Raw genomic sequence first — 56,489 nt, 5'->3', positions numbered from 1 at the left:
CATCAGAAACAGCAATCCTGGCAGGCCGTAAATCAGCACATCCGACCAGAAATTTCGCTGATCCAGGACATTGCCCACCCAGCGCTGCTGAATTGCGCTGATTTCACTCGGGCTCATGTCCGCCAGTGCTTTGTCCAGGATGCCGAGTAACACCTTGTTGTTGGGGGGCACGGCCATTGCCAGTTGAAAGCGATAGGGGGTTTCGCCACTGATATACAGCCCTGCGAGCTTGAGCTGGCGAAGGCTCCAGACGCTTGAGGCGAGGTCGCCCACTACGGCGTCCACTTCGTCGTTGGCCAGTGCTTGCAAGGCCGAACTCACATTGGGCATTGGCACCAGACTCAGATCCGGGTGGTGGGTACGCAGCAGTTCATGGGGCGCATAGTTTTTCACCACGGCGATTTTCAGACCGTACAGATCTTCGAGTTTGTGTGGTTGGGCACCTCCGACGTGGGCCAGGATGACAATCGGAAAGTCGAGATAGGGGCGGCTAAACGACAAGAACGACTGGCGCTCCGGGGTCGACATGATGCCGGGTATAACGTCCAGTTTGCCTTGCTTGGCCTGTTCCAGCAGAGCGGTCCAGCTGCCCGGTTCGATGGGCGTTAACGTGATGCCCAGCCGGTGACGGATCGCATTGACGTAGTCTTCCACCAAGCCCTGATACCGGCCTTGCTCGTCGCGGAACTCAAATGGTGGCCAGGCGGCATCGACACTCAGGTGTAAATCCGGGTGTGCGGCCAGCCAGCTACGTTCGTCGTCGGTCAGAGTCAGCGCGCCAGCCGTTGCGGTCCAGGTTATCAGCGACAGCAAAAAAAGCACGGTCGGCAGTCTGGGCATAACGGTCTCGTTATGGCTCGGAGGAATGTTTCGAGTGTAGACGGGCTGGACGGCAGGAGGGGTATGCGGGGGATTTAATCTGCATAAAGCAAAACCCCCGGCCTGGGCCGGGGGTTCTGTTGTTACTCGTCGAGGAAGGAGCGTAGATGCTCGCTTCTCGTCGGGTGGCGCAGCTTGCGCAGTGCCTTGGCTTCGATCTGACGAATCCGTTCACGGGTCACGTCGAACTGCTTACCAACCTCCTCAAGGGTGTGGTCGGTATTCATGTCGATACCGAAGCGCATGCGCAGAACCTTGGCTTCACGGGCAGTGAGGCCGGACAGTACTTCGCGAGTCGCTTCTTTAAGGCTCTCAACAGTGGCGACATCGATCGGCGACTGCATGGTCGAGTCTTCGATGAAGTCACCCAGATGGGAGTCTTCGTCATCACCGATCGGGGTTTCCATGGAGATCGGCTCTTTAGCGATCTTCAATACCTTACGGATCTTGTCCTCAGGCATTTCCATGCGTTCGCCCAGCTCTTCCGGGGTCGGTTCGCGACCCATTTCCTGCAACATCTGCCGGGAAATACGGTTGAGCTTGTTGATCGTCTCGATCATGTGCACCGGAATACGGATGGTGCGGGCCTGGTCGGCGATCGAGCGAGTGATCGCCTGACGGATCCACCAGGTGGCATAAGTCGAGAATTTGTAGCCGCGGCGGTATTCGAACTTGTCTACCGCTTTCATCAAGCCAATGTTGCCTTCCTGGATCAGATCGAGGAATTGCAGGCCACGGTTGGTGTACTTCTTGGCGATGGAGATCACCAGACGCAAGTTCGCTTCGACCATCTCTTTCTTCGCGCGGCGGGCCTTGGCCTCACCGATCGACATGCGACGGTTGATGTCCTTGATCTCGGCGATCGTCAAACCGGTTTCGGTTTGCAGTGCGGTCAGCTTCTGCTGGCAACGAATGATGTCCGGTTGCAAGCGACCAATGGCTTCAGCGTATTTGCTTTTGCCTTTGGCCAGTGCTTCGGTCCAGCTTTCGTCAACTTCGTTGCCCGGGAACTGGCGCAGGAAGTCGGCACGCGGCATGCGGGCATCACGAACGCAAAGTTGCATGATCGCGCGCTCTTGCTGACGCAGACGATCCAGGGCACTGCGAACACGCTCGACCAGGCCTTCGAATTGCTTCGGAACCAGTTTGATCGGCATGAACAGCTCGGCCAGGGCCAACAGCTCGGCGATTGCCAGCTTGTTGCCACGACCGTGCTTTTTCAGCGCCTTGCGGGTGATTTCCATCTGATCGGAGACAGCGCCAAAACGCTGTGCTGCGATGATCGGATCCGGGCCGCTTTCGGCTTCTTCTTCGTCATCCGTTGCTTCGGCGTCATCGTCGTCGGTGTCGTCGGCAGCTGGAGCGGCTTTCGGATCGATCGGCGGTGGCACTTCTGCAGCAGGCGGCGCAATGCCGTCATCCGGGTCGATATAGCCGCTCAGGACGTCGGACAGGCGGCCACCTTCGGTGGTGACGCGAGTGTACTCGGAGAGAATATGATCAACCGTGCCAGGGAAGTGCGCAATTGCGCCCATCACTTCGCGGATACCCTCTTCAATACGTTTGGCGATTTCGATTTCGCCTTCACGTGTGAGGAGCTCTACCGTACCCATTTCACGCATGTACATGCGCACTGGGTCGGTGGTGCGACCAATGTCGGTTTCGACCGCTGCCAACGCTGCTGCTGCCTCTTCGGCCGCGGCTTCGTCGGTATCGGCGTCGGCCAGCATAAGGGAATCCTTATCTGGCGCAACCTCGAATACGTTGATCCCCATGTCATTGATCATGCGGATGATGTCTTCCACCTGTTCCGGATCTGAAATATCCTCCGGCAGGTGGTCGTTGACCTCCGCGTAAGTCAGGTAGCCCTGCTCACGACCAAGTGTGATCAACTCTTTGATACGAGACTGCTGTTGCGCTTTTCCGGACATAACACCCTATCCACTGAAGGTCTTGGCGGGCAAAAAACAAGCCGAGGATTATACCTGAGCTATGACCTCACGCGCCAGTTGAGGTCGGGTTTGATACAGCCATATTGCGTTTTAATAGGTCGCGCATCTGATTTGCGATCTGATTTGCTTCCTCCGGGGTCAATCCCGGCTGCCTGGCTTTCCTGATAAGCACTTCCAGGCTATCTGTGTGTTGAGCGGCCGATAACCTAGTAATGGTGTCTAAAAACTGTTGTTCAAGGTTATCGCCTGCAATCAGCCATTCCTTTTCTGCCAATGCCTTGAGCAATCGTCCCTGTTCGGTCCCGTGCCAGCGAGCCATTAGCTGAATTGAGTTTAGCTTAGGATTTTTTTGCACCGCCTCGATCAGGGCCACGAGCAGTTGTGCGTAGGTATTGCTCTCGTTGGCAAAGTGGTTGGCAGTTTCTACCCGGCCAGCCAGATCCGGATGATGAATGAGGGTGCGCAGTGCGATCAGCGTCGGAGCCTCTACGGCAATCGGTGTGCGCGGGGAACTCGGTTGATCGCGATCGCCGCGCTTGCCATTCTTGTCCCACGGCTTCTTGTCCCACTTCTTGCCGCCAGCGCCGGGTTTCTTCGGCGTCCATTCCTGCTGCGGCACATACATCTCTTGTGACTGCGGCTGATGGTAGTCGCTGTAATCGGGCATGGCGTCGTAATCGATGCCCGGATCGTAAGCCGGTGGCGCGTCCTGAGGAGCGCTTTGCACCAGTTGGCTGACTGCTTCACCGCTAAGGCCGGTGATTTCAGTCAGGCGCTGACGCATCAGGATGCGCAGGTTTGCACCCGGAACTTTGTCGATCAGTGGTGCGGCGAGGGTGGCCATGTGGGCCTTGCCTTCGAGCGAGCGAGGATCCGACTCTTCGGTCAACTGCTGGAAAAAATAATCCGCCAATGGTTGGGCGTGCTGGTTGATCCGCGCCCGGAAAGCATCGGTGCCTTCGGAGCGCACCAGCGTATCCGGGTCTTCGCCTTCGGGGAGGAACAGAAAGCGCGCACGCCGGCCGTCTTGCAGGCAGGGTAGCGTCGCCTCCAGTGCTCGCCAGGCAGCGTTGCGGCCAGCCTGGTCGCCGTCGAAACAGAACAGCACGTTGGGTACGACGCGAAACAGTCGTTTCAAGTGCTCTTCGCTGGTAGCTGTGCCCAAGGTCGCCACGGCATTGCGCAGGCCTTGCTGGGCCAGAGCGATGACGTCCATATAGCCTTCGACGACGATGATTTCGTCGAGGTTGCGGTTGTTTTTGCGTGCTTCATAAAGGCCGTAGAGCTCCTGGCCTTTATGGAATACCGGGGTTTCCGGTGAGTTCAGGTATTTAGGCTTGTCGTCGCCCAGTACCCGCCCGCCGAAGGCGATGATGCGCCCACGACTATCGCGAATCGGGAACATCACGCGATCGCGGAAGCGATCATAGCGTTTGCCGGTTTCGGCGTTCTCGATCAGCAGGCCGGCATCGACCATGGCTTTTTGTTGCAGGGTGTCGCTGCTCAAGTGTTTGAACAGATTGTCCCAGCCCGGCGGAGCAAAGCCGAGGCCGAAGTCGCGGGCAATCTCGCCGGTCAGTCCGCGACCTTTCAAGTAATCCACCGCCGCTTTGCGCGATGGATGGCTTTTAAGTGCCTGGCGGTAAAAATCGGCGGCGGCGGTGAGCAGCGGATACAGCGGCGAATCGGTCGGTTGCCGCGGCTTGTGCGGCCGGCCGCTTTCTTCGCGGGGGATTTCCATGCCGGCGGCTTTGGCCAGTTCTTCGACAGCCTGGACGAAATCCAGGTTGTCGTGGTCCATCATGAAGCCGAGGGCGTTACCGCCAGCACCGCAACCGAAGCAGTAATAGAACTGTTTGTCGGGGCTGACGCTGAAAGACGGGGTTTTTTCTTTGTGGAACGGGCAGCAAGCTGTGTAGTTCTTGCCAGCCTTTTTCATTTGCAGGCGCGAGCTGACCACATCGACGATGTCGGTGCGGTTCAGAAGGTCGTCAATGAAGCTCTGGGGAATTAGCCCGGCCATGGCGTTCTCGTCATCTGCGCTGAAAGGGTCCAAAACGAAGAACGGCCGAACGCGGGTCGTTGTTGGAGGCGCGCAAAATGTGCGGCTCGACCGGTGTCGTCTGCGTAATCGCTGTCGGGAAGTGTATCTGCCGAAAATCCACTGACGTTAATACCAATCAGTTATCGACTGTTTGAAAGTGTTGCGCTGAATCCGCTATGGCCAGTCGATGGCCTCGGATAGCTCAATAAGCGGGCACACAAGCAGGTGCCTTGGGCTGATCGTCGTTAGAGGAGTCAGTGGGTGTGCTCGTCAGTAGCCTTGGAAGGCTCGTCAGAAAAGACGTGCACCGCTGGCAAAAGAGCCAGGTCTGACGCTGTAAAGCAGATTTGTCTCGGTCGCGTCTGCGGCGTCGACAGTGAAGCATCAAGCGTTTTACGCAAATGCCATTAGCCCGGCTGAGGGCCGGGCTTGGCAGAAGCTTGCTACGATCGTCTGTGTATTAGTACAGACGAACGGCGCGGCGCTGTTCGCGCTGAACTTTCTTCGCGTGACGCTTAACAGCGGCTGCTGCCTTGCGCTTACGCTCAGAAGTTGGCTTCTCGTAAAATTCGCGGCTACGAACTTCAGCCAGTACACCGGCTTTTTCGCAGGAGCGCTTGAAACGACGCAGAGCTACGTCGAAGGGTTCGTTCTCTTTTACTTTGACGGCTGGCATCCAGAGCTACCTTCATTCATTACCGGGGTCAACATCCTCGCGGCAAAAGAGCACTTGAAGACGTCGGTTTTTAAGGGTTGCGGATGTTAACCCCTCATCGCTCGGAATGCAAAGCCTCTGATCGAAAACCGCTGGTCGGGGCATCTCGCGGCGACTATTATGCGCGCCTTCGAATTCAGCCTAAACAAGGCGCAAACCCATGCTAGTACTGGGATTAGAAACCTCCTGCGACGAAACCGGTGTCGCATTATATGACAGTGAACGCGGGTTGTTGGCCGACGCACTGTTCAGTCAGATCGACCTGCACCGTGCCTATGGTGGCGTGGTGCCGGAGCTGGCCTCGCGGGACCACGTCAAACGCATGCTGCCCTTGATTCGTCAGGTGTTGGCCGAAGCTGACTGTGTGCCGACCGAAATCGACGCCATCGCCTATACCGCGGGTCCTGGCCTGGTCGGTGCATTGCTTGTGGGCGCTTCATGCGCCCAGGCGCTGGCCTTTGCCTGGGGTATTCCCGCCTTGGGCGTACACCACATGGAAGGTCACTTGTTGGCACCCATGCTGGAGGCGCAACCGCCAGAATTTCCGTTCGTCGCTTTGTTGGTGTCCGGTGGTCACACGCAGCTGGTTCAGGTCGAAGGGATCGGTCAGTACACGTTGTTGGGTGAGACTCTGGACGACGCTGCCGGCGAGGCTTTCGACAAGACCGCGAAAATGATGGGGCTCAATTATCCGGGCGGTCCGGAAATCGCGCGCCTGGCCGAGCAGGGCGTTGCGGGACGATTCACTTTCCCGCGTCCGATGTGCGACCGCCCGGGGTTGGCATTCAGCTTCAGTGGCTTGAAAACCTTCGCCTTGAACACCTGGCAGCAGAGCGTCAGCGCCGGGGACGACAGCGAGCAAGCCCGTTGCGACATCTCTCTGGCGTTCCAGCAGGCCGTGGTGGAGACTTTGACCATCAAGTGCAAGCGAGCCCTCAAGCAAGCGGGCATGAAGCGCCTGGTGATTGCTGGGGGCGTCAGCGCCAACAAGGCACTGCGCACCTCGCTGGAGAGAATGCTCGGTGACTTGAAGGGTGATGTGTTCTACGCCCGTCCGGAGTTCTGCACCGACAATGGCGCGATGATTGCGTTTGCCGGGTGTCAGCGCTTGCAGGCCGGCCAGCATGAAAGCCTGGCGATCAGCGTGCAGGCACGTTGGCCGATGGAGCAATTGTCGGCGCTGTAATGAGCGGCGCTCACGCCCGGCATTTAAAAATGCCGTTCGCGCCCGGCAAACAGGTCGCGTAGATTGCCGCGATGACGCCAGACAATCAGCCCCGTGAGCACGCTCATGGGCAGCAAGGCCGCCGGTTCCTGCCAGGCAAGCAATGGCAGGGTCAGTGGTGTGGCGATCAGTGCGGCAAGCGAGCTGGTGCGGGTCAGGTAGAACGTTAGCAGCCAGGCACAGACCGCCAGTAGTGCTGCGGGCGGGTAAAGCCCCAGCAGCATGCCCAAAGCTGTGGCGACACCTTTGCCGCCACGAAATCGGAAGTACACTGGAAACAGATGGCCGATCACCGCGCAGATGCCGATCCAGGCCTGATCTTGCAGCGAAAGACCCGCAAGGCTGGCGATCAGTACGGGCAAAAGGCCTTTGCAGAGATCACCGACCAAAGTCAGGATGGCGAGTTTCTTGCCGGCCAGGCGCAGCATGTTGGTGGCACCGGCATTACCCGAGCCACTCATTCGCGGATCGGGATTCCCGGTCAGGCGGCTGAGCAAAATGGCGAAGGACAGAGAGCCAAGCAGGTAGGCGAGGATCGCCAATAACCAAAACATGCTAACTATTCCGGGCGAGGACGCCTTGATTCTAACGGCGCATTGCGCCCTTGTCGTGCAGTGGAGAAGAGTGCTTGGACAGAGTGTTTATCGAGGGGCTGGAAGTCGACACCGTAATTGGTGCCTACGACTGGGAGCGAGGCATCCGGCAATGCCTGCGTCTTGACCTGAGCTTCGCCTGGGACAATCGCCCGGCGGCAGCCGGTGATGACCTGACCCTGGCGCTCGATTACGCCAGTGTGTCATCGCGAATCCAGGCGTTTGCCGAGCAGACGCAGTATCAACTGGTCGAAACCTTCGCCGAGCGTCTGGCTGAAGTCCTGATGAGCGAATTCAAGATCACCTGGATGCGCCTCAAGCTGACCAAGCCAGGTGCCATTCCAGCTGCCAGGGGCGGTGTGGGCGTGGAGATCGAGCGCGGATGTCGCTGACTCAGGTGTACCTTGGGCTCGGTAGCAATATCGAGCGTGAAACCCATTTGCAGGCGGGGCTGGAGGCCTTGGCGGCGTTTTTGGTGGACATCCACTGTTCGGCCGTGTTTGAAAGCCAGCCAGTGGGCATCAAGAGCGGGCCGTTCTTCAATTTCGTGGTGTCGGCATACACCGATCTGCCGCTGATGGAGTTGGATCGTCGATTGAAATTCATCGAAGCGGACAATGGTCGTTATGCGCCGGACCGCAAGGGTTTGCCGCTGGATATCGACGTGCTGTTGTTTGGTGATCTGGTGGGCAATTTCGATGGATTGATCCTGCCGCGGGCAGAGATTCTGAAGAATGCTTTCGTGTTATGGCCGTTATCGCTGATTGCGCCGGATCGTATGCATCCGGGCGAGGGTAAGAGCTTTGCGACCTTGTGGGGCGAAGCGCAGATTGATCAAGTGTTGGCGCCGGTGGCTTTTGAGTGGCGTGGGGAGCAGCTGACCCCTTCTAATTTGTTGTGATCTGACTGACGTCATCGCGGGCAAGCCCGCTCCCACAAGGGTTGCATCGTACCTGTGGGAGCGGGCTTGCCCGCGATAGCGTTCAAACAGACGCCGCTTCCTTGTAAGCCTTCAGCGCCTTGAGTCGTTCGCGCTTGATCGCCTCACCCAGTTCGGGCCCCTTGAATCCCTTCTCCAGCAACGGCTGAACCGCCACGCTTCGTGCTGCCGTCGCCGCCCCGCGCAAATAATCCGCCTGTGGATAATTTCTCTGTTCCAACCCTTTACGCCCGCGAGCATCCATTTCGCACGCGGCAATAAACTCCTCAAAGCGCTGCGGACGGCGGTATACGTCGAAGCTTTGCAGCAGTTCCAGCAACGTCGAAGGCTTCAGTTCCAGCGCGCGATGACCATGGGTGTGATATTCACCGACCAGCAACGCCAGTTCCTGGCAATCCTTCGGCGCCTTGAAGCGTTCGTTGACCGCTTTTATCAGCTGCAAGCCCTTGTGCTCGTGAGCAATGTGTCGGGGCCAATCTTCCTCGGGTGTCAGTCCTTTTCCCAAGTCGTGTAGCAGGCACGCCCAGCGCACAGTCAGTGGTTGTTTGTGTAGTGCCGATTGCTCCAGCACGCTCAAGGTGTGCAGGCCGGTGTCGATTTCCGGGTGGTGAGCTTCCGGCTGTGGAACGCCAAACAGTGCGTCGACTTCAGGCATCAGCACTTTGAGTGCATCGCACGCGCGCAGCACTTCAATGAATACTTGCGGCTGATCTTCCATCAACGCACGGGAGATTTCTTTCCAGCTGCGTTCTGCGGTCAAGGCCTGCAGTTCGCCGGATTCACTGAGCTGACGCATCAACGCCATGGTCTCTGGTGCGACGGTAAAACCCAAAGCTGCATAGCGCGCAGCAAAGCGGGCAACGCGCAGGACACGGAGCGGATCTTCGGCGAACGCGGGGGAAACATGACGTAGCAGGCGAGCTTCAAGATCGCGCCGGCCATGGTAAGGATCGGTCAGGTTCTGCTGATCATCTTCGGCCATGGCATTGATGGTCAGGTCGCGGCGGATCAAGTCTTCTTCGAGGGTGACCTCGGGACTGGCGTGAAAGGTAAAGCCGCCATAGCCGCGTCCGCTTTTGCGTTCTGTGCGGGCAAGGGCGTATTCCTCACCGCTTTTTGGATGAAGGAATACCGGGAAGTCCGCGCCCACCGGGCGAAACCCTTTGGCGAGCATTTCTTCGCTCGTGGCCCCCACCACCACCCAGTCGATATCGGTGACAGGTTTGCCCAGCAGGCGATCACGTACGGCACCGCCGACTTTATAAATCTGCATAAAAAACCTCCGTTAGCTCGACAGAATAACCGTTGCGCCGAACTTTCGGAGGTTCAAACCCGCTCAAAGATGAATGACGGCCAAGTCCAGCCGCCCGTAATCTCCTTCGCTGTGCTCACTTCTGGGGGGGACGTGATGGGTTTTCATCACCTGATCCCCTTGCAAGGTTTCCAGGTGGATATCAAAACCCCACAGGCGGTGCAGGTGCTTGAGCACTTCCTCGGTGGACTCTCCCAGCGGCTTGCGATCATGTTGCTGGTGCCGCAGGGTCAGGGATCGGTCGCCACGCCGGTCAATGCTGTAAATCTGCACGTTAGGCTCGCGATTCCCCAGGTTGTATTGCGCCGCGAGGGTTTCACGGATGATGCGATAACCCTCTTCATCGTGGATCGCTGGCACCAGCAGGTCGTCCTTCTGGTCGTCATCGAGAATGCTGAACAACTTCAGGTCGCGGATCACTTTCGGTGACAGGTACTGCAGGATGAAGCTCTCGTCCTTGAAGCTGCTCATGGCGAACTTGATAGCCGACAGCCAGTCGGTGCCGGCGATTTCCGGGAACCAGTGGCGATCTTCCTCGGTGGGTTCTTCGCACATGCGCCGGATGTCCCGGTACATGGCAAACCCGAGGGTGTAAGGGTTGATTCCGCTGTAGTAAGGGCTATCAAAGCCTGGCTGAAAGACCACGCTGGTGTGGGACGTCAGGAACTCCATCATGAACCCGTCGGTAACCAGGCCTTCGTCGTACAGGTCGTTCATCAGCGTGTAATGCCAGAACGTAGCCCAGCCTTCGTTCATCACCTGGGTCTGGCGTTGAGGATAAAAGTATTGAGCAATCTTGCGCACGATCCGCACGATTTCCCGCTGCCAAGGCTCCAGTAGCGGCGCGTGTTTTTCGATGAAGTACAGGATGTTTTCCTGAGGTTCGGCGGGGAAGCGCGCGTTGTCCTTGTCGCTGTACTTGTCCGCACCTTTCGGAATGGTCCGCCATAGATCGTTGATCTGTTTCTGCAAATGCTCTTCCCGATCCTTTTGCCGGCGACGTTCTTCTTCGGCGGAAATCGGATACGGGCGTTTGTAGCGATCGACCCCATAGTTCATCAGGGCGTGGCAAGAGTCCAGCAGGTCCTCGACCGCGTCGATACCGTGGCGCTCTTCGCACTGCATGATGTATTGCTTGGCGAAGACCAGGTAATCGATGATCGAACTGGCGTCGGTCCAGGTGCGGAACAGGTAATTGCCTTTGAAGAAACTGTTGTGCCCATAGCAGGCATGCGCCACGACCAGCGCCTGCATGCAGATGGTGTTTTCTTCCATCAGGTAAGCGATGCATGGGTCTGAGTTGATCACGATCTCGTAGGCCAGCCCCATCTGCCCGCGACTGTAAGATTTTTCAGTGCTGAGGAAGTGTTTGCCGTAGGACCAATGGTGATAACCCAGCGGCATGCCGACGGAAGCGTAGGCGTCCATCATCTGTTCGGCGGTAATCACTTCGATCTGGTTGGGGTACGTATCGAGTGCGTAGCGAGCCGCCAGACGACTGATCTCTTTGTCGTAGGCCTGGATCAGCTCGAACGTCCATTCGGAGCCGGTGGAAATGGGTTGGCGCTTCTGCTCTTTGGCGGTCATGTCACTAACCTGCGCTGGAATAGTTCACGGAAGACCGGGTAGATATCCCCGGCCGAGACCAATTGCTGCTGGGCAAAAGTGTCAGAGAAGGCTTCGGCGATGCGTTCGTACTCGAACCACAGGGCCTGATGTTCGCGCGGGGTGATCTCAACGTAAGTGTAGTACTGCACGAACGGCATGATCTGATTGATCAGAATGTCGCGGCAGATCGGCGAGTCGTCGTTCCAGTTATCGCCGTCGGACGCCTGGGCGGCATAGATGTTCCACTCGTTGCTCGGATAGCGCTCGGCCATGATCTCCTGCATCAGTTTCAAGGCGCTGGACACGATGGTGCCGCCGGTTTCGCGTGAGTAGAAGAACTCTTCTTCATCCACTTCCCGGGCACTGGTGTGGTGACGAATGAACACGACGTCGATCTTGTCGTAGTTACGCTTGAGAAACAGGTAAAGCAGGATGAAAAAGCGCTTGGCGATGTCCTTGGTTGCCTGCGTCATGGAGCCGGACACGTCCATCAGGCAGAACATCACCGCTTTGGAGCTGGGGTTGGGTTGCTTTATGAGCAGGTTGTACTTGAGGTCGAACGTGTCCAGAAAGGGTACGCGATGAATCCGCGCACTGAGTTTTTCGATTTCTGCTTCGATTTTCTGGATATCGCCGAAATTGTCTGGTTCTTCCTGCTTGAGTCGCAGCAGTTCCTCTTTGGCTTCGCGCAGTTTTGCACGGCTGCTGCCGGACAGGGCAATGCGCCGCGCATGGGCCGAGCGCAAGGTCCGAATGATGTTGATCCGCGATGGGTTGCCTTCGTTGCTGATCCCTGCACGCACTGTTTTGAAGGTGTCGGTGCCAGTCAGGTTGCGTTTGACCAGGTTCGGCAGTTCGAGATCTTCGAACATGAACTCGAGAAATTCCTCCTGAGTGATCTGGAAGACGAATTCGTCCATTCCCTCGCCCGAGTTGCCCGCCTTGCCGGGGCCTCTGCCGCCGCCACCGCCAGGTGGACGGGCAATGTGCTCGCCGCTGGTGAATTCCTTGTTGCCCGGGTGCACGACGGTCTGTTTGCCACCGCGACCGTGATGAAGCACCGGCTCGTCGATGTCGCGGCCGGGAATGCTGATCTGTTCGCCGTGTTCCATATCGGTGATGGAACGCCGGCTGACCGCCTCTTCGACAGCCTTTTTGATGTGATCACGGTAACGCCGCAGAAACCGCTGACGGTTCACCGTGCTCTTGTTCTTGCCATTGAGACGTCGGTCGATCACATAGCTCATAGGCCCCTCCGGGGAGCTTCAAGTCGTAAGCTTCAAGCTGCAAGCGAAAGCGCCGTGAGCTCCCGGAATTGGGAGTTTACCCGCTTTTCTCTTGCAGCTTGTAGCTAGAAGCTTGCAGCTGCTTCACTGCGACTTCCGGACCCGTAGGTACCATTCGGAAAGAAGCCGTACCTGTTTGTCGGTGTAACCACGCTCGACCATCCGTGTGACGAAGTCGTTGTGCTTCTGCTGGTCTTCTTTGCTGGCCTTGGCGTTGAAGCTGATGACCGGCAGCAGGTCTTCGGTGTTGGAGAACATTTTCTTCTCGATGACCACCCGCAGCTTTTCGTAGCTGAGCCAGGTCGGGTTCTTGCCGTTGTTGTTGGCCCGGGCGCGCAGCACGAAGTTGACGATTTCGTTGCGGAAATCCTTCGGATTGCTGATGCCGGCCGGTTTTTCGATTTTCTCCAGTTCTTCGTTCAGGGCGACGCGGTTGAGGATTTCCCCGGTTTCCGGGTCGCGGTATTCCTGGTCCTGGATCCAGAAGTCGGCGTACAGGACGTAGCGATCGAAGATGTTCTGGCCGTACTCGCTGTACGACTCGAGGTAAGCGGTCTGGATCTCCTTGCCGATGAACTCGATGTAGCGCGGTGCCAGGTATTCCTTGAGAAATCGCAGGTAGCGTTCACGTGTTTCGGCCTGGAACTGTTCCTGTTCGATCTGTTGTTCCAGCACGTACAGCAAGTGCACCGGGTTGGCGGCGATTTCGTGCGGGTCGAAGTTGAACACCTTCGACAGAATCTTGAACGCGAAGCGGGTAGACAGGCCGTTCATGCCCTCGTCGACACCGGCGTTGTCGCGGTATTCCTGAATCGACTTGGCTTTCGGATCGGTGTCCTTGAGGTTTTCACCGTCGTACACACGCATCTTGGAGTAGATGTTCGAGTTTTCCGGTTCCTTGAGGCGTGAGAGCACCGTGAACTGGGCAAGCATCTTCAAGGTGTCGGGCGCGCAATGGGCCTTGGCCAGAGAGCTGTTGAACAGCAGCTTGTCGTAGATCTTCACTTCGTCGCTGACCCGCAGGCAGTACGGCACTTTGACGATGTAGATCCGGTCGATGAACGCTTCGTTGTTCTTGTTGTTACGGAAGGTGTGCCACTCCGACTCGTTGGAGTGGGCCAGCAGGATCCCGGTAAACGGAATCGCGCCAAGGCCTTCGGTACTGTTGTAGTTACCTTCCTGTGTGGCCGTCAGTAATGGGTGCAGCACCTTGATCGGCGCCTTGAACATTTCGACGAATTCCATCAGGCCCTGGTTGGCCCGGCACAGTGCGCCCGAGTAGCTATAAGCATCGGCGTCGTTCTGTGGATATTCTTCCAGTTTGCGGATATCGACCTTGCCCACCAGGGCCGAGATGTCCTGGTTGTTCTCGTCTCCCGGTTCGGTTTTGGCCACGGCGATCTGATTGAGGATCGACGGATACAGTTTCACCACCCGGAACTGGCTGATGTCACCGCCGAATTCGGCCAGGCGTTTGGTGGCCCATGGCGACATGATGGTGTTGAGGTAGCGCCGTTGGATACCGAAGTCTTCTTCGAGGATCGCGCCATCTTCAGTGGCGTTGAACAGACCCAGTGGCGACTCGAATACCGGAGAGCCCTTGATCGCGTAGAAGGGCACTTTTTCGATCAGCTGTTTCAGCTTCTCGGCCAGGGATGACTTACCGCCACCGACAGGGCCGAGCAGATAGAGGATCTGTTTCTTCTCTTCCAGGCCCTGAGCGGCATGGCGGAAATACGACACGATCTGGTCGATGCATTCTTCCATCCCGTGGAAGTCTTCAAAGGCCGGATAGCGGCGGATCACTTTGTTGGAAAAGATTCGCGACAGTCTCGAGTTGGTCGAGGTGTCGAGCAGCTCCGGTTCTCCGATGGCCAGCAATAGACGCTCGGCGGCGGAGGCGTAGGCGCTGCGGTCCTGCTTGCACAGTTCAAGATACTCTTGCAGCGAGAGTTCTTCCTGGCGTGTGGACTCGAATCGTTGTTGGAAGTGGCTAAAGATACTCATGACGTCACCTCGCTCGATACGTGGAGCCGACGCCGGATCACTCAGTCGATGCTGGCAGCAACCGAACAGGCGGTCGCTGTTTACCCCCCAGAACTCTCACGGAGCTGACCACTCCGAAAGCTACTCCCGATGACCCGCGCGCCGGTGTACCGGCTCTCCCCTGTTTTGGATGGCCTGCGCTTAAGGATAGTTGGGAATTCAGGAGGTAAAGGCGAGATACGTAATTAGTTGTGGCAGACCGTTCGTCTGCCACCGCGCAAGCCCGCAGGGGGCGGGGCTTGCACGTTACAAAAAAATTATTCCGGGGTACCTTGAGCTGTTTCCGCAGGATACGTCGTGCGCCACAGCTCAAAGCCACCATCCATGCTGTAGACGTCGGAGAAACCCTGGCTGATCAGGTACGCCGCGGCACCCTGGCTGGAGTTGCCGTGGTAGCAAACCACTACAGTCGGTGCGTCCAGATCTGCGCCCTGAATAAAGGCATGCAGGGAATGGTTGTCCAGATGTTTCGAGCCGCTGATGTGCAGCGCGGCGAAGGTGGCAGGATCACGGACATCGACCACCACTGCGCCTTGTTCACGCAGGGCCTGGGCCTGTTCCGGGGGGATACGTTTGAATTCGCTCATGGCGGGCTCCTGTGGCTTGGCTGATAGAGCAGCCTAGCGCGGGTCGCTGGCTGGGGGTTGTTCGGTAATGGTTTGGGCGACGGCGGGTTCGCTGTGGCCCTTATCGTTGCACTGGCAATGCAGGCGCTCAAAGGTGTCGACGTTCATCAGGGTCATCGCTCCACCCCAGACACAACCGGAGTCGAGCGCGAAGATCCCCGGTTCGTCACATTGGCCTTCGAGGGCCGCCCAATGGCCAAAGATGATCTTCAGGCCCTTGGTCTTGCGCTCCTTGTACGTGAACCATGGCTTATAGCCCGGTAGCGCCGTGCCGACGCCTTCCTTGCTCTTGAGGTCGAGTTTGCCCTCGCTGGTGCAGAAGCGCATGCGGGTGAAATAGTTGGTGATGACGCGCAGGCGCGTAACGCCCTTGAGATCGCTGTCCCATTTCGCCGGGTCGTTGCCATACATGCCGTCGAGGTACGGGGCGATACGGTTGTCGTCGCGCAGGACTTCTTCAACTTCAGCGGCGCACTTCATGGCTTTGCGCAGTGACCACTGTGGTGGAATGCCGGCATGCACCAGGGCAATGTCGCGCTGTTGGTCGTAGTGCATGAGCTTTTGCTGGCGCAACCACTCCAGCAGCTGCGCGCAATCGGGTGCTTCGAGAATCTCGCGCAGGGTGTCATTTTTTTTCAGGCGTTCGATGTTACGCCCGGCGGCTAGCAAGTGCAGGTCGTGGTTGCCCAGTACGCACACCAGCGATTCGCGAATGTCATAAAGAAAGCGCAGGGTTGCCAGCGACTGCGGGCCCCGGTTGACCAGATCGCCCACCAGCCAGAGGCGATCCTTGGCCGGATCAAAAGCGACTTGCTTGAGCAGACACTGCAGTGGCTCGAGGCAGCCTTGCAGGTCGCCTACGGCATACGTCGCCATTAGTGCAAGACTCCGGGCACCGCCAGGCGGAATGGAGCGATGATGGCGTCGAAATGCTTACCGTCATCGGCAACCATCTGGTAGGTCCCTTGCATGGTGCCGACTTTGGAGGTCATGACCGTGCCGCTGCTATAGGTGTGACTCTGGCCCACGTCGATCAGCGGCTGCTGCCCAACCACGCCAGCGCCACGAACCTCCTCGACATGCCCGTCACCGTCGGTGATCACCCAGTGCCGCGACAACAATTTGGCCGGTAGCTCGCCGTTGTTGTGCACGGTAATCGTGTAAGCGAAGGCAAAGCGGTTCTGCTCGGGTTGCGATTGTTCTGCCAGATAGCGGGTGACGACGCTGACGTCGACCTGATAACGAGGATCGGACATGCAAGAGGCCTTAAAAACGAAGCGGGACGCGGGGCTAGCTGATGGAGATCAGTCTAGGCCAAGTACCGGGTAGTAAACCAGACATCGCGTCTGGCGTCCTACCCGATAACGCTTGTCACCTGTCAGTCGGCGGCGGGCGGGTTCAAGGCTTGTTCGCTGAGCTTGTCGGCCAGGCGCACGAAGGCGGCCAGGTCGAGCTGTTCGGGGCGCAGGCTGCCATCGACGCCGGCGGCTTCGATTTCGGCATTGCTCAGCAGCAACTTGAGGGTGTTGCGCAGGGTTTTGCGGCGCTGGTTGAAGGCTTCGCGAACGACACGCTCCAGCAATTTATGGTCTTTGGCCGGGTGTGGCAGCACCGTGTGGGGCACCAGGCGCACGATGGCCGAATCAACCTTTGGTGGCGGATTGAACGCGCCCGGACCGACGTTAAACAGATGTTCGACCCGGCAGTGGTACTGAACCATGATCGACAGACGACCCCAATCACCGCCACCCGGGCCTGCCGCCATGCGCTCGACCACTTCTTTTTGCAGCATGAAGTGCATGTCGCGGATCAGGCTGGCGTTGTGCAGCAGGTGAAAAATCAGCGGCGTGGAAATGTTGTACGGCAGGTTGCCGACCACACGCAGGCTACCCGGCGCGGCATTCAGGCTGGTGAAGTCGAATTTCAGCGCATCACCCTGATGCAGACTGAAATTACTCTTGCCAGCGAACTGCTGATTGAGGATCGGCACCAGGTCCTTGTCCAGCTCCACCACGTCCAGTTGTGCGCCGCTGTTGAGCAAGCCTTGAGTCAGTGCCCCCTGGCCCGGGCCGATTTCCAGTACGCGGTCTTCGGTTTTGGCGTGGATAGAGCGCAAGATACGGTCGATAACGCCGGCATCGTGCAGGAAGTTCTGGCCAAAGCGTTTGCGCGCCTTGTGTTGATAATGCTCGGTCATAAACGGGTCTCGGCCATCTGGTAGGCGGTTTCCAGGGCGACTTGCAGGCTGCCGGTGTCGATTTTACCGCTGCCGGCCAGGTCCAGGGCGGTGCCGTGGTCGACTGAAGTGCGGATGATCGGCAAGCCGAGGGTCACGTTGACTGCCGCGCCGAAACCTTTGTACTTCAGCACGGGCAAGCCCTGGTCGTGGTACATCGCCAGCACTGCGTCGCAGTGCTCCAGATATTTTGGGGTAAACAGAGTGTCGGCGGGCAGGGGGCCGCGAAGGTCCATGCCTTCACCGCGCAGGCGCTCTAATGTAGGTTCGATAATGTCGATTTCTTCATGGCCCAGGTGTCCACCTTCACCGGCATGCGGGTTGAGCCCGCAAACCATGATGCGTGGCTGGGCGATGCCGAATTTTTCTTGCAGGTCGGCGTACAGGATTCGCGTGACCCGCTCCAGGCGCTCCGGCGTGATCGCATCGGCAATCTCGCGAAGGGGCAGGTGAGTGGTGACCAGCGCCACGCGTAATCCACGCGTGGCCAGCATCATCACCACTTGTGCGGTATGGGTCAGGTCGGCAAGAAATTCGGTGTGCCCGGAGAAGGCTATCCCGGACTCGTTGATGACGCCCTTGTGTACGGGAGCGGTGATCATGCCGGCGAAATGCCCGTCCAGGCAGCCTTGACCCGCACGGGTCAGGGTTTCCAGGACGAAAGCGGCATTGGCCTTGTCCAGTTGACCGGCGCAGACCGGCGCATTGAGCGGCGTATCCCAGACATACATACTGTTAGCGGGTGCAGGAACATCCGGCCAGCAGTCTGGCGTTACCGGCAACAGATTGACAACCACGCCCAGCTGCACGGCCCGCTCAAGGAGCAGGTCGGCGCTGGTAATGGCAATCAGGGGATGTGGCTGGGCTTGCGAGGCGAGCAGCAGGCACAGGTCTGGACCTATGCCGGCCGGTTCGCCGGGTGTCAGCGCGAAACGCTTGGGTTTCACTGTGCTGCCTGGCTTGCACCAGGGAGTTTGATTTCTACGTACGCTTCGTCACGGATCTGACGCAACCAGGTTTGCAGCTCTTCGTCGTATTTGCGGTTACGCAGTACGGTCATGGCCTGTTGCTCGCGAGCCTGGGCAGTGCTGTCGGTGGCGCGACGGCCAAGTACTTCCAGAACGTGCCAGCCATACTGGGTCTGGAACGGCTTGGACAGCTTGCCTTGCGGGGTGCTGGCCATCACTTCGCGGAATTCCGGTACCAGTGCGTTCGGGTCGATCCAGTTCAGGTCGCCACCATTGAGCGCAGAACCCGGGTCTTCCGAGTAGTTCTTGGCCAATTCGCTGAAGTCTTCACCCGCTTCGATACGCGAGTAGAGCGACTGCGCCAGGGCCTTGGTTTTTGCTTCGTCGCGGATCGGGCTTGGTTTGACCAGGATGTGACGCACGTGCACTTCGTCGCGCACCTGGGTTTCACCGCCGCGCTTGTCGAGGATCTTGAGGATGATGAAGCCGCCGGGTGTGCGCATTGGCTGGGTGACATCACCTACGGGCATGGAGCTCAACATGCGATCGAACGGAGGTGGCAATTGAGCCGCTTTACGCCAGCCCATGTCGCCGCCTTCCAGTGCGGTTTCGCTGGCAGACTTCGCCATGGCTAATTGACCGAAATCAGCGCCTTGCTTGAGTTGCTGGTAAATCGCGTCGGCCTGCTTGGCGGCACTCTGAATCGCTTCGGAGTTGGCGCTTTCCGGCGTAGGAATCAGGATATTGGCCAGACGAAACTCTTGAGACAATTGCATCTTGCCCAGGTCGGAGGCGAGGAAGTTCTTCACTTCCTGTTCGGACACCTGAATGCGTTCTGCCACGCGACGCTGACGCACACGGCTGATGACCATTTCACGGCGAATCTGTTCACGGGCGTCGTCGTAAGACAGACCGTCGTGAGCCAGCGCGGCGCGGAATTGATCCACCGACATGTTGTTGCGCTGGGCAATGGTGCCCACCGCCTGGTTCAGTTCTTCATCGGTAATGCGGATGCCCGAACGTTCGCCGATCTGCAATTGCAGGTTTTCGACGATTAAACGCTCCAGCACCTGCTGCTCCAGCACGCTGGCTGGCGGCACGGCAGAGCCACGCTTGGCAATGGTTTGCTGAACTTCATGAACGCGCTGGTCCAGTTGGCTCTGCATGACTACGTCGTTGTCGACGATGGCCACCACTTTGTCGATGGACTGTACGGCGGCATTGGCCGCGGTACCCAGAAACAGCGCGCCCAGCAGTAGCGGGCGCAGACAATCAGAAAGCTTGGTTTTCACGTTCACGATAACCTTGGATGCCTTTGTCGAGGAAGCTCTCTACTTTGGAGCCGGTGAGGCCGCCGAGTCCCTTCAGAACAATTTGGAGGAAGACGCCGTGGTCGCCCTTTTCGTTTTGTGGAGCATCTTGGCTGAACTCGTCGTAATCAACGAAGTAGCGGTTGATCAAGCGCAGTTTCCAGCAGCAATTGTCGTACTCGAAACCACCGAAGGCTTCCAGGGTACGGTTTTGGTTGTAGTCATACTGCCAGCGGCTGATGGCGTTCCACTGAGGCACGATCGGCCAGATCACCGAGAAGTCGTGCTGCACGATCTTGTAGTAGTCCTTCACGAAACCCGGCTGGCCCTCAACGCCATAGTCACCTCCGAACTGCCACTTACCGGTGTTCTGGTTGTAGAGCACCTGGTCGTTGCGATAGCGATAGCCGGCGTTGACGATCTTGTTCGGGTTGTCTTCAGGCTGGTAGTGGAACATCGCGCTACCCGAGCGTGGGCTGCGGCTGTCCGGGTCCCAGTTGTAATCGGCCGTGGTGCGCCAGTCGCGGTTCCAGCGGTATTCGTATTCCAGGGCGTACGGCGAAACGTCGGCGGTAGAATCGGCACGGGTACTGTCGATGCCTGGCATCTGTACTTTGCGATCCTGGAAGTAAAAGGCCTGGCCTACGCTGATGCGTTGCCGTTCAAAACCGTTGTCTTCGATCCAGCGGTTGGTGATGCCCAGCGACAGTTTGTTCTCGTCGCCGACACGGTCGGAGCCGGAGAAACGGTTGTCACGGAACAACGATGCATAGCTGAAGGTGTATTCGCTGGTGTCGAAAACAGGAATGTCTTCCTGATCTACCTCTGGTACATAGAGGTAGTAAAGGCGCGGCTCAAGGGTCTGGCGATAATTCTTGCCGAACCATTGGGTTTTGCGATCGAAATACAAACCGCTGTCGATGCTCGCGATTGGTACGCCACGGTTCTGGTTGCTGTCAAAGGTACCGAGGAGTTTGTCTGACTCCGCGGTCTGAGCGTCAATCTGGGATTTGCCGATGCTGTCCAGGTCCAGTTGGTACTGGGTATATTGGTACTTGAGCGTCGGCTTCAGGAAGCCATAAGTCCAGTCCAGCGGCAGGCTGACGGCGGGTGCCAGGTTGAGGCGGTCGCCGTTAGCGCGCGCCAGACCTTGAGTGTTGGTGTCCAGCTGAGGGCTCACATTGCCGTCTTCATCGGTGAACGTGCCATTTTTCAGGTCACGATCAAACCGCACGATTTCAGTGTTGTAGCTGAAATTCAGGCCACCTGGCTGATAAGGCAGCGCACCATCCAAGGTGATCTGTGGCAAGCGATCGTAAGGGGTGACGTTCGCAACTGTCCCCAACTGAAATGCCTGAGCATTCACGCGCGCCACATAGCTGTCACCGCGGTAGCTGACCGAGCCTTGCTGATTCACGTAGTCAGCGCTTTTCACACCAATCTGGTCGGTCTGAAGATCCTGGAAGTAATAAGGATCGCTGATCTTGGTGTAGTCGACTTGCGTGAGTACGCGCGAATCAAGACCACCCTTGTGCTGCCAGTTATACATGTAGCGGTCTTTGCGGTAGTCGGTCTGTTTGCTGCGCTGGGTGTCTTCGTCGTCGAGGTACGCAGCACCGAACTGACCTTCGCTGGATTCGGTGAGGTAGCGGAATTCGCCTTCCATCAACAAGCCATGCTTTTCCATGTAACGCGGGTACAACGTGGCATCGTAGTTCGGTGCCAGGTTGAAATAATACGGTGTGACCAGCATGAAGCCGGTATCGGTGCCGGTGCCTATGGTCGGCGGCAGGAAGCCGGACTGGCGACGGTCATCGATCGGGAAATAGATGTACGGCGTGTACAGGACGGGGATGTCCTTGACTCGCAATGTCACGTTGGTCGCGGTACCGAAGCCGGTCGCCGGGTTCAGGGTGATGTTGTTGCCCTTGAGCTGCCAGGCGTTGCTGTCCGGTTCGCACGTGGTGTACGTACCATCCTTGAGGCGGATGATCGCGTTTTCGGCACGCTTGGCGTACAGCGCGTTACCGCGGATACGGGATTTGTGCATCACGTATTCGGCGTTGTCGACCTTGGCTTCACCAGTGTCCAGTTGCACTTCTGCACGATCGCCCACGATCAGTGCGCCGTTGTCGCGGATGCGCACGTCGCCATTGAGTTCGGCGCGGCTCTCGGCCTGATACAGGCTGGCCTCGTCGGACTCGACCTGCATGCTGCCCTGACGCAACACGACGTCGCCGGCCAGCGTGCCGACCTGATCTTCAGTGTTGTAGCGCGAGGCTTTCGCGCCGATAAAGGTAGGCGCGTCACTTTTGTCCGTCTTGTCATTCATGCCAGGACGAATCGGTTCGACATAGGCGCCCGCGCAGTAAGGGCCGGTTTCGGCCAACTGTGCTGCAGTGAGATTTTCGCGTGGCACCCAGTCGAGGTGGCTGTAATCTTCGCTACGGGACTTCAGGCCGCGGCCGTTGGACTCGGTAACCAGTACAGTCTTGGCGCCAGCCTCTTCGCTGGAGCCGCTCTGGACTGCAGTTTCGCCAGTGGCGGAAACTGCGCTGTCTTCATGGACAGGGCGCGGTGGTAATGTCGCCGTCGTCGCTTTTGGCGCGCAGCTCCAGGCACCCGAAGCGGAGGCTGAGCAGTCATACTGTTCCGCGGCGACCACGAATGAAGTAGCCAGGGGTTGCAGGGCCAGCAAACTGCCGGTAACCAACAACGGAAATTTTTTACGAAACGCGGGGGATTTCAATGCCATCTTATTAGTCCGGGCTTCCTGCGTGCCATCTGCCCGCGGTGTGGGCCGCACGCCTCTCGATGGTCTGAAAAAGATGCTGGATAATAAAGCATGACCCGCTTGACGGCTAGCGCCGTCGGAGACCCTTGCAATGCCTGATCAAGATGTACGTTTGCAGCAACTGAAAGTTTGGCTCGATGAGCAGTTGGCGATTCTCTTTGCAGCACAAGGATGGGGTGCCGTACCCCCGGCCACGTTGACTGCGGCCAGTAGCGACGCGAGCTTTCGGCGCTATTTTCGCTGGGAAGGCGAGGGTAAAAGCTTCATCGTGATGGACGCTCCACCGCCCCAGGAAAACTGTAAACCCTTCGTGGATATCGCTTTTTTGCTGGCGAAATCGGGAATAAATGTACCGAAAATTTATGCCGAAGACCTCGAGCGCGGTTTTCTTTTGCTCAATGACTTGGGCAACAAGACTTACCTGGACGTGATCGACAGCAAAAATGCCGACGATTTATTGAAGGATGCCCTGCAGGCGCTGTTGGCTTTTCAGCAGTTGCCAATGGTTGCGCCGTTGCCGAGTTATGACGTCGCACTGTTGCGTCGCGAGCTGGAATTGTTTCCCGACTGGTACGTAAAACAGGAACTGGGCATCGAGTTCGACGCGGCGCAGAAAATGCTCTGGCAGAACGTGACCGATCTGTTGATTGATAGCGCCTTGGCCCAGCCCAAAGTGCTGGTGCATCGCGACTACATGCCGCGCAACTTGATGATCAGCGATCCGAACCCGGGTGTGCTGGATTTCCAGGATGCGGTTTATGGTCCCGTGACCTACGACGTGACCTGCCTGTTCAAGGACGCCTTCCTCAGCTGGCCTGAAGAGCGTGTGCGCGGCTGGCTTGAGCAGTACTGGCAGCAAGCCGGCGCTCTCGACATTCCGGTTCAGCCGGATTTCGAAGACTTCCTGCGAGCCAGCGACTTGATGGGCGTGCAGCGTCACCTGAAAGTCATCGGCATCTTCGCCCGCATCTGCCATCGTGACGGCAAGCCGCGCTACCTCGCCGATGTGCCACGCTTCTTTGCCTATATAGAAGCGGTGATCGCCCGCCGGCCTGAACTGGCGGAACTGGATGTGTTATTGCTAAGTCTGCGTGCCGGAGCCCATGCATGAAGGCCATGATTCTGGCGGCAGGCAAAGGCGAGCGTATGCGTCCGTTGACCTTGACCACCCCCAAACCGCTGGTTCGCGCCGGCGGCGTGCCGCTGATCGAGTATCACCTGCGCGCCCTGGCGGCAGCCGGGTTTAGCGAAATTGTGATCAACCATGCCTGGCTCGGTCAGCAGATCGAAGATTATCTGGGCGACGGTTCACGCTACGGCATCACCATCCAGTATTCACCGGAGGGTGAGCCGCTGGAGACCGGCGGCGGGATTTTTCGCGCGTTGCCGTTACTGGGGGACGATGCTTTTGTGGTGGTCAACGGTGATATCTGGACCGATTACGACTTCAGCGTGCTGCATCAGCCCGGCGCCGGGTTGGCTCACTTGGTACTGGCGGATAACCCGGCCCATCACCCGGCCGGCGATTTCACGCTGGTTGACGGCCACGTGCGCGACGGACAGCCAGGCATCACAACCCTGACGTACAGCGGCATCGCAGTGTTGCATCCGCAACTGTTCGACGGTTGTTCTGACGGGGCGTTCAAGCTAGCGCCGCTGTTGCGCAAAGCCATGGCCGACGGGCAAGTGACGGGCGAACGGTTGAAAGGCCAGTGGGTGGATGTCGGCACGCACGAGCGCCTGGCCGAAGTTGAAGCATTGATAGAAGCGAGCCGCTGAGATGTTGTGGCCAGGGACTCTGATCGGAGCCGGAGCAGGCTATGCCATAGCCAGCATTCCGGGGGCCATGCTCGGCGCGTTGTTGGGGCAGGCGCTGGATCGGCGCTTGCACTTGCAAAGCTTTGGGCATCTGATTGAAAAGCTCGGCGGTCGTCCGATGCTGCGCAATGATGAGCTGCTTTTCGTGTTGTTGGGGCGGTTGGCCAAGAGTGATGGACAGGTGATGGAGGGCCACATCCAGCAGGCCCGTCAGGAAATGCGGTCTTTGGACATGACGGAATCGGCGCAACGTCGTGCCATTGTCGCGTTCAATCGCGGCAAATCGGGTAATGACCGATTACGCGGCTATCTGCGGCGCTTGAGTGCTCAGCCTCATGCCGCAGAAGGTGTGTTGCGCGCCTGTTGGCGGATGGTCTGGGCCGATGGCCGTGCCGGTAGTCGTGAGCGCGAGTTGATTGCCCAATGGGGTAAGTGGCTGGGCTGGACGCCGCATCAGGTGCAGGCATTGGCCGCCGATTATGAGCAACACAGGCGGCCAAAGGTCAGCGGCGCCATCAGCTATCAAGATGCGCTGCGGCTTTTGGGGGTGTCGGCAACCAGCGAGCCGGAGCAGATCAAGCGTGCTTATCGGCGCTTGCTGAGTCGCCACCACCCGGACAAGATTGCCGGCAGCGGGGCGACGGCATTGCAGGTGCGTGAGGCAACGGACAGGACTCGCGAGTTGCATACGGCTTATACGTTGATTCGTGAGCGGCGGGATTTTCGATAGGGCTAGGGGTTGTGTCGCCTGTGAGGACGCCTTTGCGAGCAAGCCCGCTCCCACATTTGATCTCGGTGCACACGAATTCTGTGTCAACTGAAGATCTAGTGTGGGAGCGGGCTTGCTCGCGAATGGGGCACCTCGGTCTATCGGTCCGCCGCATTCTGCGGATTCAACCAGCCACGCACCCGGCGTACCAGCTGGTCCTGCTCAGCCTTGGCATTCCCCGGCAGCGCTTTCAACGAAACCTGATTGAATGCCGACGTCTTCAAACGCTTGCTGGCCTGCAAACGCTCCAGCGCTGCTTTGCGATCCAGCGGCTTATCCATATAGAAAAGGTCCGCCGTCGCGAGCTTCAACGTCGGCGTCAGTTCGGCCAGCGCAGGCGTTGCAGCAACCGGTGCCTGGGCTGCGACCATCACGAACTTCTCCACTTGCGAGGGTTGTCTCTCACTCAGGTAGCGCGCGGCCCAGTAAGCGCCAGTGCCATGGCCTAGCACGACAATGCGGCGGGCGCTTTGTTGTTCGGCATAAGCAATGGCAGCCTCAATACGCGCGAAGATGCGTTCAGCGTCGGCTTTTACCTGCTCCTCGCTGGTTTCGGCGATGACCTTGTCGACCACTTCCGCTTCACCGCCGGCGGCCTGTTCGATGGGCGCTGCGGTGGTGGAATCCTTGCTGGCGGTATCCGGTGCTTTTGGCGCGGGTGCGACTTCGACGTTACGTGGCGCAATGGCGTCGCTTTGCAGATCGGGCAAGGTGATACTCAGGCTGCTCCACTGGGCGTCTGGCAATTGGCGGCGCAAAGGGCCGATTGCTTGCGGCCAGTCAGCGGTTTCGCCAGCACCGGGGATGATAATCACCGCGCCCTTGGGCTCGGTGGTATTGGCCGGTTTCCACAAGGCTAGAAAGGTGTCGGTGCCGGCTTGCAGCTGTTGCTGTTCCTGAACAGGGATTTTTCGCTCAAGTGCTGTCGCTTCTTCCTGACTACGCTCAAGCAATGGCTGGCGTTCGGCCGGTTTTTCTTCTGTGGTTTTTTCTGCAGTTTCTGGCGCCGGGTCGGTGATCTCGGCAGAAAAGGCACAAGGCAGGATCAGCGACAGGCACAATGCTGGCAGTGCCAGGCGGTAGACAGGGGGCATCGGATATTCCAGGCCAGAAGTGTTTCCGGCAGCCTAATGGGTTAGTCAGTGTTTGTCAGTGTGTGAGACTTCGATGATGTTTTTTCGCTGCCTGTGGGTTATCGGCTGTTTGTGGTTTCCCTTGATGGGGTGGGCGGCGTCTGCGCCCCAGGTGCATGCCGCGCCATTGTCGCCCGAGCAAAAACAATGGCTGGCAACCCATGGTGAACTGCGGGTCGGTGTGGTCTTGCAGGCGCCTTATGCGCAATACGATCGCCGTTTGCAACGCTTGTCCGGGGTGAACGTCGAGCTGATGAAATGGTTGGCCAATGCGCTCAAAGTTGAGCTCAGCTGGCGCAATTTTCCGGATGGCGCGCAACTGGAAGACGCTGCACATGCGGGTGAAATCGACATCGCTGTGGGACTGATGCAAACCCCTGCCGGTTTGCGCCTGTGGCAATTTACCGATCCGTACATGCGAGTTCCGCAACTGGTGGTCAGCGACCAGAAAGGCACCGGTGTCGTGGAACTGGAGAAGCTCGACAGTCAGACCCGTGTCGCGGTGCGGATGCCCAGCGTGACTGCCGATTATCTGCGCAGCAATTATCCCCATCTGAACCTGCAAGGCGTACCCATCGAGCGTCAGGCGCTGCAATTGTTGCTGAGTCAGCAAGCCAGTTACGCCGTGGTCGATGAGGCCCAGCTGGGCCGATTATCCGCCGAGCCTGAGTTCGCCGGACTGGTCGTGGTGGGCGACATCGGCCTGCCGCAATTGCTGCGAGTGGCCACTCGCCGGGATTGGCCGGAGCTCGCGGGCATCGTCGAAAGTGCGCTGCGGGCGATCCCGGCCAAGGACCTGGAGCAACTGCACAACCAATGGTTACAGCCTAAATACCCAAGGCTTTCCGAATCCCCGGGGTTCTGGCAAAACCTTTGCCTGCTGTTTGCCGTCATGCTGCTGAGCAGCATGGCCATCGTGTTCTGGCAGCGACGGCAACAGCACAGTCTGGAGCAACGCCTGTTGGCTGCGCGCGAAGACATTGCGCTGCGTGAAGCCAGTGAAGAGGCGCTGCGCCTGACGCAGTTTTCCATCGATCAAAGCACCGTCGGCATTCTCTGGGTCAACTGGGACAGCCATGTACGTTACGCCAACCGCGCTGCCGAAAGCATGCTCGGCTACCCGCCGGGCGGGATCATCGAGCGACCGCTCATCGACTTCGAGCCCGGTTTGCACATGGATCGCTGGCTGAATCTGTGGAAACGCGCGCGGGCCAGTGAGGAGGGACCGCTCAGTTTCGAAACTAACTGCGTGCGGGCTGACGGCAGCATTTTGCCGACGGATGTGTCGTTGAGCTTCCTGCGGTTTCGCGATGGCGAATACCTGGTTGTTTATCTCAACGACGTGACCGAACGCCGCCGCGCACTGGCCGCGTTGCAGGAAAGCGAGGCGCGGTTGCAGGGGATTGCCGCCAACGTTCCAGGGCTGGTCTTTCGCCTTGAGCGCGCACCGGTGACCGGGCAGATCGACTTTGCCTACATTAGTGAAGGCAGTGAAAGCCTGGTGGGGTACTCGCCGGCCACCCTGGCCCATCGCGATAAAGGTTTGCGCAGTCTGGTGCACCCGGACGACAAGGCCAGCTATCACCAGACTCAGGACCATGCGCTGGATACCGACAGTGACTGGTCCTGGCAAGGGCGGATCTTGACCCGTTCGGGCGAACAGCGTTGGGCCGAGATCAAAGCCATCACCCGTCGACTCGAAGACGGCGCTTACGTTTGGGACGGTATCGTCTGGGACATCAGCGAGAGCAAGCGTATTGAGCTGGAACTCGCCAGCTCCCGCGAACAGCTGCGTGAGTTGTCCGCGCACCTGGAGAGCGTGCGCGAAGAGGAAAAGGCGCGCATCGCCAGGGAAGTTCATGACGAACTGGGCCAGATGCTGACCGTGCTCAAACTGGAAACGTCCATGTGCGAATTGACCTACGCCCAACTCGACCCTGGACTGAACGAGCGCTTGAACAGCATGAAGCGCTTGATCGCTCAACTGTTTCAACTGGTGCGCGATGTGGCCACGGCGCTGCGACCACCGATTCTCGACGCCGGGATCGCGTCTGCCATCGAGTGGCAGGCCCGGCGTTTCGAGGCGCGCACGCAGATTCCGTGTCTGGTGCAGGTGCCGGACAATCTGCCGGTGCTCAGCGATGCCATGGCCATAGGCTTGTTTCGGATCCTTCAGGAAGCGCTGACCAATGTCATGCGCCATGCCCAGGCGCATACTGTTGAGCTCACTTTGGCGCTGGAAGGCGACGAGTTGTGTCTGACCGTCAGTGATGATGGCGTAGGATTTGTCCCCGCCACCGGTAGGGCAACATCTTTCGGAGTGGTCGGCATGCGTGAACGGGTGTTGATCATGGGCGGGCAGCTTTCGCTTGAAAGTGAGCCGGGGGAGGGCACGACGTTGAGTGTTCGTGTGCCGCTGGATGCAGCCTGAAGAATGTGTGTTGACTGTACTGACGCCTTCGCGGGCAAGTCGGATCGCGATAGATCCTGGCTCTGAAATAAAAAGAATGGAGAAGAACGTGATCCGTGTACTGGTAGCCGAAGACCACACCATCGTCCGCGAAGGCATCAAGCAATTGATTGGCCTGGCCAAGGATTTGCTGGTGGTGGGGGAGGCGAGCAATGGCGAGCAGTTGCTCGAGACCTTGCGGCATGTGCCGTGCGAGGTGGTATTGCTGGATATCTCCATGCCGGGCGTGAATGGCCTGGAAGCAATTCCGCGGATTCGTGCGCTTAACAATCCGCCCGCCATCCTCGTGTTGTCGATGCACGACGAAGCGCAAATGGCCGCCCGGGCATTGAAAGTCGGCGCTGCGGGTTACGCGACCAAGGACAGTGATCCGGCGCTGCTGTTGACCGCTATCCGTAAAGTGGCGGCGGGTGGGCGCTACATCGACCCGGACCTCGCCGACCGCATGGTTTTCGAAGTCGGCTTGACCGATTCAAGGCCGTTGCACTCATTGCTGTCGGAGCGCGAATTTTCGGTGTTCGAACGTCTGGCCCAAGGCGTCAACGTCAATGACATCGCTCAGCAACTTGGGTTGAGCAGCAAAACCATCAGCACCCACAAAGCGCGTTTGATGCAGAAGCTCAACATCACCTCGCTGGCGGAATTGGTGAAGTACGCGATGGAACACAAACTCCTCTGACACACCTCCCACGAGGGACTGTGTGCATATCCAATAACGACGTACATTTCAGCCGCCTGCACCTGTTCTTGCGGCTTGCAGCGGACAGCTTGCCGCTGCGTTTGTCAAAACGCGCCATCCTTGTAGGGCAATCCCTACCCCCAACCTTCCATCCGGCTGAGGCGATTCTCTCCTGCCCCCCGATTTGCGTGGTCGGCAGTGTCCACTAGGCTTAGTCCACAGCAGTTATCAACAACAAAGGTGCGGGTATGAGCCAGGTCGATTCAAGCGCAGGGGCCAGCGACATTCTGGTCAGCTTTCGTGGAGTGCAGAAAAGCTACGACGGCGAGAACCTGATCGTCAAAGACCTCAACCTGGACATTCGCAAAGGCGAATTCCTCACCTTGCTCGGGCCGTCCGGCTCCGGCAAGACCACCAGCCTGATGATGCTCGCCGGTTTTGAAACACCGACCGCGGGCGAAATCCTGCTGGCCGGGCGTTCCATCAACAACGTGCCGCCTCACAAGCGTGACATCGGCATGGTGTTCCAGAACTACGCGTTATTCCCGCACATGACGGTCGCCGAGAACCTCGCGTTCCCGCTGACCGTGCGCGGCATGAACAAGAGCGACGTCAGTGCCAAGGTCAAAAAAGTCCTGAGCATGGTGCAGCTCGACGCCTTTGCGCAGCGCTATCCGGCACAACTGTCCGGCGGTCAGCAGCAGCGTGTGGCATTGGCCCGGGCACTGGTGTTCGAGCCGCAATTGGTGCTGATGGACGAACCGCTCGGTGCGCTTGATAAACAACTGCGCGAACACATGCAGATGGAGATCAAGCACCTGCATCAACGCCTCGGCGTGACCGTGGTTTACGTGACCCACGACCAGGGTGAAGCCCTGACCATGTCTGACCGGGTAGCGGTGTTCCATCAAGGCGAGATTCAGCAGATCGCGCCGCCGCGCACCCTCTACGAAGAACCGAAAAATACCTTCGTTGCCAACTTCATCGGCGAGAACAACCGCCTCAACGGCCGCCTGCACAGCCAGACCGGCGATCGCTGCATCGTTGAGCTGGGTCGTGGCGAAAAAGTTGAAGCCCTGGCGGTCAACGTCGGCAAGACCGGCGAACCGGTCACGCTGTCGATTCGTCCCGAGCGCATCAGCCTCAATGGTTCCAGCGAGTCATGCGTCAACCGCTTCTCAGGGAGGGTGGCGGAATTCATCTATCTGGGCGATCACGTCCGGGTTCGCCTGGAGGTCTGCGGCAAGACCGACTTCTTCGTGAAACAACCGATTGCCGAGCTCGATCCCGCGCTGGCTGTTGGCGACGTGGTACCGCTTGGCTGGCAGGTCGAACACGTTCGCGCGCTCGACCCGCTAGGGGACGCTCCCACTTAGTTTCCACACCGCGCCGGGTCTGCTGTTGTGCAGGGCAAGGCGCGAGAAGCGTGGTTTGGTCATTCCAAATAAGCTTCGAGCAACGCAGCCCTGCACAACAGCAGGCCCGGCCCTTCGGGTTGTGCCTTAAAGCGGGCCAGGCTGCGTTGCAGGCCTTGGAAAGGGAACACCATTCCCAGCGGCCTGCGCCTTGCCTGGCCCGCTTTAAGGCGACAACGCGGTGAGGAAACTAAGTGAGAGCGTCCCCTTGAGGCGAATTGATCGCCCCGGCTTCAACAACACCAACCCTGCACGTGGAGAGAACAATAAATGTTGAGATCCCTGAAATTCACCGCCCTGGTCATGGGCATGATCGGTGCGGCACACGCGATGGCGGCGGGTCCGGACCTGACTGTGGTGTCCTTTGGCGGTGCGAACAAGGCTGCGCAGGTCAAAGCCTTCTACGCACCGTGGGAAGCGGCAGGCAACGGCAAGATCGTGGCGGGCGAGTACAACGGCGAAATGGCCAAGGTCAAGGCCATGGTCGACACCAAAAGCGTGTCCTGGGACCTGGTAGAAGTTGAATCGCCAGAACTGTCCCGTGGCTGCGACGAAGACATGTTCGAGCAGCTTGATCCCAAGCTGTTTGGCAACCCCGCGGACTTCGTCAAAGGCGCTATCCAGCCGTGTGGCGTGGGCTTCTTCGTGTGGTCGACCGTGTTGGCCTACAACGCCGACAAACTGGCTTCCGCGCCAACCAGCTGGGTGGATTTCTGGGACACCAAGAAATTCCCGGGCAAGCGTGGCCTGCGCAAAGGCGCCAAATACACCCTGGAATTCGCTCTGATGGCCGACGGCGTAGCGCCCAAAGACGTCTACAAAGTACTGGCCGGCAAGGATGGTCAGGACCGCGCGTTCAAGAAACTCGATGAGCTCAAACCAAGCATCCAGTGGTGGGAAGCCGGCGCACAACCGCCGCAGTACCTCGCTTCCGGCGACGTGGTCATGAGCTCGGCCTACAACGGCCGGATCGCTGCCGTGCAGAAAGAAAGCAACCTGAAAGTGGTGTGGAACGGCGGCATCTACGACTTCGACGCATGGGCGATTCCAAAAGGTCTGGATAAAACACGCGCTGAAGCGGCGAAGAAGTTCATCGCCTTCTCGGTGCAGCCGCAGCAGCAGAAGACCTACTCGGAAAACATCGCCTACGGCCCGGCCAATATCCAGGCCGTACCGTTGCTGGCCAAGGATGTCCTGAAAGACATGCCGACCACCCCGGAAAACATCGCCAACCAGGTGCAGATCGATGTCAGCTTCTGGGCTGACAACGGCGAGCAACTGGAACAGCGCTTCAATTCCTGGGCTGCCAAGTAACACATGTAACAAGGGACGACGGTTCACTGGTTGATCGTTCCCACGCTCTGCGTGGGAATGCCGCCCGGGACGCTCCGCGTCCTTGTGACGCAGAGCGTCACTGGATGCGTTCCCACGCAGAGCGTGGGAACGATCATGGTTCGGGGTGCTTCTGCGCCTCTGTAACGATCAAAGATTTCCGGAGTACGCCATGGCCACCGCCATTCCCCTGAACGCGGGCACTGACCCCACCTTGAAGCAGCGACTCAAGCACGCCGAGCGGATCAACCGCTGGAAGGCTCAAGCCTTGATCGCGCCGTTGGTGCTGTTTCTGTTGCTGGTGTTCCTGGTGCCAATCGTGGCGCTGCTCTACAAAAGCGTGGGTAACCCGGAAGTGGTCGGCGGCATGCCGCGCACTGTGTCGGCCATCGCTGGCTGGGACGGCCGAGGCCTGCCCGCTGAACCGGTTTACAAAGCGGCCAGCGAAGACCTCGCCGAAGCCCGCAAGAATCAAACCCTGGGCGATTTGTCCAAGCGCTTGAACATGGAACTGGCCGGCTACCGCAGCCTGCTGACCAAAACCGCGCGTGCCTTGCCGTTCGCCACTGAACCGGCTTCCTATAAAGAAGCGCTGGAAGCGCTCGACGAGCGTTGGGGCGACCCGGCCTACTGGCAAGCGGTGCGCCGCAACGTCAGCAGCATTACGCCTTACTACCTGCTGGCGGCGGTCGATCATCGGATCGATGACCTCGGCGAACTGGCCCCGGCGACACCCGATCAGGCGATTTACCTGGATATCTTCGCCCGGACCTTCTGGATGGGGCTGGTCATTACGGCGATCTGCCTGGTGCTGGCGTATCCATTGGCTTACCTGCTGGCGAACCTGCCTTCGCGTCAAAGCAACCTGTTGATGATTCTGGTCCTGCTGCCGTTCTGGACCTCGATCCTGGTGCGTGTCGCTGCGTGGATCGTGTTGTTGCAATCGGGCGGCCTGATCAACAGCGGCCTGATGGCCATGGGCATCATCGATAAACCGTTGGAACTGGTGTTCAACCGCACCGGGGTTTACATCTCCATGGTGCATATCCTGCTGCCATTCATGATTTTGCCGATCTACAGCGTCATGAAAGGCATCTCGCCAACCTACATGCGTGCCGCGATTTCCCTCGGCTGCCACCCGTTCGCCAGTTTCTGGCGCGTGTACTTCCCGCAGACCTATGCCGGTGTCGGTGCCGGTTGCCTGTTGGTGTTCATCCTCGCCATCGGCTACTACATCACCCCGGCGTTGCTGGGCAGCCCGAACGATCAGATGGTCAGCTACTTCGTCGCCTTCTACACCAACACCAGCATCAACTGGGGCATGGCGACCGCACTGGGTGGACTGCTGTTGTTGGCGACTGTGGTGCTTTATCTGATTTACAGCTGGCTGGTGGGTGCCAGTCGCCTGCGCCTGAGCTAAGGGGAGAACGAAATGCTGAGTCCTTATATGTCGCCCGTTGAGCGGGTGTGGTTCTACAGTTTGCGGATTCTCTGCGGCCTGGTTTTGCTGTTCCTGATTTTGCCGGTGCTGGTGATTATTCCGCTGTCGTTCAACTCGGGCAGTTTCCTGGTGTACCCGCTGCAAGGCTTCTCGCTGCACTGGTATCAGGACTTCTTCGGCTCGGCCGAATGGATGCGCGCACTGAAGAACAGCATCATTGTTGCCCCGGCGGCGACGGTGCTGGCGATGATCTTCGGTACGCTTGCGGCGATCGGCCTGACCCGCGGCGACTTTCCCGGCAAGCCACTGGTCATGGCACTGGTGATTTCGCCGATGGTGGTGCCGGTGGTTATCATTGGTGTGGCGAGTTACCTGTTTTTTGCCCCGTTGGGATTGGGCAATAGCTTCTTCTCGCTGATCGTGGTGCATGCGGTGTTGGGTGTGCCGTTTGTGATCATCACCGTGTCGGCGACGTTGCAGGGGTTCAACCAAAATCTGGTGCGCGCCGCTGCAAGTCTCGGTGCCTCGCCGCTGACGGCATTCCGCCGGGTGACGTTGCCGTTGATTGCACCGGGGGTGATCTCTGGAGCGCTGTTTGCCTTTGCGACATCGTTCGATGAAGTGGTGGTCACGCTGTTCCTCGCGGGTCCCGAACAAGCGACCTTGCCACGGCAGATGTTCAGCGGGATTCGTGAAAACCTCAGTCCGACGATTGCGGCGGCCGCGACACTGTTGATTGCCTTCTCGGTAATCCTGCTGCTGACCCTGGAATGGCTGCGCGGGCGCAGCGAAAAACTGCGCACTGCCCAGGTCTGACGCCACACACTTCCCCTGTGGGAGCGAGCCTGCTCGCGAAAGCGTAGTGTCAGCCGACATCAATGTTGAATGACACACCGCTATCGCGAGCAGGCTCGCTCCCACAGTTGAATTGTGGTGGTTTCAGGATCGTTGGTTATTCACGACCTGAATAACAGACAAACCCCAATCCCCAGCTACTATTGTGCCCAGCTCCCCTATCTATAAGAGGCTGCGCACGATGAGTCTTTCCTCTTTTAAAATTGCTCATAAACTGATCACCGGTGCAGGTGCCATCGAGCAGCTCGCCGCTGAACTGACGCGTCTTGATGTCGATAACCCGCTGATCGTTACCGATGCAGCACTGGTCAAATCCGGCACTGTCGAGTTGGCGCTGGCGCAGCTGGGTGATCGCACCTACGAGATTTTCGACCGGGTCCTGCCAGACCCGGAAATCGCCATTGTCGAAGACTGCATGCGGGTTTATCGCGACGGTGGGCATGACGGCTTGATCGGTCTGGGCGGTGGCAGCGCCATCGACATTGCCAAGAGCGTGGCGGCGTATGCCGGTTACCACGGCGCGCTGGAAGATCTGTTCGGTGTCGATCAGGTGCCGCGTAAAGGCCCGCCGCTGATCGCCATCCCGACCACCGCCGGTACGGGGTCGGAAGTCACCAACGTGGCGATCCTTTCCGACAAGGTCGCGCAGCTGAAAAAAGGCATCGTCAGCGACTATCTATTACCCGACGTGGCGCTCGTCAGTCCGCAAATGACCCTGACCTGTCCGCGCAGTGTCACCGCTGCCAGTGGCGTCGATGCACTGGTGCATGCCATCGAGTCCTATCTGTCCGTCAATGCCTCGCCGATCACTGATGCCCTGGCCATCGGCGCCATCAAGCTGATCGCCAAGGCGCTGCCCAAGTCCTATGCCAATCCATCCAACCTGCAAGCCCGCGAAGACATGGCCACCGCCAGCCTGATGGCGGGTATGGCGTTCGGCAATGCCGGGGTTGGCGCGGTGCATGCGCTAGCTTATCCGCTGGGCGGACGTTTCAACATCGCCCACGGTGTCAGCAACGCCTTGTTGCTGCCGTATGTCATGACCTGGAACAAGATGGCCTGCGTTGAGCGCATGCAAGATATTGCCGAGGCCATGGGGGTGAAGACCGCTCATCTGAGTGCCAACGAGGCCGCGGACAAAGCCGTGGAGGCGATGACCGCACTGTGCGCAGCGGTGGAAATCCCGCTGGGCATGCGCAGCTTCGGCGTTCCCGAGGACGCCATCCCGGCCATGGCCGCTGAAGCGGCGGGGATCGAGCGCTTGATGCGCAACAACCCACGCAAATTGAGCGCCGCCGATATCGAGAAGATCTACCGAGCGGCGTACTAGAGCCTGCCGTGACTTAATGATCGAAGGCAGGCCCAATCATCGCGGTCACAGTGCGCGCGCCAAAGTATGAGGTATACAATGCGCGCCATCGTGATTCCGCTCAAAAAGGTGCGTCATGCAGCCCTTCGTCATTGCTCCGTCGATTCTCTCCGCCGACTTCGCCCGCCTGGGTGAAGAAGTGGACAACGTCCTGGCCGCCGGTGCCGACTTCGTGCACTTCGATGTCATGGACAACCACTACGTGCCCAACCTGACCATCGGCCCGATGGTGTGTGCGGCGCTGCGTAAATACGGCGTGACCGCGCCAATCGACGCGCACCTGATGGTCAGCCCGGTGGACCGTATCGTCGGTGACTTCATCGAAGCCGGTGCGACTTACATCACCTTCCATCCGGAAGCCTCGCAGCACGTCGACCGTTCCCTGCAACTGATCCGCGAAGGCGGCTGCAAGTCTGGCCTGGTGTTCAACCCGGCGACCCCGCTGAGCGTGCTCGAATACGTGATGGACAAGGTCGACATGATCTTGCTGATGAGCGTCAACCCGGGTTTTGGCGGGCAAAAGTTCATCCCCGGCACCCTCGACAAACTGCGCCAGGCGCGTGCGTTGATCGATGCCTCCGGGCGTGACATTCGCCTGGAAATCGACGGCGGCGTGAACGTGAACAACATTCGTGAAATCGCTGCGGCTGGCGCTGACACCTTTGTCGCGGGCTCGGCGATTTTCAACACGCCAAACTATCAGGAAGTGATCGAGAAGATGCGCGCCGAACTGGCACTGGCTCGCCCATGAGTGGTTTTGAGCAGTTGTTCCCGGGGCGTCTGCCGCGGCTGGTGATGTTCGATCTGGATGGCACGCTGATCGATTCGCTCCCGGACCTCGCAGCGGCTGTGGATAACATGCTGCTCAAGCTGGGGCGTCAGCCTGCCGGCATCGAGTCGGTACGTGAATGGGTCGGCAACGGCGCGCCGGTATTGGTGCGGCGTGCGCTGGCGGGAAGCATCGAGCATTCCGCCGTCGACAACAGTGAGGCTGAACGCGCACTGGAGATTTTCATGCAGGCCTATGGCGCAAGCCATGAGCTGACTGTGGTTTACCCCGGTGTGCGCGATACCTTGAAGTGGCTGCACAAGCAGGGCGTGGAGATGGCGCTGATCACCAACAAACCGGAGCGTTTCGTCGCGCCGCTGCTGGATCAGATGAAAATCGGCCGCTACTTCAAATGGATCATCGGCGGCGATACCTTGCCGCAAAAAAAGCCCGACCCGGCCGCGCTGTTTTTCGTGATGAAAATGGCCAACATCCCGGCCTCGCAATCCTTGTTCGTCGGCGATTCGCGCAGCGATGTGCTGGCGGCGAAAGCAGCGGGGGTCAAGTGTGTGGCGCTCAGTTACGGCTACAACCATGGCCGGCCGATTGCCGAAGAGTCGCCGGCGCTGGTGATCGACGATCTGCGCAAACTAATTCGCGGTTGCCTGGATCCAGCCGCTGAGATAACGTTGCGCGACGCTGTTCAACCCCCTGCTGGAAACGCCATCGTGGTGGTCACTCGCAAACTCTGGATGAAAGTCATCAAGGCCCTGGCCCGCTGGCGTTGGCGCGCCTGACTTGTTCCTGGCCGGCGTACCGGCGCGTTTGCATACCTGACCGTTAGACCCTCAAGCCACGAGGCTACCCCATGATCCGCGAAGAATTCCTGCGTTTGGCCGCTGCCGGCTACAACCGCATCCCGCTTGCCTGCGAAACCCTGGCTGACTTCGACACGCCGCTGTCGATCTACCTGAAACTGGCTGACGAGCCGAACTCCTACCTGCTGGAATCGGTTCAGGGCGGGGAAAAGTGGGGCCGTTATTCGATCATTGGCCTGCCGTGCCGCACCGTGCTGCGGGTGCATGACCATCACGTCAGTGTGACCGTCGACGGCATCGAGACCGAAAGTCACGACGTTGAAGACCCGCTGGCGTTCGTCGAAACCTTCAAGTCCCGTTACAACGTGCCGACCATTGCCGGTCTGCCGCGTTTCAATGGCGGTCTGGTAGGGTATTTCGGTTATGACTGCGTGCGGTATGTGGAGAAGCGCTTGGGCAAATGCCCGAACCCTGATCCACTCGGCGTGCCGGACATTCTGCTGATGGTCTCCGATGCGGTGGTGGTGTTCGACAACCTCGCCGGCAAGATGCACGCGATTGTGCTGGCCGATCCGGCGCAGGCCGATGCTTTCGAGCAAGGCCTGGAACGTCTGGAAGAGCTGCTGGAAAAGCTTCGCCAGCCGATCACGCCGCGCCGTGGCCTGGATTTCAGCAAGCAACAGTCGGCTGATCCGGTGTTCCGTTCGAGCTTCACCCAGGACGATTACGAAAAAGCCGTCGACACCATCAAGGAATACATCCTGGCCGGTGACTGCATGCAGGTCGTGCCGTCCCAACGCATGTCGATCGACTTCAAGGCGGCCCCGATCGATCTGTACCGTGCGCTGCGTTGCTTCAACCCGACACCTTATATGTACTTCTTCAACTTCGGCGATTTCCATGTCGTGGGCAGTTCGCCCGAAGTGCTGGTGCGGGTCGAAGACAATTTGATTACCGTGCGCCCGATTGCCGGCACCCGGCCACGCGGCGCCAACGAAGAAGCCGATATGGCACTGGAAAAAGACCTGCTGTCCGACGACAAGGAAATTGCCGAGCACTTGATGCTGATCGACCTGGGTCGTAACGACACCGGTCGGGTCTCGGAAATCGGCTCGGTGAAACTCACCGAGAAGATGGTCATCGAGCGTTATTCCAACGTGATGCACATCGTGTCCAACGTCACCGGGCAATTGAAGGCCGGCCTGACCGCGATGGATGCGTTGCGGGCGATTCTGCCGGCGGGCACGTTGTCGGGTGCGCCGAAGATTCGGGCGATGGAAATCATCGATGAACTGGAACCGGTGAAACGGGGCGTCTACGGCGGTGCGGTGGGTTATTTTGCCTGGAACGGCAACATGGACACCGCGATTGCAATCCGCACGGCGGTGATCAAGAACGGCGAACTGCACGTGCAGGCTGGTGGCGGCATCGTCGCCGACTCGGTACCTGCGCTGGAATGGGAAGAAACCCTGAACAAACGCCGCGCGATGTTCCGCGCCGTGGCCCTGGCCGAGCAAACTCCGGACACCTGAGTTCACCGGTAACCCTGTGGGAGCGAGCCTGCTCGCGAAAGCGGTGTATCAAGCGAAGTTGATGTCGACTGACACGGCCCCTTCGCGAGCAGGCTCGCTCCCACATTGATTTTGCTCACCACATAAAAAACGCGACGCCTGTAAGGGCGCCGCGTTTTTTATCGCCTCGCGATTTAGAACTCCAACGCAACCCCTAAATTAATCCCTTGCTGGGTAAAGTCGTCATCCTTGCGAATGTTGTAGCTGGCGCGCAGTGCCAGTTCCTTGGTGAGGTTGTGGCTCACGCCGAGGTTCACCCGGTTCAGATTGGTTTGCGGGGTGTAGCCTTCCAGCGTGAACTGATTGTTGGGCAGGCTATTGAGGCTGATGGTCACGTCCTGAACATCGTCGTTGTACTCACGCTCGTGAGCCACTTCGCCGAATACCTCGGTTTGTGAGGTGATCTGGTATTTGCCCTGCAAACCGACGCCCAGACGTCGGGAAATACTTTCCTGATCGGCAAAATTCAGCGCTGTGGAATCAGTGGCTTGCTCCGAGTAACCATCGACTTTTACCTTGGAGAAATCGGCGCTGACAAACGGCGACAAGTGCCAAGGGCTACTGACTTGCTGTGCGATGTCGTAGCCGAGGCGAGCGCTAGCGGCTTCGACGTAGCCACTGGTGTCGCCTTTTTCGCTGCGTTCGTTGGCGCCCAGCTGGAATTTACGTTTGAGGCTGTCGTAATCCAGATGCCCGGCCGTCAACGCCATGTCAGCCCATACGCGATTTTGTTGGTATTGGGCGAATGCCGTACCCAGGTAAGTGTTGAGCTTGTAGTCGGAGTCGTTAGTCCCGGCTTCGAGCTTCTGGTTATAGAAACCGGCCGCCACACCGACGCGCCAGGCATCGTCGAGGCGGTAGCTGCCACCGATGTTCAGGTTGTACCCATTACCGTCGGCGCTGACGACGCTGTCCTGCCCGTCAAAATCCTGATGCTGGCCACCGCCTGCAACAATGGCTTGCCATTGGCCGACGCCTTGCCAGTTTTCCCAGTCAGCCATCCATTGGTTACGCAGTTCGTCCTGGTGAGAACGCAGGGTGCCTTGGGCCATTTGCGGCAGCAGCGTCAGCTCCCACGGTGCTGACAACAGGGAGTACGCATAATCGGCGATCAGACGTTGCCCGGCTTCGGTTGGGTGTACCGAGTCGTTGTAGATCAGCTTGGTCGGGTCTGGGGTGGCGCTGTTGATGCCGTAACGGGCGTTCTCGGTGCAGCCGCTGCCGCTGAAGCAGGTGGCGGTCAGGTTCTGATCGGTCGCCAGGCCGAACTGGGCCGGGTTGGCGAAAGCTTCATTGAGCAACACCGGGATGTTCAGCGGGATGATTTCGGCATTGATGTTCTGCAGTCGGCTCACCAATTCGGTGTTGAATTGGGCACTGAGCTGAGAGGTGAACGCTTGCAGCGGGCTGCCGTTGATTGCTGGCGTCAGGCCGATATCGGGCAGCAGCCAGACCATGATGTATTTGGCCCCGGTGGTTTGCAGCGTCTGCACGCTGTTGGCCAATCGGTCGGCGGCGGCACTGGCCTGAGGCAGGCTGGTGACGCGGCCTTGCAGGAAGTCGTTACCGCCACCCGACAGGTAATACAGCGCGTTCGGGTCGGCACGGAAGTTGTTCGAAGGCAGGTAACCCGCCCGGGTACGCTCGCCAGTGGCGGAAGTGGTGGTGATCGAATCGAGAATCTGATCGGTGCGATAACCGCCGACGGCCCAGTTGTTGCCATCGGGCTGACCATTGCTGGCGCGAACCGCCGAATTCGATGACGCGGTCTGGTCCGCCGAATACCCCAGTTTTCCACCCAGTATTTGCGTGGAGTTGAGCGAGCGGACTTCGCCGCTGCCATCCAGATAAACCGGCCCCGTCCGGTTGGTGTAACGTTGGGTCGACCCGGCAGGTCCGCCGGTGTCGGCAAAGGTCCCGGCGTCGTTGAGGCTGTCGCCGAAGACGACGAAACCGGTGTAAGGATTCGGTACTGCGCTCGCTTGGGCGCAGGCCATCGCGAGCAAGCATCCTGCGAGCGGTACAAACAACGTCTGTTTGATCATGAGCAAGTCCATTTATTTATTGTTGTAGTGAACAAAACGACAGTACCAAAAACTTCCAGCCTTTTGCCATCTGTCGCGCAGCCTTTGATAGTTTCGCGAGCAGTAGCCCCGGCCATATTGCACGCTCTGCCCGGCTAAGTTACTGTGCCCGGACGTATGAAAGAGACCTTCTCCGTGTTGATCATCAGTAAACTCCTGGATCAAGTCATCAAGGCACACGCCCGCTGGCGTTGGCGCGCCTGAATTCTTTTTGCCGGCCCCGTCGGCCCTGTACCGCTTTGCCTTCTTTGCCTGTTTGAAATGCCGCTTTGCTGGCGCTGCTCCAGCACCTGACAAAGCGCAGCGCTCTGCGGGTAAATCATTCAAAGGCCATCTTTAAAGTCAGTGAATTCAAGAGGTTCAAAACGCCATGTTGCTGATGATCGATAACTACGACTCCTTTACCTACAACGTTGTGCAATACCTTGGTGAGCTCGGCTCCCAGGTCAAAGTCGTGCGCAACGATGAACTGACCATCGCTCAAATCGAAGCCCTCAACCCGGAGCGCATCGTGGTGTCCCCCGGTCCTTGCACCCCGACCGAAGCCGGGATCTCGATTGAAGCGATCAAGCATTTCGCCGGCAAACTGCCGATTCTTGGCGTCTGCCTCGGCCACCAGTCCATCGGCCAGGCGTTTGGCGGTGATGTGGTTCGCGCCCGTCAAGTGATGCACGGAAAGACTAGCCCGGTATTCCACGAGGACAAGGGCGTATTCGAAGGCCTGAATCGCCCGCTGACGGTGACGCGCTATCATTCGCTGATCGTCAAGCGTGAAACCCTGCCTGATTGCCTGGAGCTCACTGCCTGGACCCAGCTTGAAGACGGTTCGGTCGACGAGATCATGGGCTTGCGCCACAAGACACTGAACATCGAAGGCGTGCAGTTCCACCCTGAATCGATCCTCACCGAGCAGGGCCACGAACTGTTCGCTAACTTCCTCAAACAAACCGGCGGCACGCGCTAAGGACTTTTCATGAATATCAAGACAGCCCTGGGCCGTATCGTCGATCACCTCGACCTCAGCACCGATGAAATGCGTGATGTGATGCGCGAAATCATGACTGGCCAATGCTCGGATGCGCAGATCGGCGCGTTCATGATGGCCATGCGCATGAAGAGCGAAAGCATCGACGAAATCGTCGGCGCCGTGTCGGTCATGCGCGAGCTGGCGGACAAGGTCGAACTCAAGACCCTCGACGGCGTGGTCGATGTGGTCGGGACCGGCGGTGACGGTGCCAATATTTTTAACGTGTCGACCGCTTCGTCTTTCGTGGTCGCGGCGGCCGGCTGCACCGTGGCCAAACACGGTAACCGTGCGGTTTCGGGCAAAAGCGGCAGCGCCGATTTGCTGGAGGCGGCGGGCATCTACCTCAACCTGACGCCGGTTCAGGTGGCACGTTGCATCGACAATGTCGGCATCGGTTTCATGTTCGCCCAGACTCACCACCGTGCGATGAAATACGCCGCCGGTCCGCGCAAGGACCTTGGCCTGCGTACCCTGTTCAACATGCTCGGCCCGCTTACGAACCCGGCCGGTGTGAAGCATCAGGTAGTCGGCGTGTTCAACCAGGCGCTGTGCCGGCCGTTGGCCGAGGTCTTGCAGCGACTGGGCAGCAAGCACGTGCTGGTGGTGCACTCGAAGGATGGCCTGGACGAATTCAGTCTGGCGGCGCCGACCTTCGTGGCGGAATTGAAGAACGACCAGATCATCGAATATTGGGTCGAGCCGGAAGACCTGGGCATGAAGAGCCAGAGCCTGCACGGGCTGGCAGTCGAAAGCCCGGCAGCCTCGCTGGAGCTGATACGCGATGCCTTGGGCAAACGCAAAACCGAAAGCGGTCAGAAAGCCGCCGAGATGATCATGCTCAATGCCGGTGCCGCGCTGTACGCCGCCGACCATGCAACCAGTTTGAAAGAAGGCGTTGCCTTGGCGCACGATGCGCTGCACACAGGCCTCGCTCGGGAGAAACTGGAGGAGTTGGGTGCATTTACCGCGGTATTCAAAGTGGAGAATGAAGGATGAGTGTACCGACGGTTCTGGAAAACATTCTGGCGCGCAAGGTCCAGGAAGTCGCCGAGCGTAGCGCTCGTGTGAGCCTGGCCGAGCTGGAAAGTCTGGCCAAGGCGGCCGATGCACCCCGTGGTTTTGCCCGGGCGTTGTTGGCGCAAGCCAAGCTCAAGCAGCCGGCGGTGATTGCCGAAATCAAGAAAGCCTCGCCGAGCAAGGGCGTGATCCGCGAGAACTTTGTTCCCGCCGACATCGCCAAAAGCTACGAGAAGGGCGGCGCGACGTGTTTGTCGGTGCTGACCGATATCGATTACTTCCAGGGTGCCGATGCCTATCTGCAACAGGCCCGGGCTGCGTGCAAACTGCCAGTGATCCGCAAGGACTTCATGATCGATCCTTACCAGATCGTCGAAGCACGGGCACTGGGCGCCGATTGCGTGTTGTTGATCGTTTCCGCGCTGGATGACGTGAAAATGGCCGAACTGGCGGCCGTGGCAAAAAGTGTCGGCCTCGATGTGCTGGTGGAAGTTCACGACGGTGACGAGCTGGAGCGGGCATTGAAAACCCTCGACACCCCGCTGGTCGGCATCAACAACCGCAACCTGCACACCTTCGACGTCAGCCTGGAAACCACGCTCGACCTGTTGCCGCGTATCCCTCGTGATCGCCTGGTGATTACCGAGAGTGGCATCCTCAATCGTGCCGATGTCGAGCTGATGGAAATCAGCGACGTGTATGCGTTCCTGGTTGGCGAAGCGTTCATGCGTGCCGAAAGCCCGGGGACTGAATTGCAGCGTCTGTTCTTTCCTGAGCGCGCGGTAAGTGGTTCTACACTCGACTGATTTCTTCCAGACCGAGTCGACCCCATCGCGAGCAGGCTCGCTCCCACAAGAGATCTACTGACACCGGAGATCCAATGTGGGAGCGAGCCTGCTCGCGATGGCGGCATAAGTAACACCATAGACTTCCTGTCCAACGGAATACCTAATGACCTCAATCGTCTCTTTGACTGTCGAAGCCGGCCTGCAAGCCGAACAGGATCTGTTGGCGTCGGTCTGTGCCGACGACGTTGAATTTGGTCTGCTGTTCTGGCAACCCAATGACCGGGCCTTGGTCATGCCCCGTCGCTTGAACCGCCTACCCGGTTTCGACGCTGCCTGCGAAGTCTCAGCCGCTGCCGGTTGGCCTGTGCTGTTGCGTGAAACCGGCGGCGAACCGGTGCCGCAATCGGCATCAACCATCAACATCGCACTGGTCTACGCACCGCCGCGTACTGAAGGCGACCAGAACCGTATCGAAACAGCCTATCGCCGACTCTGTGATCCGATCTGCCAAATGCTGGATGAGCTCGGCGGTGTGTCGTCCCTCGGCGAAATCGAGGGCGCATTCTGCGATGGCCGTTTCAACGTCAACCTGGACGGCCGCAAGATGGTCGGCACCGCTCAGCGCTGGCGCCAAAGCAAGGGCGGTACGCGTCCGGTCGGGTTGGTTCACGGTGCGTTGTTGCTGGATAACGAGCGCGATTCGATGGTCGCGGCGGTCAATCGCTTCAATGAAGCCTGCGGTCTGGAACAGCGTGTTCGCGCCGAAAGCCACATCGCCCTGCATGAGAAGTTCGCCGCGCCCGATGCCCTCGGGCGGCTCGATACGCTTTATCGCCAGTTGCTGGCAGACATGTTCCACGCTTAGCGCGTACCGAAGACCACCATGGTCTTGCCTTTGACGTCCACCAGGTTGCGTTCTTCGAGATCCTTGAGCACGCGACCGACCATTTCACGCGAGCAGCCGACAATCCGGCCGATTTCCTGACGGGTCACTTTGATCTGCATGCCGTCCGGGTGGGTCATCGCGTCCGGCTGCTTGCACAGTTCCAGCAGGCAACGGGCAACGCGACCTGTCACGTCGAAGAACGCCAGATCACCGACCTTGCGTGTGGTGTTGCGCAGACGCTGTGCGATTTGTCCGCTGAGGACGTAAAGAATGTCTGGATCCTGCAGGGACAGTTCACGGAATTTCGCGTAGCTGATTTCCGCGACCTCGCATTCGATCTTCGCGCGCACCCAGGCGCTGCGTGCCTGTTCCTGGCCGGCCTGTTCGAACAGGCCCAACTCCCCGAAAAAATCCCCGGCGTTCAGGTAGGAAATGATCATTTCGCGACCGTCGTCATCCTCGATCAGGATCGTGACCGAGCCTTTGATAATGAAGAACAGTGTTTCCGAGCGATCGCCCGCGCAAATAATGTTGCTCTTGGCCGCATAGCGACGGCGCTGGCAATGCATCAACAGCTTGTCGAGGTTTTTGATTTTGGGTACTGGGGTAATAGCAACCATGGTTGTATCCCGAAAAGACTTCGCGGTGTGTATTGGTTTTCTGATGAGTCGCCGACAACGGTCAATGCAAAGCTGGCCATGCGCCAGTGAATTGGCGCCAGCTTAACAGACACTTCCTTGAAGATTTGAGAATTTACCTACGACGTAGACACTTGCGTCTTAGGAAGGTCAGACGCTGTCGATCAAGGCCCCTGTGCTAAGCTGGCGACCCTTTTTTAGACAGTGGAGTCTTGGCGATGAAGGCACGCATCCAATGGGCTGGCGAAGCCATGTTCCTCGGTGAATCCGGCAGCGGTCACGTAGTGGTCATGGACGGTCCGCCCGATGCCGGCGGTCGCAACCTGGGTGTCAGGCCGATGGAAATGCTCCTGCTCGGTGTTGGCGGTTGCAGTAATTTCGACGTGGTCAGCATCCTCAAGAAGTCCCGTCAGGCTGTCGAAAGCTGCGAAGCCTTCCTCGAAGCCGAGCGTGCGACCGAGGACCCTAAAGTCTTCACCAAAATTCACATGCACTTCGTGGTCAAGGGCCGTGGGCTGAAAGAAGCCCAGGTCAAACGGGCCATCGAGTTGTCGGCAGAGAAGTACTGCTCGGCCTCGATCATGCTGGGTGCGGCAGGCGTGGCGATCACCCACGATTACGAGATCATCGAACTCGGTTGAGCCAGGCACAAAAAAGGCGACTCCCTCACGGCAGTCGCCTTTTTTATTGCTCAACGGTCAGATCCGATAAGTACTCTTGGTCATCACCTTGGCCAACAGACTCATCCCGAACTTCACCGGCGCCGGAAAACGGAACCCTCCGGCATCCAGCGCACTTTCCGCGTGCTGTTCTTCATCAATACGCATCTGCTCAAGAATCGCCCGGGACTTTTCGTCCTCGACCGGCAATTGCTCAAGGTGTTCATTCAAGTGCTTGCACACTTGATGTTCGGTGGCGGCAACAAACCCCAGGCTGACTTTGTCGCTGATCAGCCCGGCCACCGCGCCAATCCCGAACGACATGCCATAAAACAGCGGATTGAGAATGCTGGTGTGACTGCCCAACTGATGAATGCGTTGCTCGCACCAGACCAGATGGTCGATTTCTTCTTCGGCAGCATGCTCCATGGCCGCACGTACGTGCGGGAGCCTGGCGGTCAGGGCTTGCCCTTGATACAGCGCTTGAGCACAGACTTCGCCGGTATGGTTGATGCGCATCAGGCCGGCAACGTGCCGGGTGTCCTCATCGCTCAATGTCGCATCGGGCTGGACGATGGCCGGCGACGGACGGTAGGGCTGGCCGCTGGAAGGCAGCAGGGTGCGCATGGCGGCGTCGGCTTGCAGCAGAAGACGGTCAATCGGCGAGTAGTGACGTTGGGTAGTCATGCTGACCTCCGGGAAAAATCTCGGCGGCCAGTTTAACCCAATCGGCCGGGGAAGGTTTGAGCTGGGTCATGGGGGAGTGGCTGGCCACTCCCTTGGTGCAATGTGCAATCAGCCCGGTGGCCAATGCATCTGGCGCTGACCGAGCACGTGCATATGAATGTGATAGACAGTCTGCCCACCTTCCTCATTACAGTTCATGACAACGCGGAAGCCTTTTTCGCAACCCAGTTCCAGCGCCAGACGCTGCGCGGTGAACAGAATATGCCCGGCCAGCGCCTTGTCTTCCTCGGTAAGGTCGTTGAGGGTGCGCACGGGTTTCTTCGGGATCACCAGAAAATGCACGGGTGCCTGTGGGGCGATATCGTGGAAGGCCAGTACCTGGTCGTCCTCGTAAATGATCTTCGCCGGGATTTCCCGGTTGATGATCTTGGTGAACAGAGTATCCACAGCTGTTTTCTCCGTTGTTTTGGCTGGCGTGAGTGTACTCATGGGGGATGCCCGCGCCCAGCGTTTTACCGCAGGACGCATTTAGCGCGGGCAGTAAACCTTGTTGACCATGCCCGCGATTGTCCGGTTTAACCAGCGAGAACCGAACCGCGGCAGAAAGGCCCGCCAACGGTTGCTTCGGCCCGGAATAATGATCGCGCGATTTTTCTCCAGGGCCCGCACGGTATACAGCGCCACTTCTTCGGGGCTCATCAGCATTTTGCTGTCGGCCAGTTTGCTTGTGTCCAACTGCGCGGTGCGAAAAAAACCGGTGCGCGTCGGGCCGGGGCAGAGCACCGAGACCTTGACTGCACATTTCTTCAACTCGACACGCAAACCTTCGGAAAAATGCAGCACATACGCTTTGCTCGCGTAGTAAGTGCTCATCCACGGGCCGGGAATAAATGCGGCGACCGAGGCTACATTGAGGATTTGCCCGCCACCCTGCAACGCCATGCTGTTTCCAATGGCATGGCAGAGTCGGGTGAGTGCCAGAATGTTCACTTCGATCAGGTCCTGCTCGGTCATCCAGTCTTGAGCGAGAAAGGGACCGCAGGTGCCTATTCCAGCGCAGTTCACCAGCAGATCAATCTGACGGTCACCTTCCTCCAGTTCCAGCAGAAACCCCGACAGCCGCAGCGGCTCGCCGAGATCACAGGCACGGAAAAGCACCTCCACGCCAAAACGTTGAGTCAGTTCAATCGCAATACTTTCCAGCTGATCACGCTGTCGGGCCACCAGAATAAGGCTGCGGCCGCGCCGGGCCAGCGCTTCGGCCATCGCCAGGCCGATGCCGCTGGAAGCGCCGGTGATCAGAGCGTAACGGGTCATGCAGTTCTCCATCGCAACAGCTCCGCGCCGCGACGCAGGTGTCACGGGCGGGGAGCGCTGTTTATTCTTTCGCAGAGTCTACAGGGGACGGGGCTTCTTCGGCTTCATCGTCTGCAGAATCCGGTGCGGTATCGATGACTTCGGCCGGCTCGACGTCCATCTCGTCATTCGTCACCGAGCCGCTGTCATAGCTGCTTTCAGTAGCGCTTTCATACTCTTGCTGAATCACAGTAAAACCGCCGGACAGCGCCGCCACGAAGACGATGGCGATAAACACCACCCACAACGAAGACAGGACTTTGACGGCGGTGCTGTTTGGCGGTGGCGGCGGGCCGTAGCGATTGGCGATGTTGGAGCCGGGGATGACCATGATCACGAACGGAAAGAGGCTGCCCACGAACGGGACGAAGTTCAATAGCCAAAGCCATCCGGACCAGCCGATGTCGTGCAAGCGCTGCACGCTGATCTGAATGCTGACCACCACGATCCCGATGAACAGGATCAGCGCCACCAGTCCACCGACAATCAGACCGGCACTCGAGTCTGCGCTGATCAGGGCGACGGCGAAAACCGCGAGTGCCGATCCGACACCCAGCATCACAAGGGTCAAGACCATCGTCCACGCCAGATAACGCAAACGGCCGATACGCCCTTCGACGCTGAACGGTTTGAGTGTGGAGAACGCGGGCAGGTTTTCACCGACGCTGGCCTGCGGCGGAGCGTAAGGGGACACCGGGTCGTGGAAGACCGGTTGAGCCTTGGCGGGAAGGTGTTCCTGAGCGTCGGTCAGGCTCAGCTCTATGGGCGATTCGCTTTCGATCCGCGCATTGATGCCGGTTTTCGTCAGTGCCTGAAGGTAGGATTGCGCCTCGACTTGTGACAGACCTTGCTTGAGCGTGACAGTCTTGCCCGAGAACAGCCGTTCGACCGCAGCGACTTTGCTTTTGTACAGCGCGGCGAGATTCTGTTTGGCAGTAGTCAGCTCAACACCGGGCAGCAGAGCGCCGTCGAATACGATCTTGAAACGGTTTTCGCTCATTGCGAGGCATCCTTGTCGCGAGTGATTGAATTAGAAAATCTTGCGGGCATGGATGGAGTGTAGGGCCAGCCGGAAGGGGCTGGCCAAAACTTTTATCTCAGCGCGGCCAGCGTTTTGGCAACTGTGCCGCCAGTTCCAGTGCCTTTCGATATTCCGCGTCCAGACGGGCGACCAATTGATCGACACTCGGCAAATCATCGATTTCCCCAACGCCCTGGCCCGCAGACCACACGGTTTTCCAGGCCTTGGCTTCATCGCTGATCGGTTTGAGTTTGGAACCGAAGTTGACCTCACCCTTGTTTTGCAGGGCTGCCATATCAAAACCGGCGGCTTCCAGGCTTTGACGCATGAAACTTGCCGGTACGCCGGACACTGCTGGAGTATGGACGATGTCCGCTGCCCTGGAAGTCAGCAACATCTCTTTGTAGGCGTCAGGCGCATGACTTTCAGTGGTGCCGATAAATCGTGTACCGAAGTAGGCTAAATCCGCACCGAGCAATTGCGCAGCAAGAATCTCATGGCCGTGGTTCAAGCAGCCGGCCAGCAGAAGGGTCTTGTCGAAGAACTGGCGGATTTCCGCGATCAGCGAGAACGGGCTCCAGGTACCGGCGTGCCCACCGGCGCCCGCGGCCACTGCAATCAAGCCATCCACACCGGCCTCGGCGGCTTTTTCCGCATGACGGCGAGTCGTCACGTCGTGGAACACCAGGCCGCCATAGCTATGCACGGCGTCGACCACTTCTTTCACGGCGCCCAGGCTTGTGATCACAATCGGCACTTTGTGCTCGATGCAGATCTCCAGGTCCGCTTGCAGGCGTGGATTGCTGTTGTGGACGATCATGTTGACCGCATAAGGGGCCGGATTCTCCAATGCCGCCAAGCCAGCTTCGATCTCTTCAAGCCAGGCCTTGAAGCCGCTGCTCTCGCGCTGGTTCAACGCGGGGAAACTGCCGACCACGCCATTACGGCAGCAGGCGAGCACCAATTGCGGATTGGAAATCAGGAACATTGGCGCAGCCACCACGGGCAGACGCAAACGTTGTTCGAGCAGTGCGGGCAGCGACATTGGAGGTACCCCGGTGAGTTGTGCTTATTGACGTTAGAACGGCCGAACCACGACCAGAATTACGATAGCCAGCAATATCAGAACCGGGACTTCATTGAACCAGCGATAAAAGACATGGCTGCGGGTGTTTTCGCCACGGGCAAAACGCTTCACCTGTGCGCCGCACATGTGGTGGTAGCCAATCAGGATCACAACCAGCGTCAGTTTGGCGTGAATCCATCCACCCTGACTGAAGATGCTCGGGTTGAGGCCGATCAGCGCGATGCCGAAAATCAGGGTGGCGATCATCGCCGGGCCCATGATGCCGCGGTACAGCTTGCGCTCCATGATACTGAAGCGTTCCTTGCTGACGGTGTCTTCACTTTGCGCGTGATAAACGAACAGGCGCGGCAGGTAGAACAGGCCGGCAAACCAGCAGACCATGCTGACGATGTGAAGCGCTTTGAGCCACAGATAAAGCATTTTTGGTTATTCCCAGGTTCACGGTAGTCCGGATAGTAGAGGCTTGAGCGTCCGCACGTCACCTTGCCGGTTGTCGCAGAACGATACGCACCCTATTATCGACGGCTTTCCAGTGGGTTCGTTGAGGGCAGTTTTATGGTCAAGGTCGGTATCGTCGGCGGCACGGGTTACACCGGTGTCGAACTGCTGCGTCTGTTGGCACAGCATCCGCAAGCTGAAGTGGTAGTGATCACTTCCCGATCCGAGGCGGGCCTGGCCGTTGCCGACATGTACCCGAACCTGCGAGGCCATTACGACGGCCTGGCCTTTAGTGTTCCGGACATCAAGACGCTGGGCGCCTGTGATGTGGTGTTCTTCGCCACCCCACACGGTGTTGCCCATGCGCTGGCCGGCGAACTGTTGGCGGCCGGGACCAAGGTCATCGACCTGTCGGCTGACTTCCGTCTGCAAGACGCCGCGGAGTGGGCCAAGTGGTACGGTCAACCGCACGGTGCGCCGGAACTGCTGGAAGAAGCGGTCTACGGCTTGCCGGAAGTCAATCGCGAGCAAATCAAGGATGCTCGCCTGATCGCCGTTCCGGGTTGCTACCCGACCGCTACACAATTGGGTTTCCTGCCTTTGCTCGAAGCCGGCCTGGCCGACACCACTCGTTTGATCGCTGACTGCAAATCCGGCGTCAGCGGTGCCGGGCGTGGCGCCTCTGTAGGATCGCTGTACTCCGAGACGTCGGAAAGCATGAAAGCCTACTCGGTCAAGGGTCACCGTCACTTGCCGGAAATCCGCCAGGGGCTGCGTCGCGCCGCGGGCAAGGATGTCGGTTTGACCTTCGTTCCGCACCTGACACCAATGATCCGTGGCATTCACTCGACGCTTTACGCGACCGTCGTGGATCGCTCGGTCGATCTGCAGGCACTCTTTGAAAAGCGTTATGCCAACGAACCGTTCGTCGATGTAATGCCCACCGGCAGCCATCCGGAAACACGTAGCGTGCGCGGTGCCAACGTGTGCCGTATCGCCGTGCATCGCCCGCAAGATGGAGATCTGGTGGTGGTGTTGTCGGTGATCGACAACCTGGTCAAAGGGGCGTCGGGTCAGGCGGTGCAGAACATGAACATCCTGTTTGGTCTGGATGAGCGCTTGGGCTTGTCCCACGCGGGTATGTTGCCTTAAAGAGCAGCTACAAGCTTCAAGTTGTAAGCCGCAAGCTTGAAGCTCACAACTTGAAGCTTGCCGCTGCTCCTCAAATAGTTGACCGATTTTCTAGGACAAGCGGATAATGCGCGTCATCACGCATTATGGCGGCGTAACGCCGGGAGATAGTCAGCATGAGCGTCGAATCCTTCACCCCCACGGCTTTGCAATTCACCCACGGTGCCGCGCACAAGGTGAAGAGCCTGGTCGATGAAGAGGGGAATGATCGCTTGAAGCTGCGCGTATTCGTTACGGGCGGCGGTTGTTCAGGTTTTCAGTATGGCTTTACCTTCGATGAAGAAGTGGCCGATGACGACACCATCGTCGAGCGCGAAGGCGTGAGCCTGGTCGTGGATCCGATGAGTTTCCAGTACCTGGCAGGTGCCGAGGTGGATTATCAGGAAGGTCTGGAAGGTTCGCGCTTCGTGATCAAGAACCCGAACGCCAGCACAACCTGTGGTTGCGGCTCTTCGTTCTCGATCTGATCGCATTTTCAGCGCAATGCAAAACGCCGCAGAACCTTTTGGGTTGTGCGGCGTTTTGCTGTCTGATGTTTACGCGGGGTAGATAGCGCCAAGTACGCGCAGGCCGCGGGCGCCGGTGACGCTGGGGCGATTGGCAGCGATGCCTTCGAGACAGCAATGGGCCAGCCAGGCGAACGCCATGGCTTCAACCCAGTCGGGGTCCACACCATGCGTGGCGGTGCTGCTGACTTGCGCATTAGGCAGCAACTCGGCCAAGCGCTTCATCAGCGTAACGTTGTGTGCGCCACCGCCACAGACCAGCAATTCCTGAGTGTCCGATTGAGCGTGTTGCAGTGACTCGACGATGGTCAGCGCGGTGAGTTCAAGCAGGGTCGATTGCACGTCTTCGGCAGCGAAGGCCGGTAGTTTCGCGAGGTGCTGTGTCAGCCATGGCAGGTTAAACACTTCGCGGCCGGTGCTTTTGGGTCCTTTGGTCACGAAGAAGGGATCACTCAGTAGTTCATTCAGCAATACCTGTTGGACATTGCCGCTGGCAGCCCATTGGCCGTCGCGGTCAAAGTTGTCGCCGCGCTGTTGATGGATCCAGGCATCCAGCAGCACATTACCCGGACCGCAGTCGAAACCCGCAACGGGTTTGCCGGGTTCGATCAGGCTGAGATTGCTGAACCCACCAACGTTCAAGACCGCGCGATGACCGGCGCGCTCATCAAACAAGGCTTCGTGGAAGGCTGGAACCAGTGGCGCACCTTGCCCGCCAGCCGCTACATCACGGCTGCGGAAATCGCTGACTACGGTAATGCCGGTCAACTCGGTCAGCAGGGCTGGGTTGCCGATCTGCACCGTGAAACCGCGCGCCGGCTCGTGGCGAATGGTCTGGCCGTGGCTGCCAATCGCGCGAACGTCTTCGGGCTTCAGGTTTTGTTGTTTAAGCAAGGTATGAATGCCCTGGGCGGCCAGTTCTACCCAGTTTTGTTGGGCGATGGCTGAGCGGGCAATCTCGTCCGGGCCGCTGGCGCACAAGACAAGCAGCTCATTGCGCAGGGATTCGGGCATGGGAATGTAGTGCGTGGCAATCAACTTGATCGCCGGGGAGAGCTCGACCAGCGCGATGTCCAGGCCATCGAGACTGGTTCCGGACATCACACCTATATAGAGCGTCATGGCTTAGCGCTTGCTCGAAGCCAGCAGGGTGGATTTCTCTTGATCCATGCGTGCCATCAGCGGTTGGCTCTGCGCAAGGAAGCGTGCGCGCTCGGCTTTGGAAATTGGATCAGCCATCGCCACCTTCTGGCCTAGTGGGTCGACGTGCACGCCATTGACCTGGAACTCGTAGTGCAGATGCGGACCGGTGGAGAGCCCGGTGGTGCCGATATAACCGATAACCTGGCCTTGTTTCACAGAGCCGCCGGTCTTTACACCTTTGGCGAAGCCTTGCATGTGGCCATACAGCGTGGTGTAGGTGGCGCCGTGCTGGATGATTACGGTATTGCCGTAGCCACCGCGGCGACCGGCCAGCAATACTTTTCCGTCACCCGCAGCCTTGATCGGTGTGCCCCGTGGTGCTGCGTAGTCGACGCCTTTGTGGGCGCGGATCTTGTTCAGGATTGGGTGCTTGCGCCCCATGGAGAATTTCGAACTGATGCGGGCAAAGTCAACCGGCGTGCGGATGAATGCTTTACGCATGCTGTTGCCTTCAGCGGTGTAGTAACTGGCGTTGCCTTGCTTGTTGGTATAACGCACGGCGGTATAGGTCTTGCCGCGGTTGGTGAACCGCGCGGAGAGTATCGGCCCGTTGCCGACAGCCTTGCCGTTGACGACTTTCTGCTCGTAGATCACATCGAACTCGTCACCCTGGCGAATATCCTGGGCGAAGTCGACGTCGTAGCCAAACACGCTGGCCATGTCCATGGCCTGGCTGTGGGAGAGCCCGGCGCGAGCGGCGGATTGCGATAGCGAACTGTTGATCACGCCATGAACATAGGCTGAGCGCACGGTAGGTTTGGCGGTGACGCGGTTGAACACATAACCCTTGTCATTCTTGGTCAGGGTAATGCTTTCGAGGTCGTTGAGCTTGCTGTGCAGGTTGGTCAGTTGGCCTTCGGGGTTTAGTTCGAATTCGAGCTTCTGGCCGCGTTTAAGCTGGCTGAACTGTTTGGCTTGTTTGTCGCTGGCCAGAATTTCATGCACCGATGTGGCCGGGAGGCCGACTTTTTCAAACAGCGTGGACAGCGTATCGCCTTTGGAAACGATCACTTCCCTGTGGCTTGAAGGCTTCTTTTCTTCGACCACCGGCTCGGCTTGAGCGGTCTCCTGCGGTTCTTCGGTGCTGTTTTCGATTTGCGCGAAAGGGGTGACTACAGGCTCATTTGTGGCTTGAGCGGCGTCAGCAGCGTCTTGGTCTTGTGACAATTGTTCGGCAGGGCTTTCAAGTTCAAGACTCAGGGTTGTCCTTTTGGCTTCAACATCGCTGGAAGGGAATACCAGAAGCGCCAGGCTCAGCAGGGCGGCGATGCCACTTGCTGCGAGGAGGTGGGTCTTCGGGTAAAGCGGCGGCGCTTTAGACGATTCTTTGGTCATAAGTGATTTTTTGACTTTGAAAAAGATGAATTGGAAAAGATGAATGACATGATGAAGATGAAATAACTGTATAAAATATAACCAAATCATCTCTGAAGCAAGTCCGCGGACACTCTGCCAGCGGATTGGCGTCATTGCGCCGGCCAAACTTTGTATTTGACGCGTGATCTTGTATGGTTGGTCCCCTTTGAATTCGAGCCTTGCGGGTCTGTTATGAAGTCGGTTGAAGAGCAGCTAGCGCTGATTAAACGTGGTGCGGAAGAACTGTTGGTTGAGTCCGAGCTGATCGAGAAGCTCAAGCGTGGCCAACCGCTACGTATTAAGGCTGGCTTCGATCCGACCGCGCCGGATTTGCACCTGGGTCACACCGTGCTTATTAATAAGCTGCGTCAGTTCCAGGAGCTGGGGCATCAAGTGATCTTCCTGATAGGGGACTTCACCGGGATGATCGGTGACCCGAGTGGCAAGAGTGCAACTCGTCCGCCGCTCACCCGTGAGCAGGTTCTCGAGAATGCCGAGACCTACAAGACTCAAGTCTTCAAGATTCTTGATCCGGCAAAAACCGAAGTTGCGTTCAACTCCACCTGGATGGACCAGATGGCGCCGGCAGACTTCATTCGCCTGACTTCCCAGTACACGGTTGCTCGCATGCTCGAGCGCGACGACTTCGACAAGCGCTACACGACCAATCAGCCAATCGCTATTCACGAGTTCCTCTATCCGCTGGTGCAGGGTTACGACTCGGTGGCGTTGCGCGCGGATGTCGAGTTGGGGGGTACCGATCAGAAGTTCAACCTGTTGATGGGGCGCGAGCTGCAGCGCGGGTACGGCCAAGAGCCGCAGTGCATTCTGACCATGCCGTTGCTCGAAGGCCTGGATGGGGTGAAGAAGATGTCCAAGTCCTTGGGCAACTACGTCGGTATCCAGGAAGCACCAGGTGTCATGTACAGCAAACTGGTTTCCATTCCGGATGCGTTGATGTGGCGCTACTTCGAACTGCTCAGCTTTCTCTCCATGGATGAGATCAATGCATTCCGTGCGGATGTCGAGGCTGGTGCAAACCCGCGTGACATCAAAATCAAACTGGCAGAAGAGATCGTTGCGCGTTTCCATGGCGAGGAGGCTGCGGCCAGTGCTCACCGCGGGGCGGGTAATCGTATGAAAGAAGGCGAGCTGCCAGATGATCTGCCGGAAATCGAATTGACTGCTGCCGAAGATATGCCGATTGCGGCTGTTCTTAATAAGGCCGGGCTGGTGAAGAATTCGGCAGTGGCGCGTGACCTGCTGAACTCTGGCGGCGTACGTATAGATGGTGAAGTGGTCGATCGCACCTTTATATACGTACTGGGTGCGACGCACGTTTGCCAGGCCGGTAAGAAGTCATTTGCGCGTATTACATTGAAATCCGAGTAAAGCTGCAATCAGTGCTTGACGGCAGATTCTGGATGTCTATAATTCGCCCCACTTCCGGCGCAGTCGAAACGGAAAACTCCTTGATAAACAAAGAGTTACGCAGTTTTCGACAGCAGGCGGCTTCAGTTCATCGAAGCCCGAAAGGAAGTTGAAAAAGAGGTGTTGACAGCAGCGTGTAAC

General features: G+C 58.5%; 52 protein-coding genes (1 of these 52 running past the window's edge). 24 read left to right on the top strand and 28 right to left on the bottom strand.

Translation table 11 applies throughout. The features are described 5' to 3' along the window. The 4 genes from J2Y56_RS08910 to rpsU all read right to left on the bottom strand — a co-directional run. Positions 1–840, bottom strand: the 5' end (the start) of a protein-coding gene (locus J2Y56_RS08910; protein WP_310349779.1) for an EAL domain-containing protein. It extends 2,907 nt beyond the left edge of the window; the window shows 840 of its 3,747 coding nt (coding positions 1–840); its start codon is at positions 838–840; its stop codon lies beyond the left edge, outside the window. 122 nt (positions 841–962) lie between these two features. Then, positions 963–2,810, bottom strand: coding sequence for an RNA polymerase sigma factor RpoD (rpoD, locus tag J2Y56_RS08905; protein WP_007947806.1), 1,848 nt, complete (start codon positions 2,808–2,810; stop codon positions 963–965). Between the two features lie 67 nt (positions 2,811–2,877). Continuing rightward, entirely contained in the window at positions 2,878–4,854 is a 1,977-nt protein-coding gene (dnaG, locus tag J2Y56_RS08900) for a DNA primase (RefSeq protein ID WP_007947805.1), read from the bottom strand. Positions 4,855–5,335: 481 nt separating this feature from the next. Beyond that, positions 5,336–5,551, bottom strand: a complete 216-nt coding sequence (gene rpsU, locus J2Y56_RS08895) for a 30S ribosomal protein S21 (protein ID WP_002551877.1) — start codon at positions 5,549–5,551, stop codon at positions 5,336–5,338. A 199-nt stretch (positions 5,552–5,750) separates the two neighbouring features. Here rpsU and tsaD point away from each other — a divergent pair, with 199 nt between their 5' ends. Further along, positions 5,751–6,776, top strand: a complete 1,026-nt coding sequence (gene tsaD, locus J2Y56_RS08890; RefSeq protein WP_310349777.1) for a tRNA (adenosine(37)-N6)-threonylcarbamoyltransferase complex transferase subunit TsaD — start codon at positions 5,751–5,753, stop codon at positions 6,774–6,776. Positions 6,777–6,799: 23 nt separating this feature from the next. On the opposite strand, the gene plsY is transcribed toward tsaD, so the two are convergent. Then, positions 6,800–7,369: a glycerol-3-phosphate 1-O-acyltransferase PlsY gene (plsY, locus tag J2Y56_RS08885; protein WP_150780502.1), complete on the bottom strand. Its 570-nt coding sequence runs from the start codon at positions 7,367–7,369 to the stop codon at positions 6,800–6,802. 74 nt (positions 7,370–7,443) lie between these two features. Here plsY and folB point away from each other — a divergent pair, with 74 nt between their 5' ends. Both folB and folK read left to right on the top strand, forming a co-directional pair. Continuing rightward, a complete protein-coding gene (gene folB / locus J2Y56_RS08880) occupies positions 7,444–7,800 on the top strand; it encodes a dihydroneopterin aldolase (RefSeq protein WP_007947802.1) in 357 nt (118 codons plus the stop codon). Then, positions 7,791–8,309 (top strand): 2-amino-4-hydroxy-6-hydroxymethyldihydropteridine diphosphokinase, encoded by a 519-nt coding sequence (gene folK / locus J2Y56_RS08875; RefSeq protein ID WP_007947801.1) that lies wholly within the window; start codon positions 7,791–7,793, stop codon positions 8,307–8,309. Before folB ends, folK begins: the two co-directional genes overlap by 10 nt. An 82-nt stretch (positions 8,310–8,391) precedes the next feature. Here the strand turns inward: folK and J2Y56_RS08870 are convergent, their stop codons facing one another. From J2Y56_RS08870 to J2Y56_RS08820, 11 genes are all read right to left on the bottom strand, one after another. After that, positions 8,392–9,621: a multifunctional CCA addition/repair protein gene (locus tag J2Y56_RS08870; protein ID WP_310349775.1), complete on the bottom strand. Its 1,230-nt coding sequence runs from the start codon at positions 9,619–9,621 to the stop codon at positions 8,392–8,394. A 63-nt stretch (positions 9,622–9,684) separates the two neighbouring features. Further along, positions 9,685–11,247, bottom strand: coding sequence for a SpoVR family protein (locus tag J2Y56_RS08865; RefSeq protein ID WP_007947799.1), 1,563 nt, complete (start codon positions 11,245–11,247; stop codon positions 9,685–9,687). After that, complete coding sequence (locus J2Y56_RS08860; RefSeq protein ID WP_007947798.1) at positions 11,244–12,515, bottom strand: YeaH/YhbH family protein; 1,272 nt, start codon at positions 12,513–12,515, stop codon at positions 11,244–11,246. Before J2Y56_RS08860 ends, J2Y56_RS08865 begins: the two co-directional genes overlap by 4 nt. A 123-nt stretch (positions 12,516–12,638) precedes the next feature. Next, positions 12,639–14,561, bottom strand: a complete 1,923-nt coding sequence (locus J2Y56_RS08855; RefSeq protein WP_007947797.1) for a PrkA family serine protein kinase — start codon at positions 14,559–14,561, stop codon at positions 12,639–12,641. 296 nt (positions 14,562–14,857) lie between these two features. Continuing rightward, entirely contained in the window at positions 14,858–15,187 is a 330-nt protein-coding gene (gene glpE, locus J2Y56_RS08850) for a thiosulfate sulfurtransferase GlpE (RefSeq protein ID WP_003228847.1), read from the bottom strand. Between the two features lie 33 nt (positions 15,188–15,220). Continuing rightward, positions 15,221–16,102 (bottom strand): symmetrical bis(5'-nucleosyl)-tetraphosphatase, encoded by an 882-nt coding sequence (locus tag J2Y56_RS08845; RefSeq protein ID WP_310333580.1) that lies wholly within the window; start codon positions 16,100–16,102, stop codon positions 15,221–15,223. Further along, on the bottom strand, positions 16,102–16,482 hold the full coding sequence (gene apaG, locus J2Y56_RS08840; protein ID WP_007947795.1) for a Co2+/Mg2+ efflux protein ApaG: 381 nt from the start codon (positions 16,480–16,482) through the stop codon (positions 16,102–16,104). The genes J2Y56_RS08845 and apaG overlap by 1 nt, the downstream gene beginning before the upstream one ends. A gap of 122 nt (positions 16,483–16,604) precedes the next feature. Beyond that, positions 16,605–17,423, bottom strand: coding sequence for a 16S rRNA (adenine(1518)-N(6)/adenine(1519)-N(6))-dimethyltransferase RsmA (gene rsmA, locus J2Y56_RS08835; RefSeq protein ID WP_007947794.1), 819 nt, complete (start codon positions 17,421–17,423; stop codon positions 16,605–16,607). Then, the gene (pdxA, locus tag J2Y56_RS08830; RefSeq protein ID WP_007947793.1) at positions 17,420–18,409 is read right to left on the bottom strand and encodes a 4-hydroxythreonine-4-phosphate dehydrogenase PdxA; all 990 of its coding nucleotides are present in this window, start codon (positions 18,407–18,409) and stop codon (positions 17,420–17,422) included. The genes rsmA and pdxA overlap by 4 nt, the downstream gene beginning before the upstream one ends. Then, positions 18,406–19,728 carry a peptidylprolyl isomerase SurA gene (surA, locus tag J2Y56_RS08825; protein WP_007947792.1) on the bottom strand — a complete coding sequence of 441 codons (1,323 nt, stop codon included), beginning with the start codon at positions 19,726–19,728 and terminating at the stop codon, positions 18,406–18,408. Before surA ends, pdxA begins: the two co-directional genes overlap by 4 nt. Then, a complete protein-coding gene (locus J2Y56_RS08820) occupies positions 19,703–22,495 on the bottom strand; it encodes an LPS-assembly protein LptD (protein ID WP_310349774.1) in 2,793 nt (930 codons plus the stop codon). Before J2Y56_RS08820 ends, surA begins: the two co-directional genes overlap by 26 nt. Before the next feature lie 130 nt (positions 22,496–22,625). On the opposite strand from J2Y56_RS08820, the gene J2Y56_RS08815 reads away from it, so the two are divergent. From J2Y56_RS08815 to J2Y56_RS08805, 3 genes are read left to right on the top strand one after another with little or no spacing between them, the layout of a single operon-like run. Continuing rightward, complete coding sequence (locus J2Y56_RS08815; protein ID WP_007947790.1) at positions 22,626–23,645, top strand: aminoglycoside phosphotransferase family protein; 1,020 nt, start codon at positions 22,626–22,628, stop codon at positions 23,643–23,645. Next, a complete protein-coding gene (gene murU / locus J2Y56_RS08810) occupies positions 23,642–24,313 on the top strand; it encodes an N-acetylmuramate alpha-1-phosphate uridylyltransferase MurU (protein ID WP_007947788.1) in 672 nt (223 codons plus the stop codon). The genes J2Y56_RS08815 and murU overlap by 4 nt, the downstream gene beginning before the upstream one ends. Position 24,314: 1 nt before the next feature. After that, entirely contained in the window at positions 24,315–25,082 is a 768-nt protein-coding gene (locus J2Y56_RS08805) for a TerB family tellurite resistance protein (protein WP_007947787.1), read from the top strand. A gap of 137 nt (positions 25,083–25,219) precedes the next feature. On the opposite strand, the gene J2Y56_RS08800 is transcribed toward J2Y56_RS08805, so the two are convergent. Then, positions 25,220–26,215: an alpha/beta hydrolase family protein gene (locus J2Y56_RS08800; protein ID WP_310349773.1), complete on the bottom strand. Its 996-nt coding sequence runs from the start codon at positions 26,213–26,215 to the stop codon at positions 25,220–25,222. Positions 26,216–26,288: 73 nt separating this feature from the next. Here J2Y56_RS08800 and J2Y56_RS08795 point away from each other — a divergent pair, with 73 nt between their 5' ends. From J2Y56_RS08795 to trpE, 10 genes are all read left to right on the top strand, one after another. Next, a complete protein-coding gene (locus J2Y56_RS08795; RefSeq protein ID WP_310349772.1) occupies positions 26,289–28,685 on the top strand; it encodes a PAS domain S-box protein in 2,397 nt (798 codons plus the stop codon). Positions 28,686–28,761: 76 nt separating this feature from the next. Next, positions 28,762–29,403, top strand: coding sequence for a response regulator transcription factor (locus tag J2Y56_RS08790; RefSeq protein WP_177323443.1), 642 nt, complete (start codon positions 28,762–28,764; stop codon positions 29,401–29,403). 248 nt (positions 29,404–29,651) lie between these two features. Next, positions 29,652–30,779 (top strand): ABC transporter ATP-binding protein, encoded by a 1,128-nt coding sequence (locus J2Y56_RS08785; RefSeq protein WP_007947783.1) that lies wholly within the window; start codon positions 29,652–29,654, stop codon positions 30,777–30,779. Positions 30,780–31,088: 309 nt separating this feature from the next. After that, the gene (locus J2Y56_RS08780; RefSeq protein ID WP_007948026.1) at positions 31,089–32,132 is read left to right on the top strand and encodes an ABC transporter substrate-binding protein; all 1,044 of its coding nucleotides are present in this window, start codon (positions 31,089–31,091) and stop codon (positions 32,130–32,132) included. A 190-nt stretch (positions 32,133–32,322) separates the two neighbouring features. Beyond that, positions 32,323–33,570 (top strand): ABC transporter permease, encoded by a 1,248-nt coding sequence (locus J2Y56_RS08775; protein WP_007948025.1) that lies wholly within the window; start codon positions 32,323–32,325, stop codon positions 33,568–33,570. 12 nt (positions 33,571–33,582) lie between these two features. Then, positions 33,583–34,407 carry an ABC transporter permease gene (locus tag J2Y56_RS08770; RefSeq protein WP_310349771.1) on the top strand — a complete coding sequence of 275 codons (825 nt, stop codon included), beginning with the start codon at positions 33,583–33,585 and terminating at the stop codon, positions 34,405–34,407. Between the two features lie 220 nt (positions 34,408–34,627). Further along, on the top strand, positions 34,628–35,776 hold the full coding sequence (locus tag J2Y56_RS08765; protein ID WP_310349769.1) for an iron-containing alcohol dehydrogenase: 1,149 nt from the start codon (positions 34,628–34,630) through the stop codon (positions 35,774–35,776). A 115-nt stretch (positions 35,777–35,891) separates the two neighbouring features. Then, the gene (rpe, locus tag J2Y56_RS08760; protein WP_007948022.1) at positions 35,892–36,566 is read left to right on the top strand and encodes a ribulose-phosphate 3-epimerase; all 675 of its coding nucleotides are present in this window, start codon (positions 35,892–35,894) and stop codon (positions 36,564–36,566) included. Next, on the top strand, positions 36,563–37,381 hold the full coding sequence (locus J2Y56_RS08755) for a phosphoglycolate phosphatase (protein ID WP_007948020.1): 819 nt from the start codon (positions 36,563–36,565) through the stop codon (positions 37,379–37,381). The genes rpe and J2Y56_RS08755 overlap by 4 nt, the downstream gene beginning before the upstream one ends. 71 nt (positions 37,382–37,452) lie before the next feature. Then, positions 37,453–38,934 (top strand): anthranilate synthase component I, encoded by a 1,482-nt coding sequence (gene trpE / locus J2Y56_RS08750; protein WP_310349767.1) that lies wholly within the window; start codon positions 37,453–37,455, stop codon positions 38,932–38,934. 173 nt (positions 38,935–39,107) lie between these two features. Here the strand turns inward: trpE and estP are convergent, their stop codons facing one another. After that, positions 39,108–41,018 carry an esterase EstP gene (gene estP, locus J2Y56_RS08745; RefSeq protein WP_310349766.1) on the bottom strand — a complete coding sequence of 637 codons (1,911 nt, stop codon included), beginning with the start codon at positions 41,016–41,018 and terminating at the stop codon, positions 39,108–39,110. A gap of 12 nt (positions 41,019–41,030) precedes the next feature. After that, positions 41,031–41,384 (bottom strand): hypothetical protein, encoded by a 354-nt coding sequence (locus tag J2Y56_RS08740; RefSeq protein WP_157214456.1) that lies wholly within the window; start codon positions 41,382–41,384, stop codon positions 41,031–41,033. 43 nt (positions 41,385–41,427) lie between these two features. On the opposite strand from J2Y56_RS08740, the gene J2Y56_RS08735 reads away from it, so the two are divergent. The 4 genes from J2Y56_RS08735 to J2Y56_RS08720 all read left to right on the top strand — a co-directional run bounded on the left by J2Y56_RS08735 (position 41,428) and on the right by J2Y56_RS08720 (position 44,754). Continuing rightward, a complete protein-coding gene (locus J2Y56_RS08735; protein WP_007947981.1) occupies positions 41,428–42,021 on the top strand; it encodes an aminodeoxychorismate/anthranilate synthase component II in 594 nt (197 codons plus the stop codon). A 9-nt stretch (positions 42,022–42,030) separates the two neighbouring features. Further along, positions 42,031–43,080 (top strand): anthranilate phosphoribosyltransferase, encoded by a 1,050-nt coding sequence (gene trpD / locus J2Y56_RS08730; protein ID WP_007947980.1) that lies wholly within the window; start codon positions 42,031–42,033, stop codon positions 43,078–43,080. Then, positions 43,077–43,907: an indole-3-glycerol phosphate synthase TrpC gene (trpC, locus tag J2Y56_RS08725; RefSeq protein WP_007947979.1), complete on the top strand. Its 831-nt coding sequence runs from the start codon at positions 43,077–43,079 to the stop codon at positions 43,905–43,907. Before trpD ends, trpC begins: the two co-directional genes overlap by 4 nt. Before the next feature lie 145 nt (positions 43,908–44,052). Continuing rightward, the gene (locus tag J2Y56_RS08720; RefSeq protein WP_310333617.1) at positions 44,053–44,754 is read left to right on the top strand and encodes a lipoyl protein ligase domain-containing protein; all 702 of its coding nucleotides are present in this window, start codon (positions 44,053–44,055) and stop codon (positions 44,752–44,754) included. Here the strand turns inward: J2Y56_RS08720 and crp are convergent. After that, a complete protein-coding gene (crp, locus tag J2Y56_RS08715; protein ID WP_007947977.1) occupies positions 44,751–45,395 on the bottom strand; it encodes a cAMP-activated global transcriptional regulator CRP in 645 nt (214 codons plus the stop codon). The genes J2Y56_RS08720 and crp overlap by 4 nt on opposite strands. 236 nt (positions 45,396–45,631) lie before the next feature. Here crp and J2Y56_RS08710 point away from each other — a divergent pair, with 236 nt between their 5' ends. Beyond that, on the top strand, positions 45,632–46,054 hold the full coding sequence (locus J2Y56_RS08710) for an OsmC family protein (RefSeq protein ID WP_007941657.1): 423 nt from the start codon (positions 45,632–45,634) through the stop codon (positions 46,052–46,054). Positions 46,055–46,111: 57 nt separating this feature from the next. Here J2Y56_RS08710 and coq7 read toward each other — a convergent pair whose 3' ends face one another. From coq7 to hemJ, 6 genes are all read right to left on the bottom strand, one after another. Next, positions 46,112–46,759: a 2-polyprenyl-3-methyl-6-methoxy-1,4-benzoquinone monooxygenase gene (gene coq7, locus J2Y56_RS08705; RefSeq protein ID WP_007947976.1), complete on the bottom strand. Its 648-nt coding sequence runs from the start codon at positions 46,757–46,759 to the stop codon at positions 46,112–46,114. Between the two features lie 108 nt (positions 46,760–46,867). Beyond that, positions 46,868–47,206, bottom strand: a complete 339-nt coding sequence (locus J2Y56_RS08700; protein ID WP_007947975.1) for a histidine triad nucleotide-binding protein — start codon at positions 47,204–47,206, stop codon at positions 46,868–46,870. Between the two features lie 81 nt (positions 47,207–47,287). Further along, complete coding sequence (locus tag J2Y56_RS08695) at positions 47,288–48,076, bottom strand: SDR family oxidoreductase (protein WP_150780475.1); 789 nt, start codon at positions 48,074–48,076, stop codon at positions 47,288–47,290. 61 nt (positions 48,077–48,137) lie between these two features. Beyond that, positions 48,138–49,115 carry a DUF805 domain-containing protein gene (locus tag J2Y56_RS08690; RefSeq protein WP_310349763.1) on the bottom strand — a complete coding sequence of 326 codons (978 nt, stop codon included), beginning with the start codon at positions 49,113–49,115 and terminating at the stop codon, positions 48,138–48,140. A gap of 97 nt (positions 49,116–49,212) precedes the next feature. Then, positions 49,213–50,181 carry a nitronate monooxygenase family protein gene (locus tag J2Y56_RS08685; RefSeq protein ID WP_310349761.1) on the bottom strand — a complete coding sequence of 323 codons (969 nt, stop codon included), beginning with the start codon at positions 50,179–50,181 and terminating at the stop codon, positions 49,213–49,215. A 33-nt stretch (positions 50,182–50,214) separates the two neighbouring features. After that, positions 50,215–50,643: a protoporphyrinogen oxidase HemJ gene (gene hemJ / locus J2Y56_RS08680; protein ID WP_007947971.1), complete on the bottom strand. Its 429-nt coding sequence runs from the start codon at positions 50,641–50,643 to the stop codon at positions 50,215–50,217. 135 nt (positions 50,644–50,778) lie between these two features. On the opposite strand from hemJ, the gene argC reads away from it, so the two are divergent. Further along, positions 50,779–51,813 carry an N-acetyl-gamma-glutamyl-phosphate reductase gene (gene argC, locus J2Y56_RS08675; protein ID WP_007947970.1) on the top strand — a complete coding sequence of 345 codons (1,035 nt, stop codon included), beginning with the start codon at positions 50,779–50,781 and terminating at the stop codon, positions 51,811–51,813. Positions 51,814–51,968: 155 nt separating this feature from the next. Beyond that, entirely contained in the window at positions 51,969–52,319 is a 351-nt protein-coding gene (erpA, locus tag J2Y56_RS08670) for an iron-sulfur cluster insertion protein ErpA (protein ID WP_007947969.1), read from the top strand. A gap of 69 nt (positions 52,320–52,388) precedes the next feature. Here the strand turns inward: erpA and J2Y56_RS08665 are convergent, their stop codons facing one another. Both J2Y56_RS08665 and J2Y56_RS08660 read right to left on the bottom strand, forming a co-directional pair. Next, the gene (locus J2Y56_RS08665) at positions 52,389–53,480 is read right to left on the bottom strand and encodes an anhydro-N-acetylmuramic acid kinase (RefSeq protein ID WP_310349759.1); all 1,092 of its coding nucleotides are present in this window, start codon (positions 53,478–53,480) and stop codon (positions 52,389–52,391) included. A gap of 3 nt (positions 53,481–53,483) precedes the next feature. Then, positions 53,484–54,896, bottom strand: coding sequence for a peptidoglycan DD-metalloendopeptidase family protein (locus tag J2Y56_RS08660; RefSeq protein ID WP_007947967.1), 1,413 nt, complete (start codon positions 54,894–54,896; stop codon positions 53,484–53,486). Positions 54,897–55,109: 213 nt separating this feature from the next. Here J2Y56_RS08660 and tyrS point away from each other — a divergent pair, with 213 nt between their 5' ends. Continuing rightward, positions 55,110–56,309 (top strand): tyrosine--tRNA ligase, encoded by a 1,200-nt coding sequence (gene tyrS, locus J2Y56_RS08655; protein ID WP_310349757.1) that lies wholly within the window; start codon positions 55,110–55,112, stop codon positions 56,307–56,309. Positions 56,310–56,489: the final 180 nt, after the last annotated feature.

Origin of the sequence: Pseudomonas sp. BE134, assembly GCF_031456105.1 — a bacterium.
GTDB lineage: Bacteria > Pseudomonadota > Gammaproteobacteria > Pseudomonadales > Pseudomonadaceae > Aquipseudomonas.
The sequence above is the reverse complement of the archived record's forward strand: the minus strand, read 5'-3'. Positions and strand labels throughout refer to the sequence as shown.

Bases quoted from the DNA above. Each gene is read 5' to 3' on its own strand.
- J2Y56_RS08865 (WP_007947799.1), bottom strand. From the start codon at position 11,247: ATGACCGCCAAAGAGCAGAAGCGCCAACCCATTTCCACCGGCTCCGAA.
- hemJ (WP_007947971.1), bottom strand. From the start codon at position 50,643: ATGCTTTATCTGTGGCTCAAAGCGCTTCACATCGTCAGCATGGTCTGC.
- rsmA (WP_007947794.1), bottom strand. From the start codon at position 17,423: ATGACCGAGCATTATCAACACAAGGCGCGCAAACGCTTTGGCCAGAAC.
- J2Y56_RS08870 (WP_310349775.1), bottom strand. From the start codon at position 9,621: ATGCAGATTTATAAAGTCGGCGGTGCCGTACGTGATCGCCTGCTGGGC.
- J2Y56_RS08795 (WP_310349772.1), top strand. From the start codon at position 26,289: ATGATGTTTTTTCGCTGCCTGTGGGTTATCGGCTGTTTGTGGTTTCCC.
- crp (WP_007947977.1), bottom strand. From the start codon at position 45,395: ATGGTTGCTATTACCCCAGTACCCAAAATCAAAAACCTCGACAAGCTG.
- trpD (WP_007947980.1), top strand. From the start codon at position 42,031: ATGAATATCAAGACAGCCCTGGGCCGTATCGTCGATCACCTCGACCTC.
- J2Y56_RS08720 (WP_310333617.1), top strand. From the start codon at position 44,053: ATGACCTCAATCGTCTCTTTGACTGTCGAAGCCGGCCTGCAAGCCGAA.
- J2Y56_RS08685 (WP_310349761.1), bottom strand. From the start codon at position 50,181: ATGTCGCTGCCCGCACTGCTCGAACAACGTTTGCGTCTGCCCGTGGTG.
- rpe (WP_007948022.1), top strand. From the start codon at position 35,892: ATGCAGCCCTTCGTCATTGCTCCGTCGATTCTCTCCGCCGACTTCGCC.
- tyrS (WP_310349757.1), top strand. From the start codon at position 55,110: ATGAAGTCGGTTGAAGAGCAGCTAGCGCTGATTAAACGTGGTGCGGAA.
- J2Y56_RS08735 (WP_007947981.1), top strand. From the start codon at position 41,428: ATGTTGCTGATGATCGATAACTACGACTCCTTTACCTACAACGTTGTG.
- apaG (WP_007947795.1), bottom strand. From the start codon at position 16,482: ATGTCCGATCCTCGTTATCAGGTCGACGTCAGCGTCGTCACCCGCTAT.
- trpC (WP_007947979.1), top strand. From the start codon at position 43,077: ATGAGTGTACCGACGGTTCTGGAAAACATTCTGGCGCGCAAGGTCCAG.
- argC (WP_007947970.1), top strand. From the start codon at position 50,779: ATGGTCAAGGTCGGTATCGTCGGCGGCACGGGTTACACCGGTGTCGAA.
- J2Y56_RS08770 (WP_310349771.1), top strand. From the start codon at position 33,583: ATGCTGAGTCCTTATATGTCGCCCGTTGAGCGGGTGTGGTTCTACAGT.
- plsY (WP_150780502.1), bottom strand. From the start codon at position 7,369: ATGTTTTGGTTATTGGCGATCCTCGCCTACCTGCTTGGCTCTCTGTCC.
- J2Y56_RS08815 (WP_007947790.1), top strand. From the start codon at position 22,626: ATGCCTGATCAAGATGTACGTTTGCAGCAACTGAAAGTTTGGCTCGAT.
- tsaD (WP_310349777.1), top strand. From the start codon at position 5,751: ATGCTAGTACTGGGATTAGAAACCTCCTGCGACGAAACCGGTGTCGCA.
- J2Y56_RS08780 (WP_007948026.1), top strand. From the start codon at position 31,089: ATGTTGAGATCCCTGAAATTCACCGCCCTGGTCATGGGCATGATCGGT.
- J2Y56_RS08790 (WP_177323443.1), top strand. From the start codon at position 28,762: ATGGAGAAGAACGTGATCCGTGTACTGGTAGCCGAAGACCACACCATC.
- dnaG (WP_007947805.1), bottom strand. From the start codon at position 4,854: ATGGCCGGGCTAATTCCCCAGAGCTTCATTGACGACCTTCTGAACCGC.
- J2Y56_RS08665 (WP_310349759.1), bottom strand. From the start codon at position 53,480: ATGACGCTCTATATAGGTGTGATGTCCGGAACCAGTCTCGATGGCCTG.
- J2Y56_RS08690 (WP_310349763.1), bottom strand. From the start codon at position 49,115: ATGAGCGAAAACCGTTTCAAGATCGTATTCGACGGCGCTCTGCTGCCC.
- J2Y56_RS08695 (WP_150780475.1), bottom strand. From the start codon at position 48,076: ATGACCCGTTACGCTCTGATCACCGGCGCTTCCAGCGGCATCGGCCTG.
- J2Y56_RS08805 (WP_007947787.1), top strand. From the start codon at position 24,315: ATGTTGTGGCCAGGGACTCTGATCGGAGCCGGAGCAGGCTATGCCATA.
- J2Y56_RS08785 (WP_007947783.1), top strand. From the start codon at position 29,652: ATGAGCCAGGTCGATTCAAGCGCAGGGGCCAGCGACATTCTGGTCAGC.
- J2Y56_RS08775 (WP_007948025.1), top strand. From the start codon at position 32,323: ATGGCCACCGCCATTCCCCTGAACGCGGGCACTGACCCCACCTTGAAG.
- murU (WP_007947788.1), top strand. From the start codon at position 23,642: ATGAAGGCCATGATTCTGGCGGCAGGCAAAGGCGAGCGTATGCGTCCG.
- erpA (WP_007947969.1), top strand. From the start codon at position 51,969: ATGAGCGTCGAATCCTTCACCCCCACGGCTTTGCAATTCACCCACGGT.
- J2Y56_RS08855 (WP_007947797.1), bottom strand. From the start codon at position 14,561: ATGAGTATCTTTAGCCACTTCCAACAACGATTCGAGTCCACACGCCAG.
- trpE (WP_310349767.1), top strand. From the start codon at position 37,453: ATGATCCGCGAAGAATTCCTGCGTTTGGCCGCTGCCGGCTACAACCGC.
- J2Y56_RS08800 (WP_310349773.1), bottom strand. From the start codon at position 26,215: ATGCCCCCTGTCTACCGCCTGGCACTGCCAGCATTGTGCCTGTCGCTG.
- J2Y56_RS08660 (WP_007947967.1), bottom strand. From the start codon at position 54,896: ATGACCAAAGAATCGTCTAAAGCGCCGCCGCTTTACCCGAAGACCCAC.
- rpsU (WP_002551877.1), bottom strand. From the start codon at position 5,551: ATGCCAGCCGTCAAAGTAAAAGAGAACGAACCCTTCGACGTAGCTCTG.
- J2Y56_RS08765 (WP_310349769.1), top strand. From the start codon at position 34,628: ATGAGTCTTTCCTCTTTTAAAATTGCTCATAAACTGATCACCGGTGCA.
- J2Y56_RS08845 (WP_310333580.1), bottom strand. From the start codon at position 16,102: ATGGCGACGTATGCCGTAGGCGACCTGCAAGGCTGCCTCGAGCCACTG.
- folK (WP_007947801.1), top strand. From the start codon at position 7,791: ATGTCGCTGACTCAGGTGTACCTTGGGCTCGGTAGCAATATCGAGCGT.
- estP (WP_310349766.1), bottom strand. From the start codon at position 41,018: ATGATCAAACAGACGTTGTTTGTACCGCTCGCAGGATGCTTGCTCGCG.
- rpoD (WP_007947806.1), bottom strand. From the start codon at position 2,810: ATGTCCGGAAAAGCGCAACAGCAGTCTCGTATCAAAGAGTTGATCACA.
- J2Y56_RS08710 (WP_007941657.1), top strand. From the start codon at position 45,632: ATGAAGGCACGCATCCAATGGGCTGGCGAAGCCATGTTCCTCGGTGAA.
- glpE (WP_003228847.1), bottom strand. From the start codon at position 15,187: ATGAGCGAATTCAAACGTATCCCCCCGGAACAGGCCCAGGCCCTGCGT.
- coq7 (WP_007947976.1), bottom strand. From the start codon at position 46,759: ATGACTACCCAACGTCACTACTCGCCGATTGACCGTCTTCTGCTGCAA.
- J2Y56_RS08755 (WP_007948020.1), top strand. From the start codon at position 36,563: ATGAGTGGTTTTGAGCAGTTGTTCCCGGGGCGTCTGCCGCGGCTGGTG.
- J2Y56_RS08820 (WP_310349774.1), bottom strand. From the start codon at position 22,495: ATGGCATTGAAATCCCCCGCGTTTCGTAAAAAATTTCCGTTGTTGGTT.
- J2Y56_RS08860 (WP_007947798.1), bottom strand. From the start codon at position 12,515: ATGAGCTATGTGATCGACCGACGTCTCAATGGCAAGAACAAGAGCACG.